Here is a 40,553-nt window from a genome sequence, read left to right as displayed (position 1 = left end):
ATGCGGATCGCCCGGCCCATTGGCAGGTCCATCGCCTGCCAGGCGAAGAATGCGGCCAGCCCGATCAGCAGGAGGCCGCTGGCGACATCCTTTCGATTCTTCACGAAACGCGTCATGCGCGGACTTTCCCCGAGATCGTCACGAATGAAGCCCACCCGGCGACGCGCGCGTCGCCGGGTGGGTGGCCCGTCAGGGCGCCGCGTCAGTCGGCGAAGACGCCGGCCTGCTCGATGACCGGCTTCCACTTGGCCACTTCCGCCGCGAGGAAAGCCTTGTGCACCTCCGGGGTCGCGCGATCGAGCGCCACCGGCTCGGTGCCCAGATCCGCGAAGCGGGCGATCACCTTGGGGTCCTGCAGTGCCTGAACCAGCGCGGCGTTGAGCTTGTCGACCACCGCCTTCGGCGTGCCCTTGGGAGCATAGGCGCCATGCCACACCGCCACCTCGAAGCCCGGCAGCCCGCCCTCCTGCAGGGTCGGCAGGTCGGGCATCGACTTGAGGCGGTTCTTGGTGGTCACACCATAGGCCTTCACCTTGCCCGCCTTGATCTGGCCGGTGGTGTTGGTGGTCTGGTCGCACATGAGGTCGATCTGGCCGCCGATCAGGTCGTTCATCGCAGGGCCCGTGCCCTGATAGGGAACGGTGGTCATCTGCGTGCCGAGCGCGGACATGAACAGCATGCCGCACAGATGCGAGGCGGAGCCGACGCCGGCATTGCCGTAGATCACGCCGTCCTTCTTGTCCTTCACGTGCGCGATGAGCGCACCGATGTCCTGGGGCGCAAGGTCCGGCTTGCCGATCAGGGTCATGGGAGCGTCGGTGACGAGCCCAACCTCCTCGAAATCGGTCAGCACGTTGTAGGGTAGCTTGCGGTAGAGCGTGGCCGCCGTCGCCTGGCCGATATGGTGCAGCAGGATCGTGTAGCCGTCCGGCGCCGCCTTGGCGACCTGTCCCGCCCCGCGCGTGCCGCCGGCACCGCCGACATTCTCCACGATGACCTGCTGGCCGAGCGAGCGCGACATCGATTCGGCGACGAGGCGCGCCACCGTGTCGGTCGGCCCGCCAGCGGCGAACGGCACCACCATGGTGATGGTGCGTGAGGGATAATCCTGCGCGTTGCCCTTGCTGAGCGGCAGGGCGGTGAGCGCCAGCGCGGCGAGCGCCATGGCGGCGGCGGTCAATTTCTTCATGCGTCCCTCCCGAGACTGTGTGTGGCTTGTTCTGAACGCTTGAGCGACTTCGAGCCGGAGCGAACCCCGGCCGGCGCCCTGTTGTCCATCTAGGCGAGCATTGGCGTGCCTGTGCGTCAAGTGACGCTTTGGACTGAGGCGGGGAGGACGGCAAACAAATCGCCTCCCGCGCCGTCCGATCTAGGAACGGGCGGCATGAGGCTCCATATTCGGTCCATGATTCAGGAAGCGCTCCCGATCGTCGTCGAAATCGCCTTCCAGGACCCGTGGGAGGCCGCGCGCCGCCTCGCGGGCGGGGCGGATGCGCGCCAGTCCGGGCTGGTCTTCCTCGACAGCGCGATGACGCATCCGCGGCTCGGGCGCTGGTCCTATCTGATGGCGCGTCCCTTCGGCCGCTTCCGGGTGGAGAGGGGCGTGGCGCGCTGGAACGGCATGCACGAGGCGCTGGCGCCGCTGGAGGCACTGCGTGCCCGGCTCAGGGCTTATGCGCAGCCGCGCCTGCCGGGCGACTTCGCCTTCCAGGCCGGCGCGGCGGGCTATGTCGCCTATGAGGCCGGCCGCCTGTTCGACCGCTTCCCGACGCGCGCGGCCGAGCCGGGCGAAGGGCCGGAAATCGACCTCGGCTTCTACGATCTCGCCATCGCCTTCGACGTGGTCGGCCGGCGCGCCTTCATCGTCTCCACCGGCTGGCCGGAGCAGGAGCCCGCCCGCCGCGTGCGCCGCGCCCGCGAGCAGCTGGCGCAGGCGAGCGAGCGGCTCGCCGGGCCCCTGCCCCCGCTGGGCCCGCCGGCGATCGCCCGCGACTGGCGGTCCAATTTCGATGCCGACGGATACAGGACAGCCGTTGCGCGGGTCATCGAGTACATTCGCGCCGGCGATATCTTCCAGGCCAATTTCACCCAGCGCTTCGAAGCCACACTCGACGCCGCCGACTCGCTGGCTCTCTACGACCAGCTGCGCCGCGCCAATCCGGCGACCTTCGCCGCGCTGATCGTCAATGATGACCGCATCATCGCCTCCTCCTCGCCGGAACGCTTCGTGAAGCTGACCGGCCCGCAGGTGGAGACCCGCCCGATCAAGGGCACGGTACCGCGCTCGGTGGAACCGACGCTCGATGCCTTCCGCGGCCGCGAGCTCGCCGCCAGCGAGAAGGACCGCGCCGAGAACGTGATGATCGTCGACCTCCTGCGCAACGACCTCTCGCGGGTCTGCCGGCCTGGCACGGTGAAGGTGCCCCACCTGTGCGGGCTGGAGACCTATGCCAATGTGCACCACCTCGTCTCGGTGGTGATCGGCACGCTGCAGGACGGGCGCGACGGGCTGGACCTGATGGCCGCCTCGTTTCCCGGCGGCTCCATCACCGGCGCGCCGAAGATCCGCGCCATGGAGATCATCCGCGAGCTGGAGGGCCGCCCGCGCGGCCTCTATTGCGGTTCCATCGGCTATATCGGCTTCGATGGCGCGATGGACTTCAACATCGCCATTCGCAGCGTGACGGTGGAGAACGGCCCGGATGGGCCGGTCGCCAGCTTCGGCGTCGGCGGCGGCATCACCGCGCTGTCCGACCCCGCCGCCGAGCATGCCGAGAGCCTGACCAAGGCCGAGCGGCTGTTTCGCGCCTTCAAGCCGGAGGATGGGGCGTGATCCTGCTCATCGACAATTACGACAGCTTCGTCTTCAACGTCGCACGCTACCTCACCGAGCTGGGCGAAGAGGTGCAGGTCGTGCGCAACGATGCGCTCGACCTCGCCGCCATCGAGCGCCTGGCCCCCGATGCGCTGGTGATCTCACCCGGCCCCTGCTCGCCCTTTGAGGCCGGCATCTCGCTGGCGGCGGTGCGCGCCTTCTCCGGCCGGCTACCGATCCTGGGCATCTGCCTCGGCCATCAATGCATCGGCCAGGCCTTTGGCGGGCGCGTGGTGCGCGCGAAGGAGCCGATGCACGGCCGCGTCTCCCGTGTCACCCATCGCGGCAGCGACCTGTTCGAGGGGCTTCCCTCCCCCTTCCCGGCCGGGCGCTATCATTCGCTCGCCGTCGAGTTGGACCCCGGCTCCCCGCTCGTCGCCACCGCCTGGAGCGAGGATGGCGAGATCATGGGCCTCGCCCACCGCACGCATCCCACGCTCGGCGTGCAGTTCCATCCCGAATCGGTGCTCACCGGGCCCGGCTATGAGCTGATGGCGAATTTCCTACGCATCGCCGGGCTGGGCAAGGCGATGCCGGCGCTCGCCCCCGCCCCCGCACCGGATGACGCGCCCCAGCTCTACCCGCCGCTGCTGGCGCCCGCCGCCTTGACCACCCCGGACTGGGCCAAGGTCTGGCCCGCCCGCTGGGGCGCGGAGACGTGAGCGCCACCCTCTCGGTCGAGGATCGCGGCTTCACGCTCGGGGACGGCGTGTTCGACACCGCGCTGGCGCTGGGAGGGGTGGTCTTCGCGCGCGACCGTCATGTCGAACGGCTGCTCGCCGCCGCGCGGCACCTCGGCATCGCTATCGAGCGCGCCCGGATCGAGGCGGCGCTCGATGCGGCGCGGACCACCGATCCCGCCATCCTGCGCACAACGGTCACACGCGGCATGGCGGCGCGCGGCCTGTGGCCAGCGAGCGCGGGGGAGCCGACACTCATTGTCACCGCCGCGCCGTGGAGCCCCACCCTGGTCGGCCTGCCGGCCCGCCTCGTCACCGCCACCGGCCGGCGCAACGAATTCTCGCCCACCGCCGGCCTCAAGACGCTCGGCTATCTCGACCACATCCTCGCCGCGCGCGAGGCCGCCGCCGCCAGCGTCGACGACGCGCTGATCCTCAACACAGGCGGGCGTGTGTGCTGCACCACCATCGCCACCATCTTCGTGCGGATCGGGGGCCGGCTCATCACGCCCTCGCTGGCCGAGGGCTGCCTGCCCGGCATCCTGCGCGCGCTGGTGATCGAGGCGGCGCCCGCGCTCGGCCTGAGCGTGGAGGAGCGCCCGCTGGCGCCGGAAGTGCTGTTCGGCGCAGACGCGGTCTTCCTCACCAACAGCGTACGCTTCATCCGCCCGGTGCTGGCGCTGGACGGGCGCCCGCTCGCGACCGACAGCGCGACGGTCGCGGGACTGATGTCCCACCTGCGGGCGCAGGTGCGCGCCGAATGCGGCACGAACCTCCCCGCGCCCTGAACCTCAGTGCAGGGAGGGCAGATTGTCCGCCGTCCATTCCTCGCGCGGAATCGCCGCGCCGACCCGGAAGGCGAAGCCCACCACCTTGCGCAGCCCGGGATCCAGCTCGCATCGATAGGACACCTCGTACCATTTGCGCTGGCTGCGGAAGGCCCCGCCATGGGCGGTGAGCGTCCTGCCCTCCATGCGCGTGTCGGACAGCGCATAGTCGACCAGCCGGTCAGGCTGGAAATCTGCCTTCCAGGCGTGGATCTGTTCCATCGCCTCGAGGTCGCACAGCTGGGCGATGCGATCCTCATCCACCAGCCGCCCGAGTTCGCGGCGCAGCCCCCGGTTATGCGGCTGGCCGAGCGCCAGATCGGAGAGCATGCGCGAAGGCTGGATCATGTCCGGCGGCGTCGCCCTGGCAGACGGCCGGGCCGCCGCGGTGGGCGTTGATGTCGGGGGCGCCGACGGCAGCGCCTCGGACGCGGTATCTGGCGCCGGCGGAGCCGTTTCCGACGGCGCCGGGGTGGAGGGCGCCGGGGTGGAGGGCGCCGGGGTGGAGGGCGCCGGGGTGGAGGGCGCCGGCGCGACGCCGCGCAGCGCGTCGAAGGCGCGAGCGTCGATCACCTCCGTCTGCACGGCATTTTCCTCAATCGGCGGCAGGCGCGCCGACATGGCGAAGACCAGCACGGCGGCGAGCAGGGCGAGGTGCACCCCCACCGAGCCGGCGAGGCGTGCGGCATCGGCGGTCAGGCTCGGCCGCACCCGCCCTGCAGGGCGCGCATCCAGAGCCGGCAGATCGACCTCCGGGGCGGACACAGCCAGAATCATGCGGCGCGGATCGTCATCGGCGGGCCTCGAGCGGTGGCGACAGCCATCCCCGACCGGGCGGGCAGCATTATGGCGGCGACGCCTCGACGAGGCGCACGAGCAGGTCCACCAGTTCCGAGCTGCGCACCGCGCGGCCGCCCTGGCGCCAATCGGTGGTGACGGTCATCACCAGGCGCCGCGCGGGCACGATGGCGATCATCTGCCCGCCGAAGCCGGCGGCATAGGCGGCACCCGGGCCGAATATGTCGGGGTTTGGCACCCACCAGAGATAGCCGTAGCTCTGATGGCCGCGATCGGTCGGCGACCACGCGGTGGTGGAGGCCGCGACCCAATCGGCAGGCACAATCTGCCGGCCGCCCCACATGCCACTGTCCAGGTAAAGCTGGCCGAAGCGGGCCGCGTCCCGTGCGGTGAGGCGGAACGGATAGGCCGGGTGTTCGGAAGCCTTTTCGCGCACATAGCGGCCATCGGCGGCGATGAAGTCCTGCATGCCGATGGGCCGCGCGATACGCCGCTCGAAGGCGGCGAACACGTCCTCGCCGGTGGCGCGGCGATAGATGGTGCCCAGCGCGTTGAAGTCCCAGTTGTTGTAGAGCCAGAAGCTGCCGGGCGGGTGGCTGCCGCGCGCCGGGCGGTCGCGCTTCATCGGCGCCGTTTCATGTGCGGCGGGGTGATAGATGCCGGACCGCGACATGATGAGGTCGCGCAGCCTCGCGCGGCGCTCCTCCGGGGTGAGCGCGGGCGGGAGGTCGTCAATGCCGAGATCGGCCAGCGTGCTGTCGAGCGACAGCCGCCCCTCCGCCACCGCGATGCCGATCAGCGCCCCGAGCAGGCTCTTGCGCACCGAGGCGACATCAACCTTGCGGGTTACATCGCCCCAGCCCGCCACCAGCCGGCCATGCTGCGCCACGACCACGGCTGTCGTGCCTAGCCGGGCCGCCTCGTCCTGCACCGCCGTCAGACGGGCGGACGACCAGCCGGCGGCGATGGGATCGGCGCTCGCCCACACCGCGCCGGGCACCGCATCAGGGGAGGCAAGCGAGGGACATCCGCTGCCCATAAGAGATACCGCCGCACCGAGGACGGTGCGGCGGCTGATCGCGCTTGCCGAGGGGGCTGCAGGTCGGAATGCCAAGGTCGGGACACCAGCCTGCGCACGATCGCCCCCCGGCTCACTCCGCCGCCGGCTGCGACTGCGCGTTGAGGCTCTGGCGCTTGGTCTGCAGCTTGTTGAGCGCGATGATATAGGCCTGCGCCGAGGCGACCAGCGTATCCGGATCGGAACCGCGCCCCGTCACCGCCTTGTCGCCCTCTTCCAGCCGCACCGACACCTCGGCCTGCGCGTCGGTGCCCTCGGTCACGGCATGCACCTGGTAGAGCGCCAGCTTGGCGGCATGCGGCACGATCGCCTTGATGCAGTTGAACACCGCGTCCACCGGGCCGTTGCCCTCGCATTCCTCGGTAGTGACGACGCCATCGACCGCCATTTTCATGGTGGCGCGCTGCGGGCCGTGGCTGCCGGCGATGACGGAGAGCGACACCAGCTTCATGCGGTCATGCGCGGCGGCGATCTCCTGATCCACCAGCGCCTCGATATCCTCGTCGTAAACCACCTTCTTTCGGTCGGCGAGGTCCTTGAAGCGGGTGAAGGCGTCGTTCAGCGCGTTCTCGCCCAGTTCGTAGCCCAGCGCCTTGAGCTTGTCGCGGAAGGCGGCGCGACCGGAATGCTTGCCCATGACCAGCGAGGTCTTGGACACGCCGACACTGTCGGGCGTCATGATCTCATAGGTCGTGTTGTTCTTGAGCATGCCATCCTGATGGATGCCGCTCTCATGGGCGAAGGCATTCCGGCCGACGATGGCCTTGTTGTACTGCACCGGGAAGCTTGTTACCGCCGAGACGAGCTTGGAGGCGCGCGTCACCAGCGTGGCGTCGATGCCGGTCTGGTAGGGCAGCACATCCGAGCGGGTGCGGATGGCCATCACCACTTCTTCCAGCGCCGCGTTGCCCGCGCGCTCGCCGAGGCCGTTGACCGTGCACTCGATCTGCCGCGCGCCGCCGGCCAGCGCCGCCAGCGAATTGGCGACGGCGAGGCCGAGATCGTCATGGCAATGGGCGGAGAACACGATCTTCTCCGGGTTCGGCACGCGGTCGAGCACGCGCTCGCGCACGTTACGGAACATCGCCTCATATTCGGACGGGGTGGCGTAACCCACCGTATCGGGCAGGTTGATGGTGGTGGCGCCCGACTTGATCGCGGTTTCCACGCAGCGCACGAGATAGTCGAGCGGCGTGCGCGTGGCATCCATCGCCGACCATTCGATATCGTCGATCAGGTTGCGCGCCTGACTGACGGTGGCGGTGATGATGTCGATCACCTGATCCTGCGTCTTGCGCATCTGGAATTCGAGGTGGATCGGCGAGGTCGACACGAACGTGTGGATGCGCGGGCGCCGCGCGTGCTTCACCGCCTCGCCGGCGCGGGCGATGTCGGCGGGAATGGCGCGGGCGAGGCCGGCGATCACCGCGCGCTTGGTACGGCGGGCGATCTCGGCGACCGAATCGAAATCACCATTGGAGGCGATCGGGAAACCCGCCTCGATGACATCGACGCCCATCGTGTCGAGCAGGTCGGCAACCTCCAGCTTCTCCTCGAAGGTCATCGAAGCGCCGGGGCACTGCTCGCCGTCGCGCAGCGTGGTGTCGAAGATGATGACGCGGTCAGTCTCGGTGGAAGCGGAGGCGGCGCTTGTGGCGTTGGTGGCGGACATCGGGGCGTTCCTTCTTGTCTGCGGGCGCCGGGAGCCGTGCGGGTTCACATCCCTCGCGGCTTCGTCCGGCGCAAATCTGGCTTTCTCAGGCGGTGGCGTGGAGGCATCGTCCCCTGAGCGCCCAGGCATCAGCCCGGCCGGCCCTCAGGGGCGGCTAAGAAGAAGCAGGCCGGACGCAAGGAGAGACTTCCCCGTGAACCGCAAGGCGGCCGGGGTCGCGGAATAGCAGCGGGCGGACGAAGGCGTCACGGCTCGGCTCTCGCGAGGTTGCTCTCTGGACTCGCTGTTTAGCCGAGAGCCGGCACAACGGCAAGAGCGGCGTTGACGGACAGCTGGGCCGGCGGGGTCCAGGCGCGGGGGTCAATGCCCCCCGCCGCCGCCCATCGCCTTCGGCCGGCTCATCAGCGGCGTGCAGAAGAACAGCACCACGAACAGCACGGTGAGCACCAGGAAGACGTCGGAGAACGCCATCACCTCGGCCTGCAGGCGCACCTGCCCGGCCAGCTTCTTCAGCGCGGCCGCCTCGGCATCCGAGCCGAGCGAGCCCATGGCCTGGGTCATGGTGTCCAGCCGCTCGACCGCCGTCGCGCTGGCCCATTGGACGCTTTCATGCAGCCGCGCGAGGTGCAGGTCCCAGCGGTCGTTCAGCACGGTGTTGATGAGCGCCAGCCCGACCGCGCCGCCGAGATTGCGCATCAGGTTGAACAGGCCGGAGGCGTTCTTCATCTGCGAGGGCGGCAGCGTGCCGAGCGAGATATTGTTGATCGGGATCATCGCCATCATGATGCCGACGCCGCGCAGGATCTGCGGCACCAGCAGCTCCCAGAAGTCGAAATCCTTGGTGATCCCCGTCATCTGCCAGGTGCCGATGGCGAAGACCGCGAAGCCGATCGCGATCATCATGCGCGGATCGACCTTCGCCACCATGCGCCCCGCCACCGGCGCCATGAAGAACATGGCGAGGCCCGAGACGAACATGGTCTCGCCGATCTGCAGCGCCGAATAGCCGCGCACCCGGGCGAGATAGAGCGGGTAGAGATAGGTCAGGCCATAGAGGCCGATGCCGACCACGAAACTGAAGGCAGAGCCGACCGAAAAATTGCGGTTGGCGAAGGCCTTGAGGTCCACGACCGGATCGCGCGCCAGCAGCACGCGGGCGAAGAAGGCGATGGACGAGAGCCCGCCGACGATGGCGAAGAGGAAGATCGCGTTATCCTCGAACCAGTCATTGGTCGGCCCTTCCTCCAGCACGAATTCGAGGCTGCCGAGGAAGCCGGCCATGAAGAGCAGGCCCCACCAGTCGAAACGCTGCAGCAGGGCGAGATCCGGCTCGTCGAAATCCACCAGCGTCACCGTGGCGATGACGACGAGGATGCCCGGCACGATGTTCACGAGGAACAGCCAGTGCCAGGAAAACAGGTCGGTGAGGTAGCCCCCGATGGTCGGGCCGATGGTCGGCGCCAGCGTCGCCACGAGGCCGATCAGCGGGGTGACGATCGGCAGCTTCGAGCGCGGGAAGATGGTGTAGGCCGCCGCGAACACGGTCGGGATCATGCCGCCGCCGAGAAAGCCCTGCAGCGCGCGATAGGCGATCATCTCGTTGATGCTGGTCGCCGTCGCGCACATGAAGCTCATGAGCGTGAAGCCCACCGCCGAGGCGGCGAACAGCCAGCGCGTCGACAGCGCTCGCGACAGGAAGCCCGACAGCGGGATCATCACCACCTCGGCGATGAGGTAGCTGGTCTGCACCCAGGAAATCTCGTCCGACGAGGCGGCGAGCCCGGCCTGGATCTCGGACAGCGAGGCGGAGACGATCTGGATGTCCAGGATCGCCATGAACATGCCGAACACCATGCACAGGAAGGCGAACATGCGCCGCCCGTCGGTGGAGGCCGCGCGCGGCGCCGCTCCCGCTGTGATCGTTGCATCGGTCATGGTCGCAGCCTCGCTCAGGCGCCGCCGCGTATGTCGACGGTGGCGACGACGGACATGCCCGGGCGCAGTTCGCCCTTGTCGCGGTCGCTCGGATCGAGTTCGATACGCACCGGCACGCGCTGGACGATCTTGGTGAAATTGCCGGTGGCGTTTTCCGGCGGCAGCAGGCTGAACACCGAGCCGGACGCCGGCGCCACGCTGACCACGCGGCCGTGGAATTCCTCGTCCGGATAGGCGTCGACCGCGATGTCGACCCTCTGGCCGGGCCTCAGCTTGCCGAGCTGGGTTTCCTTGAAGTTCGCGTCGACATAGACCTTGTCGATCGGCACCAGCGCGACAAGCCGGGTGCCGGCCTGCACCAGCTGGCCGACCTGCACCGCGCGGTTGCCGATGATGCCGTCGAAGGGCGCGTGCACCACCGTGAAGTCGAGGTCCCGCTGAGCCTGATCGCGGGCATTCTCCAGCTCGCCGAGCACCTGCGACGCCTCGATGCGCTGGGCCCTCAGCACGTCGATACTGGCCTCGGCGGAGGTCACGGCAGCCTTGGCGGCATCGACCGCCGCCTGCGCCTTGTCACGGTCGGCGCGGGTATTGTCGAGCGTGGCGCGGCTGGAATATTGCGATTTGACCAGCTCGGACTGGCGGTCGAATTCCAGCTGCGTGCGGTTAAGCTCGGCCTCGACAGACACCAGCTGGGCCTTGGCCTGATCGACATTCGCCTGCCCGGCGGCGATCTGCTCGCCGAAGCGGCTGACCGTGGCCTGCTGGGTGGCGATCTTGGCCTGCGCCGCCTTGAGCGCGAGGATATAGTCGCCATCATCGATGCGCGCGATGACATCGCCCGCCTTCACCGGATGGTTGGTCTCGACCTCGAGGCTCTGGATATGGCCGCCCACCTTGGCCGCCAGAATCGACGTGTCGGCACCGACATAGGCGTCGTCGGTCGACACCATGAAGCGGCCGACCCGCCACCAGTGCGCGCCGTAATAGCCGATGCCACCGAGCGCGGCGACGAGCAGCACGCCCAGCACCAGCCGCTTGTGCCCGCGCCGGCGCGGCCGCGCCGGGGGAGCAGACAGCGCGCCATGGTCGACCGGCACAGCGTCGGGCTTTTTCAGCGTCACGAGCGTCGCGGATTCCGAACCGCGAACGGTCCCACCCTCCCCGATCTCCATCGTCTTCGCTTCCGCCTGAGCCATGGCTCACCTCACCGAGGGTCAACTAAACCGTTTAGTTCATCTACGACTTTACATATCAAACTAAACCGTCTAGTCAACTCCCCAGACGCAAGCCCTTCACGAGCCCGATCCATTCGCAAGCCCGTGTCGAGGATGGAGAAGCCATGAGCACGAGTGACGCCGGGATGGCGACCGGGCGCGGCGCATCGCGCGCCGACGCTGAATCGTCCAAGCGCCGCGACATCATCGACGGCGCGCGCCGCGTCTTCTTCGACAAGGGCTTCGACGGCGCCAGCATGGACGAGGTCGCGAAGACGGCGGGTGTCTCCAAGGCGACGATCTACGCCTATTTCAGCGGCAAGGCCGAACTGTTCGAAGCGCTGGTGCACAATGATCGCATGCGCTCGGCCGAAAGCCTGTTCATCGTCGATGCCTCGATCACCGACGTGGACGGCCTGCTGCGCCGCATCGGCACCTCGTTCATGACCATGATGGTGCAGCCCGACCATATCCGCCTGCTGCGCATGGTGATGGGCGCCGCCGAGAAATTCCCGCGCATCGGCCGCACCTTCTATGATGCCGGGCCCTGCCATGGCGGGCAGCGCCTCGCCCAGCTTCTGCACGAGCAGGCCGAACTCGGCCGGCTGCAGCTCGACGATGAACTCGCCGCCGCTCACGTTTTCTTCAATATCTGCCAAGGCAACATCGTGAAGGCGCTGCTGTTCAGCGACGCCCCCACACCGACGCTGGCGCAGATCGAGGAAAACGTCAACCGCGCGGTCCGCGTCTTCCTCGCCGCCTACGGCACCGGCCGGCCGAACTGAGCCGGCCCACCGGAGATCGAACGGAACAATCCCGGCCAGCCCCGATGCTCAGGCGTCCGGCGCGGCCAGCCGGCGCTCCTCGTCCACGATGAAATCGCGGATGACCGGCACGTCGTCGCGGTCCTTGGACAGCAGCAGCTGGTAGACCATGTTCGAGCCGTGCAGGAAGCCCAGCTCGACGGCGACGAGATAGAATTCCCACATGCGGGCGAAGCGCTCGCCCATCATGGCCACCACCTCGGGGCGCTTGGCCTCGAAATTGATCCGCCAGTGGCGGATGGTCCAGTAATAGTGCAGCCGCAGGATCTCGCAGTCGGCGGTCCACAGCCCGACCCGCTCCAGCGAGGTGAACACTTCCGACATGGCCGGCACATAGCCGCCGGGGAAGATGTATTTGCGTATGAACGGCGCCGTGGTGCCGGGCGGTGACATGCGCCCGATGGCGTGGATCATGGCGAAGCCGCCGGGCGCCAGCAGCCGCTTTACGGTGCCGAAATACTCGTCGAAATGATTGACGCCGACATGTTCCATCATGCCGACCGAGACGATGCGGTCATAGGTGCCGGTCAGTTCGCGATAATCGCGCTCGAAGAAGGTGATGCGGTCGAGCACGCCCGCCGCCTCGGCCCGCTTCTTCGATTCCGCCAGTTGCTCCGTGGCGACATTGATGGCGGTCACATGCACGCCGAGCTTGGCGAGATAGATGGCCAGCGCGCCCCAGCCCGAGCCGATCTCGGCCACGCGCATGCCGGGCTCCAGCTTCAGCTTCGCCGCGATATGGCGCAGCTTGGCCTCCTGCGCCTCTTCCAGCGACGCTTCCGGCGTCGGGAAATAGGCGCACGAGTAGATCATCTGGCTGTCGAGCCACAGTCGGTAGAATTCGGGCGGGTGGTCGTAATGGCTCTGCGCGTTCTTGGCCGATTTGCCCAGCGGGTTGGACTGGTGCCAGCGCTTGAAGGCCCGCCAGCCGCGCCTGAGCGCTTGCTGCACCGGGTGCGAGGCGAGGCCGCGGCGGTTGATCGAGAACAGATAGAGGAAATCATAGACGCTGGAGCCGTCCTCGAAGGTCAGCCGTCCATCCATGTAGGCTTCGGCCGAAACCAGCTCCGGATTGAAGAACAGCTCGCGGTCCAGCTTGTCGTCATTGAGGCGCATGACGACCTCGGGGCCGTCCTCACCCGTGCCGAACGCGTGGCGCACGCCGTCCGGACCGATGACGACGAGGCGCCCCTTGTGGACGAACCGCTTCAGGAGATGGGGTAGGAAACGCATGGGACGCAGGGTTCTCCCGACAGCCAGGGTGCGGGCATCGGGCATAAGCCCGGCCCCCCTGTCAAGGGCGCCGGGCCCGTCGCAGGCTCAGACGGCCGGCACGTCGAACTGGTCGAAGGCCCTCAGCGCATCGGCGGCATACATCAGCGCCGGCCCTCCGCCCATATAGATGCTCATGGCCGCAACCTCGGCCACCTCCTCGCGGCTGGCGCCCATGCCGTGCAATGCCTTGATATGAAAGCCGATGCAGCCGTCGCAACGCTGGGTGATGCCGATGGCAAGCGCGATCAGCTCCTTGGTCTTGGCATCGATCCGACCGTTGGCGCCCGCCGCGCGCGAGAGCGCGTAGAAGCTATGCATGGTTTCGGGAACGAGCTTCCTCAGTTCGCCCGTGTACTGGGCAATGTCGCGGGTCAGCGCGGGGTAGTCCTTGCTCATGATCGGCATCCATCCGTCGATCGTCGATTTATGTTTTTATGATATTATATGCTTCTGAATTGACATCGGGACAGTCACCTATGCGGTCGATCGAGGATGCGGGTGCGCTGGACGGCATGGCCGCCAAGGCGGACCATGTCGCCGCCTTTCTGAAAGGGCTGGCAAACGCGCACCGCTTGCTGATCCTCTGTGAACTGGCCAGGGGAGAGCGCAGCGTTTCGCAGCTGATTGCGGCGACGGGGATTCCGCAAACCTCAATGTCCCAGCATCTCGCCAAGCTGAAGGAAGAAAAGATCGTCTCCTTCCGCCGCGAGCACCGCACGCTGCATTATTTCATCGACAGTGAAGCGGCCAAGGACATCATCGCCGTGCTCGATCATCACTTCTGCGGGAAGGCATAGCCGGCTGGGCACTGGCGATCGTCACGGAAATCCGCGCCAATCAGCCCGCCGTTTCCTTGACGGCGGCGGGCCGCGCCTCGCTCTCGGCTCGCAGCCGCTTGCGCACGGCGCTGCTGGCGACGATCTCGCCCTTGTCGAAGAACGCCTCGTGGTTCGTCTCGATATCGGCGAGGATGTAGCGGTAGTTCACCATCAGCCCGGCCGCCTGCTGCAGGCCGCGCGCGGAGAGATCGCCGAACGGGTTGATGCGTTCCAGCCGGGCGCCATTGCCAAGGTGGAAGCGCGCGACGGGATCGAGCGGCCGGCCCTTGGGCGAACGGGCGATCAGGAAAAAATGCGCCGCCAGCGCCTCGATGAGCGGGCGCAGCGCCGCGCGGGCGGCGTCATCGGGGCCCTCCGGCGCGTCCATGGCGGCGAGCGCGGCGCGGTCCTCCGCGGTGAGGAGGCGCGAGGCGTCATTCTGGCGCTCCCCATCCAGCCACGCGCGGAAGGCCGGCACCGGCGACAGGGTGACGAAGGTCGAGAGGTTGGCGAACTCGCGGGAAATTTCCTCCACCACCTGCTTGATGAGGAAATTGCCGAAGGTGACGCCCCCGAGCCCGCGCTGGCAGTTCGAGATCGAATAGAACACCGCGGTCCGGGCGTTCGCCGGATCGAGCGGGGTGCGCCCGGTTGCCAGGATCGGCGCGATGGCAGCCGGCGGCTCGCGGGTGAGCGCCACCTCGACGAAGATCAGCGGCTCATCCACCAGGGCGGGGTGGAAGAAGGCGTAGCAGCGCCGGTCCGGTGAATCGACGCGGGCCCGCAGGTCGTTCCAGTCGCGAATCTCGTGCACGGCCTCGTAGCGGATGATCTTTTCCAGAACGTTGGCGGGCGTCGACCAGTCGATCCGGCGCAGCACGAGAAACCCCCGATTGAACCACGAAGCGAAGAGATGCACGAAATCGCGGTCGACTTCGACAAGATCCGCGCGGCGGGCCAGACAATCCAGAAGATCCGCCCGCATGGCCACCAGCCGGGCGGTCGCGCCGGGCGCGAGGTTGAACCGGCGGATCAGTTCCTGCCGGCGCGGCTCGCTGGCGGCGTGGAGTTCGGCCACCGTGCGGGTGGAAGGACTGGCGGCATGGGCGGCGATGGCCGCGTCGAGCCGGGCCGCGTCGGGCCCGAAGGACCGCGCCAGCGCCTCGAAGAAGGCCACCCGCTCACCGGTCTTCAGCGCCGCATAGGCGGTGAGGATCTCGCGTGCCAGCGCGACGCCCGAGGCCTCGCCCCGGCCCGACAGCAGCCGCTCGCACAGATCGATGATGCCGTCCGCCCGCACCGCGCCGGCCGGCCGACGCTCGCGCCCGAGGTCGAGCAGCGCCCGGCCACGCTCGGCAATGGAGCCGAGCAGGTCGCCGAAGAAACTGGTTCCGCTCTCCACCCTCGCCCTCCCCGGTTGCGGCGCGACGCAGCCGGGCCATGAGAGCGCGAGAGCCGCGCCGGCGCAAGACGCCGCGTGACAGGCGCGCCGGCGCTCATGCAGCCGTGATCAGGCGCCGAGGAAGAAGTCGTAGAGCAGCTTCATGTTGAGCGCGATGATCAGCGTGGCGGCAAGCGAGGCGAGAACAATCTGCCAGCGCGGCGCGGCGAGCGTGCCCATCTTGGCGCGGTTCGCCGTGAACAGGATCAGCGGCACCACGGCGAAGGGCAGTTGCAGGCTGAGAACCACCTGGCTGAGGATCAGCAGCGATCCCGCCCCGCTCTCGCCATAGGCGATCGTCACCCCCGCCGCCGGCACGATGGCGATGGAGCGGGTGATGAGCCGGCGCAGCCATGGCGCCAGCCGGATCTGCAGGAAGCCCTCCATCACGGCCTGTCCGGCTATGGTGGCCGTCACGGTGGAGTTGAGGCCGCAGCACAGCAGCGCGATGGCGAACAGCGTCGGCGCCCAGGCGCTGCCGAGCAGCGGGTTGAGCAGTTCGTGCGCCTTGCCCAGATCCGCCACCTCACCCGCACCGCCATGATGGAAGGCGGACGCCGCGAGAATGAGGATCGAGGCGTTGATCGTCAGCGCGAACATCAGCGCCAGCGTGGAATCCCAGGTGGCGAGCTTGATCGCCTCGCGCTTGCCCTCGAGCGTGTTGTCGTGACGCCGCGTCTGCACGATGGCCGAGTGCAGGTAGAGATTATGCGGCATCACCGTCGCGCCGAGGATGCCGAGCGCGAGATAGAGCATGTCGGGATTGGTGACGATCTCCGTGGTCGGCGCGAAGCCGCGGATAACGTCGCCCCAGTTCGGATCGGCCATCGCGATCTGGACGCCGAAACACAGGGCGATCACCGCCAGCAGCGCCACCACCAGTGCCTCCACGAAGCGGAAGCCGAGCGTCTGCAGCCACAGGATCAGGAACACATCGAGCGCGGTGATGATGACGCCGATCTCGAGCGGAATGCCGAATAACAGGTTGAGGCCGATGGCCGTGCCGATGACCTCGGCAAGGTCGGTGGCGCAGATCGCCGCCTCCGCCAGAATCCACAGCACGAAGCTCACCGGCCGCGGGAAGGCATCGCGGCAGGCCTGCGCGAGGTCGCGACCCGAGGCGACGCCGAGCCGGGAGCACAGCGCCTGCAGCAGGATGGCGATCATGTTGGAGAGCAGCGCGACGGTGAGCAGCGCGTAGCCGAACTTGGAGCCGCCAGCCAGCGAGGTCGCCCAGTTGCCGGGGTCCATGTAGCCGGTGGCGACGAGATAGCCCGGCCCCATGAAGGCGAAGAAGCGCCAGATGCCCGACTTCTTCGGAACATTGATGCTGCCATGCACCTCCGCGAGCGCCGGATCGCCTCGCTCTCGCCGCCAACCCGCGCCCTCGCCCGAGCCCTCGCCTGCCTGCAACCGATCCAGCATCGTTCATTCTCGCTATTGCGAATTAGTCGCAAAAAACATGCGCGCTCTGCCGGGTGGTGTCAATGCGATTGCGAACCATTCGCAAAAAGCGGACACGTTTTCGCGTGCGATGCGGCAAGGACTTGTGCAGATCCGCTTCCCGGGCGAAGCCATGGGGCATGTTTCGCGCCTTCCGCATCGGTGTCCTCGCCTTGCTGCTCGGATTCGGCCTGCCGCTCGGCGCCCATGCGCTCGTGCAGTGGCACGCGGTCGACTGGACGCGGAACTGGGGCAACGCCGACTGGTCCAGCACCGGCTCGCTGCCGCCGGCCACGCAGGCGTCTCCGGCGCTGGTGCGCATCTATGCCGCCCGGGTGGGGCGCTGGCGCTCCATCTTCGCGGTCCATAGCTGGATCGTGTTCAAGCCGGCGGGCGCGGATGGCTATGACCGCTACGACGTGGTCGGGTGGAGCGGCGCGCCGGTGCGCCACAATATCCGCCCGCCCGATGCGCGCTGGTATGGCAACCCGCCGCAGCTGGTCTTCGCGCTGGAAGGCGAGGCGGTGGAGCGGCTGATCCCGAAGCTGCGGGCCGCCATCGCCTCCTATCCCTTTGCCGAGGCCGGCGACTATCGTGCATGGCCGGGCCCGAACTCCAACACCTTCATCGCCCATATCGTCGCGCAGGTGCCGGAAATGGCCGCCGCCCTGCCCTCCACCGCCATCGGCAAGGATTTCCCGGTCGATGGTCGCTGGGTGGGCCCGGCGCCGTCGCGCACCGGGATCCGCCTCACGCTGGGCGGCTATGCCGGGCTCACGCTCGCCTGGGTCGAGGGCATCGAGTTCAACCTGCTCGGCGCCGTTGCCGGGCTCGATCTGCGCCGGCCCGGCATCAAGCTGCCCGGCTTCGGACGGATCGGCATCTGAGCTCGCATCTGAGCTCGCACGGATACCGTGCGTTCATCTTCCTCGTGCATGCTGCGCGCGAGAACGCTGTCGCGGGGATCGGCCATGATCGGACATATCGTCAACCGGATGAAACAGGCGGGGCGCCGGATGGGCTGCCGTTCGGGGTTTAAGGCGGGCCTCGTCGCCGCGCTTCTGGCGCCGCTCGTGGCGGGGCCGGCGCTCGCGGCCCCCTGCGGCAACGATGCCGCGGGTTTCGACGCCTGGATGCGCGATTTCCGCCAGCAGGCCGTGTCGCAGGGCATTTCCCCCGCCGCGCTGCGCCCGCTGGACGGCGTCACCTATGACACCAAGGTGATCAGCCTCGACCGCAATCAGAAGCACTTCAAGATGAGCTTCGAGGAATTCTCGCGCAACCGCATCAGCAAGGGGCGCATCGCCAAGGGCAAGCAGATGCTGCAGCGCTACGCCTCGGCACTGGCCCAGATCGAGCGGCGCTACGGCGTTCCCGGCCCCATTCTCGTCGCCATCTGGGGCATGGAGACCGATTACGGCGCCAATATCGGCAACATGCCGATCCTGCGCTCGCTCTCCACCCTGTCCTATGACTGCCGGCGCAGCGATTTCTTCACGCCCCAGCTGCTCGACGCGCTGCGCATCTACCAGCGCGGCGACCTCACGCTCGATGAGATGCGCGGCGCCTGGGCCGGCGAAATCGGCCAGACCCAGTTCCTCGCCAGTTCCTACGTCAAGTTCGCGGTCGATTTCGACGGCGACGGCCGCGCCGATCTGGTGCGCAGCCCGACGGACGTGCTGGCCTCCACCGCCAACTATCTGCGCGGCTATGGCTGGCGGGCCGGCGCCGGCTGGGGTCCGGGCGAGCCGAACTATCAGGCACTGCTCGGCTGGAACAAGGCGGAGGTCTACGCCCGCACGCTCGGCGTGTTCGCCGGCATGCTGACGCAGTAGCGGCAGCCGGCGGGCGCCCCGTTGCGCACGTTTGCGAACAGCCCTTATGCGCGATTTCCCGTTGCCGCCCGCCCGCCCCACGGGCAGCGTGCCGGCAACGAAAACCGCCAGGGGAGCCCGCCATGCCGATGGATGCCGAGAGCTATGACTACATCGTGGTCGGCGCCGGCTCGGCGGGTTGCGTGCTGGCGAACCGGCTTTCCGCCGACCCCAAGCACCGCGTGCTGGTGCTGGAGGCGGGCGGGCGCGACAACTGGATCTGGTTCCACATCCCGGTCGGCTACCTCTTCGCCATCGGCAATCCCCGCGCCGACTGGTGCTTCAAGACGGAGGCCGAGCCCGGGCTGAACGGGCGCGCGCTCAACTATCCGCGCGGCAAGACCATCGGCGGCTCCTCGGCCATCAACGCCATGATCTACATGCGCGGGCAGGCCGCCGATTACGACCATTGGCGCCAGCTCGGGCTCGAAGGCTGGGGCTGGGACGACGTGCTGCCCATCTTCAAGTCGCACGAGGATCATTATCTCGGCGGCGGCGCGTTCCATGGCGCGGGTGGCGAGTGGCGGGTGGAATTTCCCCGCCTCACCTGGAAGCTGCTGGACGAGGTGCGCGTAGCCGCCAGCCAGGCGGGCATCGCCCCGGTTGCCGATTTCAATGGCGGCGACAATGAAGGCTCCTCCTATTTCCAGGTGAACCAGAAGCGCGGATTCCGCTGGAGCGCGGCGCGGGGGTTTCTCAAGCCCGTGCTCTCCCGTCCCAATCTGCGGCTGGAGACCGGCTGCCACACCGAGAGGATCCTCATCGAGAACGGCCGTGCGGTCGGCGTCGTCTATCGCCAGAACGGCATGTCCCGCACCGTGCGGACGCGCGGCGAGGTGATCCTTGCCGCTGGCGCCATCGGCTCGCCGCAGTTGATGAAGCTCTCCGGCATCGGCCCCGGCGCGGAACTCGCACCACTCGGCATCCCTGTCGCGAAGGACCTGCCGGGCGTCGGCGCCAACCTGCAGGACCATCTGCAGATCCGCATGATCTACAAGGTCGCCGGCGTGCCGACGCTGAACGAGCAGTATCACTCGCTGTTCGGCCGCGCCAAGATGGGGCTGGACTTCGCGCTGTTCCAGCGCGGGCCGCTCACCATGGCGCCCTCGCAGCTCGGCATCTTCACCCGCTCGCGGGCGGAGAAGGAGCGCGCCGACCTCGAATTCCACGTGCAGCCGCTCTCGCTCGGCAAATTCGGCGAGCCGCTGCACCGCTTCCCGGCCTTCACCATGAGCGTGTGCAACCTTCGGCCGGAGAGCCGGGGCACGCTGACGCTGGCCAGCCCGGACAGCACCGCCGCCCCGCGCATCCGGCCGAACTATCTGAGTGCGGAGGAGGATCGCCGGGTGGCGGCGGACAGCATCCGCGTCGCCCGCCGCATCGTCGCCCAGCCCGCGCTGGCGCCCTATCGACCGGACGAGATGCTTCCGGGCCCCGATGTCGCTGACACCGAAGAGGCGCTGGCGCGCGCGGCCGGCGATATCGGCACCACCATCTTCCATCCGGTCGGCACGGCGAAAATGGGGCTGGCGAGCGATCCCATGGCAGTGGTGGACGGACGCCTGCGGGTGTTCGGCATTACCGGCCTGCGCGTGGCGGATGCCTCGATCATGCCGACCATCGTGTCGGGCAACACCAATTCACCGACCCTCATGATCGCCGAGAAAGCCGCCGGCATGATCCTGCAGGATGCACGTGGCTGAAGAAGCTGGCTGAAGAAGCTGGCTGAAGGCGCCGCAACCAGCGAGACATCTCTCGCCCTGCCCTCGCCCTGCGGCGTCTTCGCTCTCCCGTTGGGGAGAGGTGGCCCGCGCAGCGGGTCGGTGAGGGGCTGCGCGGCGGCCGAGCGCAGAGCCCCCTCACCCCAACCCTCTCCCCCGCGGGGAGAGGGGAAGGAGCCGCCTCCGGCGCCACCCATGCGTCAGGGTTGGCCTTGCCGAAGGGGCCCTCACGGCGCCAGCACCACCTCGCGGCAGGCGGGCGGCAGGTCCTTCAGCATCATGGGCGGCGGCGGCTTCACCGGCTCCTTGGGTGGCCTGGGATGCAGGTTCGCGTCGGAGAACCACCAGTCCAGTTCCTTGCCGCAGCCATCGCCCGGCACCACCGCATCCTGAGCGCGACAGTCCGGACTGCCCGCGGGGCACGCGATGCGCACATGCATGTGGTAGTCGTGCCCCCAATAGGGCCGCACCTTCTGCAACCAGGAGCGATCGCCGGTGGCATCGCGGCACAGCGCCTTCTTGATCGCCGCGTTGACCAGCACGCGCTCGACGTCGGGGTCCTGCGCCGCGGCCTTGATCACCGCGACATGCGCCGGCGTCCACACCTTGGCGTCGACATCGAGCCGGTCGGGCCGGACGATCATGGTGGCGGAGATCGTCTCCCGCTCCTCCGCCGTGAAGCTGCGCTTGGGCATGGGGGTGAGCCAGATATCGGCATCGAGCCCGATCTGGTGCGAGGCATGGCCGGTGAGCATCGGTCCGCCGCGCGGCTGCGACATGTCGCCAACGAGGATCCCCGGCCAGTTCGAGACCGCGGGAACGCGCGTGGCGAAGCGTTCCAGGAAGGCGACCAGATCCGGGTGGCCCCAGTTGCGGTTGCGGGAGAGGCGCATGGCCTGCCAGGTCTTGCCATTCACCGGCAGCGCCTGCGCGCCGGCGAGGCAACCCTTGGAATAGAAGCCGATCGAGCGCGTCGCGAGGTCCGCCGGGCCTCGCACCGCGCCGAACAGCTGCTTGGCCGTCACACTATCGGCATTGCGCGGCGTCGGCGCGGCGAGGGGCGCGACATTGGCCGGCGTCACGTCCTGCGCCCGTGCGGCAGGCCCCGTCAGGGCGAGAGCGATGGCTGCCAGCGCGAGGCCGCGCGTGGCCAGAACCGCAAGGCGACGGCCGCCCATCATCCACGCCTCCTCAGCTCATCGCCTGCGAGAGGACGACGAAGTCCTTGCCGGAGGAGCGCGTGTCCGGCGCGGCCGAGAGTTCGGTGACGAACAGGGTGGAGCCCGGCACCAACAGGCTGGCGAGTTGCTGGTTGGCCTGCGGCGCCACGGTGATGCGGTCGATGGCGCTGGTCGCCTTGCCCTGCCCGGCGCCGTTGCCCTCGAAACCGACGGCGGTCCAGGTGACGTCGCCGCCCACCTTTTTCAGCACATACACGACATTGCCGAGCGGCGTGCCGGGATCCTTGATGGTGACCGGCGCGGTCAGCACCTCCGCCCCATCCTTGATCGCCACCAGCGTCTTGTCGGCGCCGCTGACGATCAGCGCCACGGCATCGGCCGCCGGGTTTGGCGCAGCCTCGGTATCGGGCGTTCCGTCGGCGTTCTTGGGGTCATCGGTCTGAATCGCGCTGGTCGCATCCGCCGGCAGCACCAGGCCGGGATGCAGCACATCCACAGGCTGGGAATGCGAATCGGCGATGATGACCGGCGTGCCGTAATGGGTGACGCCGAACAGCAGCTTGGAAAATTCCAGCGGCAGGTGCACGCAGCCATGCGAGGACGGATAGCCCGGCAGCCCGCCGGCATGCAGGCACACGCCCGACCAGGTCAGGCGCTCGGTATAGGGCATCGACGCATCGTCATAGAGCGAGGAGTGATGGTCGACATCCTTCTGCAGGATGATGAAGATCCCGACCGGCGTCTCATGCCCCTCCCGGCCGGTGGAGCAGGTGGAGACACCGATGCGCACTCCATTGCGATAGACATAGCAGCGCTGGTCCGGCAGCGAGACGATGATGGCGACGAAACCGTCGGGCGCGCGGTCGGGGTACCACACATACTGCCCGGGCTTGAGCGCGGCGATCGCTTCCAGTTCCGCGTCCTGCGCCTTGGCGGAACCCATGCCGAGGCCCATCAACCCGGCACCGGCCACCGCGACACCCACCAGCGCCGCGCGGCGCGTCAGCCCTGTCCCACTCCCCTTGCCGCCCATCTCGCTCCCCACGCGCTGATTCTCCGCTCCGCTGCGGGGGATAGCATAACATCCGCCCACGCTGCGGGCACCGCCGTGCGCGCCTCTTGATCACGACGGTATCAAGATGAAGTCGGCGATGGTTCACTCACTTTCCAAGCACATCCAAATAAAATGAACGCGCAGAAATCGATTTAATCGTGGAACGCAAGGGCAGGTCGGCTGTTTTCCTCACATCGCAGCTGAGCAAACAAAGGGAGGCTTTCGATGCAAAGCACGCAGCACAATCTCGAGAACCGCGAAACCATGACGCTGATCGGCAGCGACAAGGTCGAGGGTACCGCCGTCTATCGCCCCAATGGCGATCGCATCGGCTCCATCGCCCGGGTGATGATCGACAAGCTGAGCGGCCAGACCGCCTATGCGGTCATGAGCTTCGGAGGGTTCCTCGGCTTCGGCGAGGATTATTACCCGCTGCCGTGGTCGCTGCTGAAATATGACGAGTCGCTGGACGGCTATGTCGTCGACATGACCGACGAGCAGCTTCAGGGCGCGCCCCACCACACCAGCGCCAATGGGGGCTCGTGGGAAGATCGCAACTGGGATCGCAAGGTGAACGAGTATTACCACGTTCCGCCCTATGTGATCTGAACGGGCATCCCCCTCAACGAAAAGGCCGGGCCAGCGCCCGGCCTTTTTGCTGCTCGCCTGGCCGGGACGCTCCCGCCCCGTGGCCTCACACGCGCTGCCGTTCGAGCGGCTGCCCGCTCACGCGCCTTCCTTGGCTTCCCGGGTGGTATCCACCGTTTCGGCGCCCGGCGCGTTCTTCTTGATCGATTCGATGGCGCTCACGGCAGAAGCGCGCGCCTTGTAGCCCTCGGAGGAGAACATCGTCTCGCCGTTGGACGCCTTGAAGCGGAAGCGGAATTCCCCGGCCTTGTCCTTGTAGATTTCGAACTTGTGCATGATCGAGTCTCCCTTTCGTGCCTGGGGGAGGAGGATCTGAGCACGAAAGGCGGCGCTTGGACAGCCGCGCTCAGTCGTCCACCTTGAGCGCGGCGATGAAGGCTTCCTGCGGAATCTCGACGCGGCCGAACTGGCGCATCTTCTTCTTGCCTTCCTTCTGCTTCTCCAGAAGCTTGCGCTTGCGCGAGATGTCGCCGCCATAGCACTTGGCGGTCACGTCCTTGCGCAGCGCCTTGATGGTCTCGCGGGCAATGATCTTGGCGCCGATCGCCGCCTGGATCGGGATCTGGAACAGGTGCTGCGGGATGAGATCCTTCAGCTTCTCGCACATCGCCCGGCCGCGATATTCCGCGCGGGTGCGGTGCACCAGCATGGAGAGCGCGTCGACCGGCTCGGCATTGACCAGGATCGACATCTTCACGAGGTCGCCCACGCGATAGTCGGTGATCTGGTAGTCGAACGAGGCGTAGCCCTTCGAGATCGACTTCAGCCGATCATAGAAGTCGAACACCACCTCGTTGAGCGGCAGGTCATAGGTGACCATGGCGCGCGAGCCGACATAGGTGAGCTCGACCTGCGTGCCGCGCCGGTCCTGGCAGAGCTTGAGCACCGCGCCGAGATACTCGTCGGGGGTGAGGATGACGGCGCGGATCCACGGCTCGCGGATTTCCTTGATCTTCACCACATCCGGCATGTCGGCCGGGTTGTGCAGATCGATCATCGTGCCGTCATTCATCTCGATTTCGTAGATGACCGAGGGCGCGGTGGCGATGAGGTCGAGGTTGAACTCGCGCTCCAGCCGCTCCTGGATGATCTCCAGATGCAGGAGGCCGAGGAAGCCGCAGCGGAAGCCGAAGCCCAGCGCGGCCGAGGTTTCCATCTCGAAGGAGAACGACGCGTCGTTGAGGCGCAGCTTGCCCATGGCGGCGCGCAGGTCCTCGAAATCGGCGGCATCGACCGGGAACAGGCCGCAGAACACCACCGGCTGCGCCGGCTTGAAGCCCGGCAGCGCCTCGGCGGTCGGGCGCTTCTCGTCGGTGATGGTGTCGCCGACACGGGTATCGGCCACTTCCTTGATCGAGCCGGTGAGGAAGCCGATCTCGCCCGGACCGAGCTGCGACATGACGGTGAGCTTGGGCGTGAACACGCCGACGCGGTCGACGTCATAGACGGCCTCGGTCCGCATCATCTTGATGCGCTGGCCCTTCTTCATCACGCCGTCGACGATGCGCACCAGCACGACGACGCCGAGATAGACGTCATACCAAGAATCGACCAGCAGCGCCTTGAGCGGGGCATCGCGGTCGCCCTTGGGCGGCGGCAGGCGCGTGACGATGGCTTCCAGCACATCGGGAATGCCAAGGCCGGTCTTGGCCGAGATGAGCACGGCATTTGAGGCATCGAGGCCGATCACGTCCTCGATCTGCGCCTTCACCTTGTCCGGCTCGGCTGCCGGCAGGTCCACCTTGTTGAGGACCGGGACGATCTCGTGATTGTTGTCGATCGCCTGATAGACGTTCGCCAGCGTCTGCGCCTCGACGCCTTGGCTGGCGTCCACCACCAGCAGCGAGCCCTCGACGGCGGCCAGCGAGCGGTTCACCTCATAGGCGAAGTCCACATGGCCGGGCGTGTCGATGAGGTTGAGGACGTAATCCTTGCCGTCCTTGGCCGTGTAGGACAGCCGCACCGTCTGCGCCTTGATGGTGATGCCGCGCTCGCGCTCGATATCCATGCTGTCGAGCACCTGCTCGGACATCTCGCGCTCCGACAGCCCGCCGGTGATCTGGATCAGGCGGTCGGCGAGAGTCGACTTTCCATGGTCGATATGGGCGACGATGGAGAAGTTACGGATGTTGTCGATGGGTTCGGTGCTCATGGGCGCGGGATAGCATTGGCGCCGTGACGCCACAAGGCACAGCCGCACGGCAGGCGCGGCCATGGCGGCGGGTGTGCCGGCGCGTGTGCCGGCCCTGGCAGGCCGGGCGCCTTGCGTGCGGGCCTATGATCCACCACATTCCGGCCGCCCGATCCCCCAGGAGCCGTCATGCCGCAATTGAAGGTCGCCGTCATACCCGTCACGCCGTTCCAGCAGAACTGCTCGATCGTCTGGGACGAAACCACCAAGCGGGGGGCGGTGATCGACCCGGGCGGCGACCTGCCGCGCATCCTCGCCGCGCTGGAGGAGCTGGAGGTGACGGCGGAGAAGATCGTGCTCACCCACGGCCATATCGACCACGCCGCCGGCGCCGCCGAACTCGCCGAGACGCTGAAGATCCCGGTCGAGGGCCCGCATGAGGCCGACAGGTTCCTGCTCGACGACCTGCCGACCGCTGGCGAGCGCACCGGCATTCCCGGCCGCGTGGTCACGCCCGATCGCTGGCTGAGCGAGGGCGACATGGTGGACATTGGCGGCGTCGGCTTCGAGATCCTGCATGTGCCCGGCCACACGCCCGGCCATATCGTGCTGGTCAATCGCGACAACAAGCTCGCCATCGTCGGCGACACGCTGTTTCAGCGCTCGGTCGGGCGGACCGATTTTCCCTATGGCGATTCCGCGCTGCTGATCGAGGGAATCAAGGGCAAGATTCTCCCGCTCGGCGACGCCTTCACCATTCTGCCCGGCCACGGCTCGGCCTCCAACATCGCGCTGGAGAAGCGGACCAACCCGTTCCTGCGCTGACCGCGGCCCGGCGCGGCCGCGCGCGCGGCGGCACGAAACTGTTACTCGCGCGGCCGCGCGGCGCGTCTGATGATGCACGGGTCACCAGACCGGGGTTTCGTCATGACGCGCGTCGCGACCGTGTGCCTTCTCCTGCTCTGCGTCCTCGCCGCGCCCTTCGCGGCGGCGCCCGCGCAGGCGCAGGCCGATCGCTGCCCCAAGCTGGTGGCGCGCAGTCCCTTCCTCGCCCCCCGCGCCCCGCTGACCTTGCCGGCCGCCTATCCCGGAGCGAGGGAGGTCAGCCTCACCTATGTCGGCCACTCGACCTTCCTCATCGAGACCGCCGGCGGCGTGAGCGTGGTGACGGACTATAACGACTATGTGCGCCCCGCCACGGTCCCGCGCGTGGCCACCATGAACCGCGCCCACTCGACGCATTACTCGCTCAACCCGGATCCCGGCATCGAGCATGTGCTCAAGGGCTGGCGCGAGGATCGCGAGGCCGCGCGCTACGATCTGGAGGTCGGAGACCTCTGGATCGGCAACCTGCCGACCAATATCCGCGACTGGGAAGGCGGCACGATCCGCAACGGCAATTCCATCTTCATCTTCCGCGCGGCGGATCTGTGCATCGCCCATCTCGGCCATCTGCATCACACACTCACGCAGGAGGACCTCGGCGCGCTGGGGCGCATCGACGTGGTGCTGGCCCCGGTCGATGGCAGCTACACGCTGGATGTCGACGGCATGGTCGAGGTGCTGAAGGCGCTGGAGGCGCCGGTGGTGATACCCATGCACTATTTCAACAGAGGCACGCTGGAACGCTTCCTGCAGCGCTTCGCCAGCAGCAAATATGTCATAGAGCGCTCGGCCAGCCCCACCCTCGTGCTCTCGCGCGAGACGCTGCCACTGACACCGACGGTGATGGTGCTGCCGGGCAACTGAGCGCCGGCGCGGGCTCGGTCAATGGCCGCCGGGCCGAGGCTCCGCGAGGCGTCGCAGCCAGTGCGTCGCCGTTTCCCCGTCCATCGGGCGGCCATGGTGGAAGCCCTGCCCGAGATCGCAGCCGATCGACACCAGCAGCGCCCGCTGCCCCTCGTTCTCGATGCCTTCCGCCAGCACCTTCATGCCAAGCTCTCGCCCCAGCGCCACCACCGCATGGACGATGGCGCGATCGTCGGCGGAACGTTCCATGTCCGCGATGAAGCTGCGATCGATCTTGATCTTACCGACCGGCAGCCGGCGCAGGTGGGTGAGCGAGGCATGGCCGGTGCCGAAATCGTCCAGCGCAATGCCGAAGCCACTCTCGCGCAGGCTGGAAAGCGTCGCCAGCACCATCTCGCCACGGCGGCCGAGAGTCACGGTCTCGGGCACTTCGAACTCGATCTGCGCGGGGGTGAGCCCGGCCGCGCGCACCATCTCGATGAGTTGCTCGGCGAGGCGCGGGTCGCGGAACTGGTTGGCCGAGAGGTTGACCGCCACCCGGCCGGGATCCAGCCCCTGATCCAGCCAGGCGCGGATCTGCGCGCAGGTCTTGCCCAGCATCACCCCGCCGATCGGCGCCATCAGCCCCACGCTCTCCGCCGCCGGGACGAACATGTCCGGCAGCTGCATCCCGTGCACCGGGTGCTGCCAGCGCAGCAACGCCTCGAACCCCACCAGCCGTGCGGTCGAGAGCTCGACGATCGGCTGGAAATGCACCTCGAACGCATCATTGGCCAGCGCCAGCCCGAGATCCTGGATGCACTGGTGGCGCTGGTCGGCGGTGCGGCGCAACGCCATGTCGAAACGGCGGATGCGCCGGCCGGTCTCGCTCTTGGCGGCATAGAGCGCGAGGTCGGCATTGCGCTGCAGCGCATCCGGGCTGCTGCCGTCCTGCGGCCAGCAGGCGATGCCGAAACTGGCCGCCAGCGTGAAGGCGCCATCGGACAGCGGATCGACGATGATCTTGCTCAGCCGCAGGTCGATCTCCGCCGCGCGGCACAGCAGCAGCTCGGGATCGGACATGCCCGGAAGCAGGATGGCGAACTCGTCGCCGCCGACGCGCGCGCACAAATCACGGCCACGGGCGTTGGCGCGCAGCCGCGCCCCGATTTCCCGCAGCACCACATCGCCCGCCCCGTGGCCGTGCGTGTCGTTGATTTCCTTGAAATTGTCGAGGTCGAGCGTGATGAGCGCGCCGGTCGAGCCCGGCTCCTGCATCGCGGCCTCCAGCAACTCCATGAAGCGGCTGCGATTGATCAGCCCGGTCATGGCATCGTGCGTGGCGAGATAGTCCGAACGTGCATGCGCCTCGATGCGGTCGGTAATGTCGCGCTCGTTCACCAGCACGCTGATGCTGCCGCTGACCGGATCGGTGGTGGTGCGGATGTCGATGCCGTGCCAGCGCTCGCCGGCCGCCGTGCGCATGCGGAAGTCGCCGGAGGCGGTCTTGCCGAGGAAGGCATCGGTGCGGGCCGGCTCGTGGTCGAAGGCCCGCCGCCACAGCGCCCGTCCCTCGGCGGAATCGGAAAACCCCGCGAGAAAGCGATGCTCGGCACCGGGAAAGCAGCGCGCCGCCGCCGGGTTGCGAAACAGCAGCCGCCCTTCGTCATCATAAAGAGACACCATGACGGCGGTGTGCCGCAGCGCCTCCACCCCGCGCCGCTCGGCGGCCTCGATTTCCGGAATGGTCGCCTCGACCAGCATGCCGACATTGCCGTTCGGCAGCCGCACCGGGCTCATCAGGCAGTCCACCATGAAGGGCTGCCCCTTGGGATAGAAGGACCAGCGCTCGGTGAACACCTCGCCCGCGCGCAGACGGTCGATGGTGAGGCCGAGGCGCGCGCGAATGGCCGCCGAGTGCGGCGTGAAATCGCGCGCGAAGAACTCCGCCTCCTCGCCCGGCGCTACCTGCCACAGCGCGCGGGCGGCCGCATTGGCGTAGTGCTTTCGCATGCGGACCGTATCGAGGATCCACACCGGGCGTTGCAGCAGTTCGAAGCCTTCCGTCCGGCACTCCGGAATCGGCGTGACCTTGAACGCAACGGATCCGATATCACTGGGCATGCACGAAGGCCTTCGCTCGATCCCGCCGGGATAATACACACTCGCACGGCTCCCTTGAGGATACGTGACCGAGCGTCGGCAGGCTCTCAAACTTTAGCCGCCCTCCCCCTCGTGCGGCGCATAGGCGGCGGGGTCGACCAGCGACGGGCGGCCCGGAAGAGCGAGCGCCGAAACGCGCGGGGCGCCCTCCGCGATGACCCGGCCGCGCCGGACCACAAAGAGCCGCGCCGCCTTGAGCCGGATCGCCTCGATCGGATCGGCCGCCTGCAGCACGACAAAATCGGCATGGCAGCCGGGCGCGAGCCCATAGCCCTCCAGCCCCATGATGCGGGCGGGATTGGTGGTCACCGCCTCGAAGCACCAGCCCATAGCCTCGCGCGCGGTCATCTGGCCGACATGCAGGCCCATATGGGCCACTTCCAGCATGTCGCCCGAGCCGAGCGAGTACCAGGGGTCCATGACGCAGTCCTGCCCGAAGGCGACATTGATTCCCGCCGCCCGAAGTTCCGGCACCCGCGTCATGCCGCGGCGCTTGGGATAGGTGTCGTGCCGGCCCTGCAGGGTGATGTTGATCAGCGGATTGGCGATGGCATGGACACCGGCCTCGGCGATCAGCGGGATCAGCTTGGAGACGTAGTAATTGTCCATCGAGTGCATGGAGGTGAGGTGCGAGCCCGTCACGCGGCCCTGCAGACCGAGCCGTGCGGTCTCGAAGGCCAGCGCCTCGATATGGCGCGAGAGCGGATCGTCGCTCTCGTCGCAATGAATGTCGACGCGCAGCCCGCGATCGGCGGCGATCTCGCACAGCTCCCGCAGCGAGGCGGCGCCATCGGCCATGGTGCGCTCGAAATGGGGAATGCCGCCCACGACATCCACGCCCATGTCCAGCGCGCGGTAGAGATTCTGCCGGGCGTTGGGCGAGCGGTACAAGCCATCCTGCGGGAAGGCCACGAGCTGGAGGTCGATATAGTCCTTCACCCGGTCGCGCACATGCAGAAGGGCCTCGACGGCGAGCAGCCGGTCGTCGCACACGTCGACATGGGAGCGGATGGCGAGCAGGCCCTGGCTCACCGCGAGGTCGCAATAGGCGAGCGCGCGCTCGATCACCGCCTCATGGGTCAGCAACGGCTTCAGCTCGCCCCACAGCGCGATGCCTTCAAGCAGCGTGCCGGAGCGGTTCAGCCGGGGCAGGCCGAGCGAGAGCGTTGCGTCCATGTGGAAATGCGCGTCCACGAAGGGCGGCGCTACCAGCCGGCCGCCGGCATCGATGACCTGCCCCGCCGGCTCGTCCAGCTGCGCCGCGATGCCCGGCTCGACCGCGAGGATGCGCCCATCGGTGCAGGCAATGTCGACCCCCGTGCGACCATCCGGCAGGCGGGCATTCGTCAGCAGCAGATCGACACTCATCGCTGTCCCTTGAAGTACGGCTTCATCAGAGCGCGTGGATAGTCCGCGCGGCGGGCGACCAAGACAAGCGCGGCGATGGAGAAAACATAAGGCAGCATCAGGAAGATCTGGCTCGGCACCGCCCCGCCGGTAATCGTCTGGAGCCGCAACTGGTAGGCATCGAGCGCGCCGAACAGCAAGGCCCCGAGCAGCGCCTTCCCCGGCCGCCACGAGGCGAAGACGGTGAGCGCGATGCACACCCAGCCGCGCCCGTTGATCATGCCGAAATAGAACGCGTTGAACGCCGAGAGGGTGAGGAACGCCCCGCCCAGCGCCATCAGCGCCGACCCCGCCATCACCGCGCCGATGCGCAGGCCGACAACCGAGAGCCCCTGCGCCTCGACCGCTTCCGGATTGTCGCCCACCGCCCGCAGCGCGAGGCCAAGCGGCGTACGCGCGAGGATGAGCGCGAGGATGCCGACGCAGGCGAAGGCCAGCACCGTGAAGGCGGTCTGCTGGGCGAGGATCGGCCCGATGAAGGGCAGATCGCCCAGCACCGGCAGGTCGAGCGGGGGGAAGGCTTCGATGCGCGGCGGCGTCGCCACATTGGGAAAGGCCACGCGATAGCCGAAATAGGCCACCGACGTGGCGAGCAGCGTCACGCCGATGCCGGTGACATGCTGCGACAGGCCGAGCGGCACGGTGAGGATGCCATGCAGCAGCCCGAACAGCGCGCCCGTGCCAGCCGCCACCAGCACGCCGCCCCAGAGCGGCAGGCCGAGATAGACCGCCAGCCAGCCCGACATGGCGCCGGCGACGAAAATACCCTCGATGCCAAGATTGAGCACCCCCGCCCGCTCGCATAGCAGCGCTCCGAGCACGCCGAAGATCAGCGGCGTGGCGATCCGGATCGTCGCCGCCCAGAAATTGGCCTGGGTGAGGATATCCAGCGCGGACCACAGCATCACACGGCCTCCCGGCGCACGAGCACGATGCGGAAACGGGTGAGGAGCCCGCCCACCAGCACGCTGAGCAGCGCCAGCGCCACCACGAGATCGGCGAGATAGTTCGAGACGCCGATGGCCCGGCTCATCGAATCCGCCCCGACAAACACGCCGGCGACGAAGATGGCGGACGGGATGACGCCCAGCGGCGAGAGATTGGCCAGCGTCGCCACCACGATGCCGGCATAGCCGAAGCCGGGCGAGAGGTCGGCGGTGAGATAGCCCTTGAGCCCTGCCACCTCGCTCGCCCCGGCCAGCCCCGCGAGCCCGCCCGAGAGGAGGCCGACCAGCGCCATCGCCTTGCCAACCGGCAGGCCGGCATAGCGCGCCGCCCGGGCATTTTCACCCACCGCGCGGATGCGGAATCCCCACACGGTGCGGGTGATGAACACATGCAGCAGAAGGGCCGAGATCACCGCAATCACCAACCCCCAATGAAGGCGCAGCCCGGTGATCAGCTTGGGCAGCGTCGCCTCGTCCAGTACCGGCGCCGATTGCGGCCAGCCCATCGCCATCTCGTCCTTCATGGGCCCTTCGAGCATCATCTGCACGAAGAGAAGGACGATGAAGTTCATCAGCAGCGTCACCACAACCTCGTCGGCGCCGAAGCGGGTCTTGAACAGCACCGGCACCAGGAGCAGAGCCGCACCGGCCAGCGCCGCGCCGATCAGCACCAGCGGCACCAGCACATAGGCGGGCGCCTCGATCAGCCCGGCGCCGAGCGCGACGGTGGCGAGCGCTCCGGCATAGAGCTGGCCCTCCGCGCCGATGTTCCACAGCTTCGCGCGGAAGGCGACGGCGGCGGCCAGGCCGGTGAAGATCAGCGGCGTGGCGCGGGTCAGCGTCTCGGCCAGCGCGAAGCCATCGCCCAGCGCGCCCTTGGCCATCAGCACGAAGGCGCCCAGCACCGGCGCGCCGGAGAGCGCCAGCGGAATGGCGGTGAGCAGCAGGGCGGCCAGCCCCGCCCCGACCGAGACCGCGACGGTGAGCCAGACCGGGGTGCGCTCGCGCGGAATGAAGCGGATCATGCCGCTTCCTCCGCCGCGTGGCCGGCCATCATCAGCCCGACCGTGCGGATATCCAGCCCGGCCGTGTCCATCGCGGCGGAGAGATGGCCGGCATGTACGACCGCGATGCGGTCGGACAGCGCGAACAATTCGTCGAGATCCTCCGAGATCAGCAGCACGGCAGCGCCCCGGTCCCGCGCGGCGATGAGCCGGCGGTGCACATCGGTGGTGGCGCCGATGTCGAGCCCGCGCGTCGGCTGGTGGGCGAGCACGAGCCGGGGCGCGCGCTCCAGCACGCGGGCCAGCACCACCTTCTGCATGTTGCCGCCCGACAGCGCGCGAACCGCCGCGTCCGGGCCGGGACAGCGCACATCGTAATCCGCGATCGCCCGTGCCGCCCGTCGGCGGATGTCGTCGCGGCGGATCAGCCCGGCCCTCTGGTTCTCCGGCGCGGCGATGGTCTCCAGCACGTAATTCTCCGCCACGGTGAGGGCGCCGATCGTGCCGTCGCGATGGCGGTCCTCCGGAATGCGGCCGATGCCGGCCGCGATACGCCCGGCGGGGTCGGCGCGCGAGGCCCGCAACCCGGCGATGAGCGCCTCTCCCGCGCGCGGGCTGGCGAGGCCGGCGACCAGCTGCGCCAGCGCGCCCTGCCCGTTGCCGGACACGCCGGCAATGCCGACGATCTCCCCCGCCCGCACCTCAAGATCGGCGCCCTGCAGCCGGTCGCGCTGGTCGGGCGCGCCGACGCTGACGCCGCGCAGAACTAGCACCGGAGCGCCCGGATTGGCCGGCGGACGCTCGCGCGCCGGGATCGGGCGGCCGACCATCAATTCGGCAAGGCTCGCCCGGCTCGCGCCAAGGGTCGGCTGGTCGGCCACCTTGGCGCCGCCGCGCAGCACCACCACGCGCTCGCACAGCGCCAGCACCTCGTGCAGCTTGTGGCTGATGAAGATGACGGCCAGCCCCTTGGCCGCCAGCGTGCGCACGGTCGCGGCGAGGCCGTCGGCCTCCTGCGGGGTGAGCACGGCGGTCGGCTCGTCGAGGATCAGCACGCGCACATCGCGATAGAGCGCCTTGAGGATCTCGATGCGCTGCTGCTCGCCCACCGAAAGCCGTGCCACCGGCACGTCGAGATCGGTGGCGAGCCCGCTCTCCGTGATCAGCCGTTCCAGCTTGGCCCGCGCCGCGCCGCGCCGCAGCCCGAGGGTCCACAGCGATTGCGTGCCGAGCACGATGTTCTCGAAGCCGGTCAGGTTCTCGGCGAGGGCGAAATGCTGGTGCACCATGCCGATGCCCGCCGCCAGCGCGGCCTCGGCAGAGCCGCCCGGCAGGGCGCTGAGTTGCCCGTCCGGGCCGGCAATGTGCACCACGCCTTCGTCGGCGACATAGTGGCCGAACAGGATGCTCATCAGCGTGGTCTTGCCCGCGCCGTTCTCGCCGAGCAGCGCGACGATCTCGCCGGCCCGCACGTCAAGGTCGATATGGTCGTTCGCCGTCAGCGGCCCGAACCGCTTGGTGATGCCGGACAGCGAAAGGACGAGCGGGCGGGGATCGGGATGCATCGGTGTGGCTGCCGCCTGAAGGGACTCTCTCCACCTCTCCCCGACGGGGAGAGGTGCCCGCGCAGCGGGTCGGCGAGGGGTTGCGCCTTGCGGAGCGGCGAAGATCCCTCACCGACCGACCTCCCCACGTCAGGGAGGAGCAGCGCACGTCACAGCGTCGACTTGGGCTCGCCGTCGTTCACGTTCACCCGGAACAGGCCGTCCTTGATCTCCTTCTCCTTGACGAGAACGAGGTCGACGACATCGGGCGGCACCAGCTTGGGATCGAGCGGTGCGAGGCTCGCGCCACCCTCGGCCATGTAGCTGTAGGGGCCGTAATCGGCGGCGACGAAGGTACCCGCCGTCACTGCGGCGATCGCCTTGTCGATGGTCGGCTCCATCTGCCACAGGGCCGAGGCCACCACCGTGCCGGGATACTGGGCGGAGGTGTCGATGACGTTGCCGATCGCCTTCACGCCGCGCTCTTTGGCGGCATCCGACACGCCGAAGCGCTCGGCGTAGAGAATGTCCGCGCCCTTGTCGATCTGGGCGAAGGCGGCTTCCTTCGCCTTGGGCGGGTCGTACCAGGAGTTGATGAAGGTGACGATGAACTTCACCTTCGGATTCACCGCCTGCGCGCCTTCCATGAAGGCCTGCATCAGCCGGTTCACCTCGGGAATGGCGTAGCCGCCGACCAGCCCGATGACGTTCGACTTGGTGAGCTTTCCCGCCACCATGCCGGTGAGATAGGACGGCTCGTGGATGAAATTGTCGAACACCGAGAAGTTCGGCTTGGTGGGGCCGAAGGAGGAGCCCATGAGATAGGCGGTATTTGGATAATCCGCCGCCACCTTGCGCGCCGGGCGCTCCACCGCGAACACCTCGCCCACCACGAGGTCCGCGCCCTCCTGCGAATATTGCCGCATCACCCGCTCGTAATCGGTGTTGGCGACATTCTCGGAGAATTTATAGGTGATGTCGCCGCGCGCCTCGGCCGCTTTCAGCGCCTTGTGGATGCGCGACACCCATTGCTGCTCCACCGGCACGGTGTAGATCGCCGCGACCTTGATGGGCCGGGTCTTGGCGGCGGCCAACGCCGCGCCACCGAAGGCCGAAAGCGCGACCGCGCCGGCGCCAAGCGCCAGCAACTGCCGTCGATCAATCACCCCTGACGAAAAAAGCGGCAGTGTTTCGGACGACTTCACGACCATCTCTCTATCTCCGCGACGATAAGGAAGGCGGCTCACGCCTGCGCGGCCGCTTTATGCGCCGACACATGCGAGCGTTGTGCCATTTTCGAACTGTTCAGTCCGAAAAGTCACGCGGGCTTTTCGCCTTGCCCCCAGACATGCTGCCCCAGACATGCGCGAGATAGGCCCGGATGAACGGCGGCATGCCCGCGCAGATGTCGTCGGGACCGCGGGCGATGATCACCGCGTCGATCTCGGAGCGTTCCTGCGCGTGGATATGGGCGCGGATGCGGCGGGCCACATCCTCGGCACTGTCGGGGGAGATGATCTGGCGCAGCAGCGCCACGCGGCGCTCATCGCGCAGCAACGTCCAGCCGGGCGCGGGTGTCGCGTCGCGCGGTGACAGGCCGGTTTCCTCGTGAAGTTCACGCCACACGCTGGCCTCGAGGTCCACCCGCCCGTCGGGGGTGACATCGTCGGGGTCCGGCGTGCCGGCGGCGAAATAGATGCGCCCGGCATTGGCGGTCCAGGGCGCCATGCGGGCCAGCACGAAGCCGCCATCCGCCCCACGCAGCGCGCCCATGGCGAAGCCGTTGCGCGCCAATGGATGTGGCGGCTCTGTGCCGAGCAGCCAGAGCAGGGCGGCATAGTCGGTCTCGACATAGCGGCCCGTCAGCGCGCCCGCCTCCAGCCCATGCGAGGCCAGCACCAGCACGCGCCCGTTCCAGATGCTCGGCTGCCGCAGCACGCGCTCGGTGAAATGCGCCTCGATGGCGGCCCGGCTTTCCTCCGCGAAGCCGCAGGGTCCGCGATCGATCCGCATATCCAGCCGGTCGATCTCGGTGATGTCCGGGCGATAGGCGACGGCCGCGGTCATGCCGCGTCACACATGCAGCGTGCCCTCGGAGACGATCACCGCGCCGCCACCGATGGTGACGGAGGCGAGCACGCCACCCGTCACTTCCAGCCCGAGCCGCACCAGGCTCGGCCGGCCCATCTCGACGCCCTGCAGGATGTCGAACGCATTGAACCCATCGCCCGGCTTCTCGCCCGCCAGCAGCACGGCAGCGAGCGAGGCGGCGGCCGAGCCGGTCGCCGGATCCTCGTCGATGCCCATGTTGGCGCCGAACATGCGGGCGCGGAAATCGCCCTCGCCATCCTCGTCGCGGCAGAACACGTAGACCGATTCCGCTTCGCTGCCGAACGTGCCGATGAGCCGCGCCGCGCTGGGGCTGATGCGCGCCAGCGCCGAGCGCGAGGCCAGCGGCACGCAGACGAACGGCACGCCCGCCGAGGCCACCACCGGGCGGTAATCGTCGAAGCCGATGTCGGACGTGTCGAGGCCGAGCGCCTGGGCGCAGGCTTCCACGCTCATCGGCTGGGCGTCGAGGATTTCGGGAACGCGCGGCACGGTGAAGATGGCATGGCCGAGCCGGGGACCTTTCACCGTCACATGGCAGGGCACGGCGCCGACATTCTCCTCCAGCACGAAGGCTGTCGACGTCTCGACCCCGTCGCGAATGGCGAGCAGCACCGCCGTGCCGACCGTGGGATGGCCGGCGAAGGGAAGTTCGTGATTGACGGTGAAGATGCGCAGCCGGGCGCGGCTCTCCTCCTCCTGCGGCTTCACCAGGAAGACCGTCTCGGACAGGTTGAACTCGCGGGCGATGGCCTGCATCTGGTTGCCGTCGAGTCCCTCGGCATCGAGCACGACGGCCAGCGGATTGCCCGAGAGGGCGCGGTCGGTGAAAACGTCGAGCGTGACGAAGCGACGGGCCATGGGTCAGAGCTTCTCTGGTGTGAAAATGCGGGACGGCGATACGAATTCATCCTGCGCCGCGACGGTGAGAATCTCCGTCGCGCCGGCGGCAACGGTCCGGGCAAGCAAACCATAGGCCGAAGACGCCGCCATCGAGAGGGCCTGTGCGGTGGAATGCGTCGTCTTCCAGTGCACGAAGAACAGCGCCGCGATGGCATCGCCCGCCCCGCTGGCCGAAATGGCGAGCCGGGGCGTGCGCACGCGGAATCGCCCGTCCGGGCCCGAGGCGATGAGGTCGATGGAATCGGCCGGCGTCTCCTCGGTGTGCAGGCTCGTCACCAGTATGACGCGCGGCCCGGTGGCGTGCACCGCGTCGCAAGCGGCCAGAGCTTGCGCCAGCGTGCCGGTGCCATGGCCGGCGAGGATTTCGAGCTCGAACTGGTTCGGGGTGATGAGGTCCGCCGCCGGCACGGCGCGCGCGCGCATGAATTCGGGAATGCCGGCCCGCACGAACAGCCCGGAGCCCACGTCGCCCATCACCGGATCGCAGCAATAATGCGCGCTTGAATTCGCCGCCTTGACCCGGCCGACCGCGTCGAGGATCGCATCGCCGATCTCGGCCGTGCCCATGTAGCCCGAGAGCACGCCATCGCAGCGCGGCAGCACGTTGCGATCCTCCAGCCCCCCCACCAGCTCGCGGATCAGCCCGCCGCCGAATACCTCGCCGCGCCAGGCGCCATAGCCGGTATGGTTGGAGAACTGCACGGTATGGATGCCCCACACCTCATGGCCGAGCCGCTGCATGGGAAACATCGCCGAGGCGTTGCCCACATGGCCGTAGGCAACCCATGACTGGATCGACAGAATGTTCATTGCACCGCGCCCACGCCCGACTTGAGAGAATCCGCGCTTACCTCTCCTGCGGCAAGGCTTCAAACGAAATTCCGCGCGGCCATCCATCACGAAAGCCGATGAGACGCCGGTGAAGCCCGCGCGTCACCCGTCGATCCAGCCCGGCGGCGCGGCCGGGCGGGCGCCTTCGGCCGGCAGATCTGCCAGCACATAGCCGTCGCGCCCGCCCGCCTTGGCATCGTAGAGGGCGCGGTCGGCCCGGCGCATCGCGCTGTCCAGCGCCTCGCGCTCGCCGATCATCGCCACGCCGAAACTCGCCGTGACGCGCACCCCGGCCGGCACGAGCTGGTAGGTCCGGCCGGCCAACGCGGCGCGAATGGCCTCCAGCCGCGCGGGCGCCTCCCGGATGTCCAGATCCGGCAGCAGCAGGCAGAACTCCTCGCCGCCAAGCCGCCCGCACAGGCCCCCCGGCTGGGAGAGGTTGCGCAGCACGGCGCCGAAAATGCCGATCACCTCATCGCCCGCGGCATGGCCGAAGCGGTCGTTGATCGACTTGAAGCGGTCGAGGTCGGCCATGACCAGGCAGGCTGGCCGATCGGATCGCGGGCGCCTCGTGAAGGATGTGGCGCGATCGAGAAAGGCCGCGCGGGTGAGCGCGCCCGAGAGGTGATCATGCTCCAGCCGCCGTGCCGTTTCCGCCACCAGTTCGGCGACGATCACACCCAGCAGCGCGAGTCCCAGCAGCAGAGACAGCACCGCGCCGACGGTCTGCGAATAATAGGCATAGACGCTCATCACATAGCCGCGCACACTCGGCGCCATGCCATCGCCGAACAGCGGCGCGCCGGCCTTGGCGAGAAACTGCAGCGAGACGAGGACGAGGATACCGGCGAGCAGGCGGTCCCATGGGCCGCGCCGGCCCGAGCCCAGCACACGGGCAGCGCCCAGAGCCGCCATCGCCGCGAACGGCCCCTGATAGGCAAGCCCGTGCGTGAGCGTTCCCCGCGGCAGATCATAGGTCACGGCCACATTGAACAGCGTGCAGCAGGCCCACAGGATGATGGCGGGTGCCACGGACAGGCCGGGTCGGTAATGACGGGTCAGCCCCGCCGCGATCAGCGTCAGGGCAAGCAGCAGAAGCGAGAAGGACAGGCCGGACAGCAGGCGCGCCGAGGCTATGAGCGGCGCCAGCGCCTCCACCGTCACCGTCGCGGCGGCCGACACGAAGCCGGCAGCGCACCAGCGCCCCAATTCGAGACGCGAGCGCCAGGACAGACCGAGAAACGCAGCGGCAAAGGAAAGGCCGATGAAGCCATTGATGACAAGAAGAAAAGTGGCGCCCCGCATTGCCCCTGCCGGAAACGAATCGACCGACCCGCCGACCCGGAGCAGCATAGACGTGCCGGGAGACCGGCGCCACGAACCGGGCCGCGCCGGTTCCCCCGCGAATGCCGTACCCCGCCACCCGCAAGAGGGCCGAATATCGGTCTTGCTCTACTTTCGCGCGCATGCGACAGGCGAGGCATGACCGAGATGCTCTCCGCCGCCGCCCTCGCCCAGGCCATCCGCGCCGGACGCCTGACCCCGCTCGATGTCGCCGAGCGCTGCCTTGAAGCCATTCGCACGCGGGAGGGCGACGTGCAGGCCTTCACCGCGCTGGACGCCGACGCGCTGCTCACGCAGGCCCGCGCCCCCGGGCTGGCGGCGCGTCCGCTCGCCGGCCTGCCGGTGGGTGTTAAGGATATCATCGACACGGTCGACTTTCCCACGGGGCGCGGCTCGCCGATTTATACCGGCTACCGTCCGGTGGCGGACGCGGCGATCGTGCGCATGGCGGTGCGGGCCGGCGGGCTGATCGCGGGCAAGATGTCGACGACCGAGTTCGCCTTCATGCAGCCGTCCCCGACTCGCAACCCGCGCCGTCTGTCGCACACGCCGGGCGGTTCCTCGGCCGGCTCGGCGGCGGCGGTGGCGGCGGGCATGCTGCCCATCACGCTCGGCACGCAGACCGGCGGCTCGATCATCCGCCCCGCCTCGTTCTGCGGCGTCACCGGCTACAAGCCCTCCTTCAAGCTGCTGCCGGTGCTGGGCCTCAAGCCCTTCGCCTGGTCGCTCGACACGCTTGGCCTGTTCGGCGCCCATGTGGCGGATGTGGCTTTCGCGGCCGCGGCCATCAGCGGGCGCGACCTCATCCCGGCGGATGACGGGCATGTGCCGCATTTCGCACTGGTGAGCACGGCGCGCGCCCACCTCGCCGCGCCGGACGCCCATGCCGCGCTGGAGGCGGCCGCGCGCGCCGCGCAGAAGGCCGGCGCCCGCGTCAGCGTGCTCGACCTGCCGGCCGAGGTGGAGGCCGCCGATGCCGCCTGCGGCCCGGTGCAGGCCTTCGAGGCCGCGCTCGCCTTCGCCGACGAATGGGACCGCCACCACGGCGAGCTGTCGGACACGCTCGCCAGCTACCTCGCGA

The 40,553-nt window shown here is 68.3% G+C and carries 35 protein-coding genes and 1 pseudogene (1 of these 36 running past the window's edge); 12 read left to right on the top strand and 24 right to left on the bottom strand.

Annotated elements, in window-relative coordinates; all coding sequences use genetic code 11:
* Positions 1-202: 202 nt before the first annotated feature.
* Positions 203-1,189 carry a tripartite tricarboxylate transporter substrate binding protein BugD gene (locus FHS55_RS13590; protein ID WP_183190266.1) on the bottom strand — a complete coding sequence of 329 codons (987 nt, stop codon included), beginning with the start codon at positions 1,187-1,189 and terminating at the stop codon, positions 203-205.
* A 216-nt stretch (positions 1,190-1,405) separates the two neighbouring features.
* Here FHS55_RS13590 and pabB point away from each other — a divergent pair, with 216 nt between their 5' ends.
* From pabB to FHS55_RS13575, 3 genes and pseudogenes are all read left to right on the top strand, one after another.
* The gene (gene pabB, locus FHS55_RS13585; protein ID WP_183190323.1) at positions 1,406-2,833 is read left to right on the top strand and encodes an aminodeoxychorismate synthase component I; all 1,428 of its coding nucleotides are present in this window, start codon (positions 1,406-1,408) and stop codon (positions 2,831-2,833) included.
* Positions 2,830-3,390, top strand: a pseudogene (locus FHS55_RS13580) (anthranilate synthase component II); the annotation flags it as partial. The gene pabB and the pseudogene FHS55_RS13580, both read left to right, overlap by 4 nt.
* Before the next feature lie 143 nt (positions 3,391-3,533).
* A complete protein-coding gene (locus tag FHS55_RS13575) occupies positions 3,534-4,343 on the top strand; it encodes an aminotransferase class IV (protein WP_183190264.1) in 810 nt (269 codons plus the stop codon).
* Between the two features lie 3 nt (positions 4,344-4,346).
* On the opposite strand, the gene FHS55_RS13570 is transcribed toward FHS55_RS13575, so the two are convergent.
* The 5 genes from FHS55_RS13570 to FHS55_RS13550 all read right to left on the bottom strand — a co-directional run bounded on the left by FHS55_RS13570 (position 4,347) and on the right by FHS55_RS13550 (position 11,064).
* Positions 4,347-5,159, bottom strand: a complete 813-nt coding sequence (locus FHS55_RS13570; protein WP_183190263.1) for a DUF930 domain-containing protein — start codon at positions 5,157-5,159, stop codon at positions 4,347-4,349.
* Positions 5,160-5,226: 67 nt separating this feature from the next.
* Positions 5,227-6,219 carry a serine hydrolase domain-containing protein gene (locus tag FHS55_RS13565; protein WP_183190262.1) on the bottom strand — a complete coding sequence of 331 codons (993 nt, stop codon included), beginning with the start codon at positions 6,217-6,219 and terminating at the stop codon, positions 5,227-5,229.
* A 112-nt stretch (positions 6,220-6,331) separates the two neighbouring features.
* On the bottom strand, positions 6,332-7,930 hold the full coding sequence (locus FHS55_RS13560) for a 2-isopropylmalate synthase (RefSeq protein WP_183190261.1): 1,599 nt from the start codon (positions 7,928-7,930) through the stop codon (positions 6,332-6,334).
* A gap of 360 nt (positions 7,931-8,290) precedes the next feature.
* Positions 8,291-9,865, bottom strand: a complete 1,575-nt coding sequence (locus FHS55_RS13555; protein ID WP_183190260.1) for a DHA2 family efflux MFS transporter permease subunit — start codon at positions 9,863-9,865, stop codon at positions 8,291-8,293.
* Positions 9,866-9,879: 14 nt separating this feature from the next.
* A complete protein-coding gene (locus FHS55_RS13550) occupies positions 9,880-11,064 on the bottom strand; it encodes an HlyD family secretion protein (protein ID WP_246340118.1) in 1,185 nt (394 codons plus the stop codon).
* 143 nt (positions 11,065-11,207) lie between these two features.
* Between FHS55_RS13550 and FHS55_RS13545 the strand changes: the two genes are divergently transcribed.
* Complete coding sequence (locus tag FHS55_RS13545) at positions 11,208-11,867, top strand: TetR/AcrR family transcriptional regulator (RefSeq protein WP_183190259.1); 660 nt, start codon at positions 11,208-11,210, stop codon at positions 11,865-11,867.
* 48 nt (positions 11,868-11,915) lie between these two features.
* Here FHS55_RS13545 and FHS55_RS13540 read toward each other — a convergent pair whose 3' ends face one another.
* Positions 11,916-13,139 (bottom strand): SAM-dependent methyltransferase, encoded by a 1,224-nt coding sequence (locus tag FHS55_RS13540; protein ID WP_183190258.1) that lies wholly within the window; start codon positions 13,137-13,139, stop codon positions 11,916-11,918.
* Between the two features lie 87 nt (positions 13,140-13,226).
* Complete coding sequence (locus FHS55_RS13535) at positions 13,227-13,577, bottom strand: carboxymuconolactone decarboxylase family protein (RefSeq protein WP_183190257.1); 351 nt, start codon at positions 13,575-13,577, stop codon at positions 13,227-13,229.
* An 80-nt stretch (positions 13,578-13,657) separates the two neighbouring features.
* Here FHS55_RS13535 and FHS55_RS13530 point away from each other — a divergent pair, with 80 nt between their 5' ends.
* Positions 13,658-13,978 (top strand): ArsR/SmtB family transcription factor, encoded by a 321-nt coding sequence (locus tag FHS55_RS13530; protein ID WP_183190256.1) that lies wholly within the window; start codon positions 13,658-13,660, stop codon positions 13,976-13,978.
* Between the two features lie 40 nt (positions 13,979-14,018).
* On the opposite strand, the gene FHS55_RS13525 is transcribed toward FHS55_RS13530, so the two are convergent.
* Entirely contained in the window at positions 14,019-15,401 is a 1,383-nt protein-coding gene (locus tag FHS55_RS13525) for a malonyl-CoA decarboxylase domain-containing protein (RefSeq protein WP_183190255.1), read from the bottom strand.
* 108 nt (positions 15,402-15,509) lie between these two features.
* On the bottom strand, positions 15,510-16,865 hold the full coding sequence (locus FHS55_RS13520; protein ID WP_183190254.1) for an Nramp family divalent metal transporter: 1,356 nt from the start codon (positions 16,863-16,865) through the stop codon (positions 15,510-15,512).
* A 158-nt stretch (positions 16,866-17,023) separates the two neighbouring features.
* Between FHS55_RS13520 and FHS55_RS13515 the strand changes: the two genes are divergently transcribed.
* The 3 genes from FHS55_RS13515 (at position 17,024) to FHS55_RS13505 (ending at position 20,460) form a co-directional block, all read left to right on the top strand.
* Complete coding sequence (locus FHS55_RS13515; protein WP_183190253.1) at positions 17,024-17,770, top strand: DUF3750 domain-containing protein; 747 nt, start codon at positions 17,024-17,026, stop codon at positions 17,768-17,770.
* A gap of 129 nt (positions 17,771-17,899) precedes the next feature.
* Positions 17,900-18,718, top strand: a complete 819-nt coding sequence (locus tag FHS55_RS13510; protein WP_425485815.1) for a lytic murein transglycosylase — start codon at positions 17,900-17,902, stop codon at positions 18,716-18,718.
* A 122-nt stretch (positions 18,719-18,840) separates the two neighbouring features.
* Positions 18,841-20,460 (top strand): GMC family oxidoreductase, encoded by a 1,620-nt coding sequence (locus FHS55_RS13505; RefSeq protein ID WP_183190252.1) that lies wholly within the window; start codon positions 18,841-18,843, stop codon positions 20,458-20,460.
* Between the two features lie 245 nt (positions 20,461-20,705).
* Here the strand turns inward: FHS55_RS13505 and mepA are convergent, their stop codons facing one another.
* Together mepA and FHS55_RS13495 are read right to left on the bottom strand one after the other, a co-directional pair.
* Positions 20,706-21,659 carry a penicillin-insensitive murein endopeptidase gene (gene mepA, locus FHS55_RS13500; protein ID WP_246340116.1) on the bottom strand — a complete coding sequence of 318 codons (954 nt, stop codon included), beginning with the start codon at positions 21,657-21,659 and terminating at the stop codon, positions 20,706-20,708.
* Between the two features lie 10 nt (positions 21,660-21,669).
* A complete protein-coding gene (locus tag FHS55_RS13495; protein WP_343056147.1) occupies positions 21,670-22,704 on the bottom strand; it encodes a L,D-transpeptidase in 1,035 nt (344 codons plus the stop codon).
* A 234-nt stretch (positions 22,705-22,938) separates the two neighbouring features.
* On the opposite strand from FHS55_RS13495, the gene FHS55_RS13490 reads away from it, so the two are divergent.
* On the top strand, positions 22,939-23,322 hold the full coding sequence (locus FHS55_RS13490) for a PRC-barrel domain-containing protein (RefSeq protein WP_183190251.1): 384 nt from the start codon (positions 22,939-22,941) through the stop codon (positions 23,320-23,322).
* Between the two features lie 117 nt (positions 23,323-23,439).
* Here FHS55_RS13490 and FHS55_RS13485 read toward each other — a convergent pair whose 3' ends face one another.
* Together FHS55_RS13485 and lepA are read right to left on the bottom strand one after the other, a co-directional pair.
* Complete coding sequence (locus FHS55_RS13485; protein WP_183190250.1) at positions 23,440-23,637, bottom strand: YegP family protein; 198 nt, start codon at positions 23,635-23,637, stop codon at positions 23,440-23,442.
* A 70-nt stretch (positions 23,638-23,707) separates the two neighbouring features.
* A complete protein-coding gene (gene lepA / locus FHS55_RS13480; protein WP_183190249.1) occupies positions 23,708-25,513 on the bottom strand; it encodes a translation elongation factor 4 in 1,806 nt (601 codons plus the stop codon).
* Positions 25,514-25,681: 168 nt separating this feature from the next.
* Between lepA and FHS55_RS13475 the strand changes: the two genes are divergently transcribed.
* Together FHS55_RS13475 and FHS55_RS13470 are read left to right on the top strand one after the other, a co-directional pair.
* Positions 25,682-26,317 (top strand): MBL fold metallo-hydrolase, encoded by a 636-nt coding sequence (locus FHS55_RS13475; RefSeq protein WP_183190248.1) that lies wholly within the window; start codon positions 25,682-25,684, stop codon positions 26,315-26,317.
* Between the two features lie 102 nt (positions 26,318-26,419).
* A complete protein-coding gene (locus tag FHS55_RS13470) occupies positions 26,420-27,241 on the top strand; it encodes an MBL fold metallo-hydrolase (protein ID WP_183190247.1) in 822 nt (273 codons plus the stop codon).
* An 18-nt stretch (positions 27,242-27,259) separates the two neighbouring features.
* Here FHS55_RS13470 and FHS55_RS13465 read toward each other — a convergent pair whose 3' ends face one another.
* From FHS55_RS13465 to FHS55_RS13420, 10 genes are all read right to left on the bottom strand, one after another.
* Positions 27,260-29,344, bottom strand: coding sequence for a putative bifunctional diguanylate cyclase/phosphodiesterase (locus FHS55_RS13465; protein WP_183190246.1), 2,085 nt, complete (start codon positions 29,342-29,344; stop codon positions 27,260-27,262).
* A gap of 93 nt (positions 29,345-29,437) precedes the next feature.
* Complete coding sequence (locus FHS55_RS13460; protein WP_183190245.1) at positions 29,438-30,751, bottom strand: amidohydrolase family protein; 1,314 nt, start codon at positions 30,749-30,751, stop codon at positions 29,438-29,440.
* Complete coding sequence (locus FHS55_RS13455; RefSeq protein ID WP_210286988.1) at positions 30,748-31,692, bottom strand: ABC transporter permease; 945 nt, start codon at positions 31,690-31,692, stop codon at positions 30,748-30,750. Before FHS55_RS13455 ends, FHS55_RS13460 begins: the two co-directional genes overlap by 4 nt.
* A gap of 2 nt (positions 31,693-31,694) precedes the next feature.
* On the bottom strand, positions 31,695-32,762 hold the full coding sequence (locus tag FHS55_RS13450; RefSeq protein ID WP_183190243.1) for an ABC transporter permease: 1,068 nt from the start codon (positions 32,760-32,762) through the stop codon (positions 31,695-31,697).
* Positions 32,759-34,306 carry an ABC transporter ATP-binding protein gene (locus tag FHS55_RS13445; protein ID WP_183190242.1) on the bottom strand — a complete coding sequence of 516 codons (1,548 nt, stop codon included), beginning with the start codon at positions 34,304-34,306 and terminating at the stop codon, positions 32,759-32,761. The genes FHS55_RS13450 and FHS55_RS13445 overlap by 4 nt, the downstream gene beginning before the upstream one ends.
* Before the next feature lie 149 nt (positions 34,307-34,455).
* Complete coding sequence (locus FHS55_RS13440) at positions 34,456-35,496, bottom strand: BMP family protein (protein ID WP_183190241.1); 1,041 nt, start codon at positions 35,494-35,496, stop codon at positions 34,456-34,458.
* A gap of 94 nt (positions 35,497-35,590) precedes the next feature.
* The gene (locus FHS55_RS13435) at positions 35,591-36,352 is read right to left on the bottom strand and encodes an NUDIX hydrolase (RefSeq protein WP_183190240.1); all 762 of its coding nucleotides are present in this window, start codon (positions 36,350-36,352) and stop codon (positions 35,591-35,593) included.
* A gap of 6 nt (positions 36,353-36,358) precedes the next feature.
* Positions 36,359-37,255, bottom strand: a complete 897-nt coding sequence (locus tag FHS55_RS13430; RefSeq protein ID WP_183190239.1) for a PhzF family phenazine biosynthesis protein — start codon at positions 37,253-37,255, stop codon at positions 36,359-36,361.
* Positions 37,256-37,258: 3 nt separating this feature from the next.
* Complete coding sequence (pdxY, locus tag FHS55_RS13425) at positions 37,259-38,107, bottom strand: pyridoxal kinase PdxY (RefSeq protein ID WP_183190238.1); 849 nt, start codon at positions 38,105-38,107, stop codon at positions 37,259-37,261.
* 123 nt (positions 38,108-38,230) lie between these two features.
* A complete protein-coding gene (locus FHS55_RS13420; RefSeq protein ID WP_183190237.1) occupies positions 38,231-39,433 on the bottom strand; it encodes a GGDEF domain-containing protein in 1,203 nt (400 codons plus the stop codon).
* Positions 39,434-39,619: 186 nt separating this feature from the next.
* On the opposite strand from FHS55_RS13420, the gene FHS55_RS13415 reads away from it, so the two are divergent.
* Positions 39,620-40,553 carry the 5' portion of an amidase family protein gene (locus FHS55_RS13415; protein ID WP_425485814.1) on the top strand. 329 nt of this gene lie beyond the right edge of the window, so only the first 934 of its 1,263 coding nucleotides appear in the window; the start codon lies at positions 39,620-39,622; its stop codon lies off the right edge, out of view.

Source organism: Ancylobacter tetraedralis (assembly GCF_014195655.1).
In the GTDB taxonomy this organism is placed as follows: Bacteria; Pseudomonadota; Alphaproteobacteria; order Rhizobiales; family Xanthobacteraceae; genus Ancylobacter; species Ancylobacter tetraedralis.
Note: the sequence above shows the minus strand (reverse complement) of the source record. Positions and strands in the feature narration are given on the sequence as shown.

Excerpts from the sequence above, each read along its gene's own strand:
- FHS55_RS13590 (WP_183190266.1), bottom strand. The coding sequence starts at position 1,189 with ATGAAGAAATTGACCGCCGCCGCCATGGCGCTCGCCGCGCTGGCGCTC.
- pabB (WP_183190323.1), top strand. The coding sequence starts at position 1,406 with ATGATTCAGGAAGCGCTCCCGATCGTCGTCGAAATCGCCTTCCAGGAC.
- FHS55_RS13570 (WP_183190263.1), bottom strand. The coding sequence starts at position 5,159 with ATGATTCTGGCTGTGTCCGCCCCGGAGGTCGATCTGCCGGCTCTGGAT.
- FHS55_RS13565 (WP_183190262.1), bottom strand. The coding sequence starts at position 6,219 with ATGGGCAGCGGATGTCCCTCGCTTGCCTCCCCTGATGCGGTGCCCGGC.
- FHS55_RS13560 (WP_183190261.1), bottom strand. The coding sequence starts at position 7,930 with ATGTCCGCCACCAACGCCACAAGCGCCGCCTCCGCTTCCACCGAGACT.
- FHS55_RS13555 (WP_183190260.1), bottom strand. The coding sequence starts at position 9,865 with ATGACCGATGCAACGATCACAGCGGGAGCGGCGCCGCGCGCGGCCTCC.
- FHS55_RS13550 (WP_246340118.1), bottom strand. The coding sequence starts at position 11,064 with ATGGCTCAGGCGGAAGCGAAGACGATGGAGATCGGGGAGGGTGGGACC.
- FHS55_RS13545 (WP_183190259.1), top strand. The coding sequence starts at position 11,208 with ATGAGCACGAGTGACGCCGGGATGGCGACCGGGCGCGGCGCATCGCGC.
- FHS55_RS13540 (WP_183190258.1), bottom strand. The coding sequence starts at position 13,139 with ATGCGTTTCCTACCCCATCTCCTGAAGCGGTTCGTCCACAAGGGGCGC.
- FHS55_RS13535 (WP_183190257.1), bottom strand. The coding sequence starts at position 13,577 with ATGAGCAAGGACTACCCCGCGCTGACCCGCGACATTGCCCAGTACACG.
- FHS55_RS13530 (WP_183190256.1), top strand. The coding sequence starts at position 13,658 with ATGCGGTCGATCGAGGATGCGGGTGCGCTGGACGGCATGGCCGCCAAG.
- FHS55_RS13520 (WP_183190254.1), bottom strand. The coding sequence starts at position 16,865 with ATGCTGGATCGGTTGCAGGCAGGCGAGGGCTCGGGCGAGGGCGCGGGT.
- FHS55_RS13515 (WP_183190253.1), top strand. The coding sequence starts at position 17,024 with ATGTTTCGCGCCTTCCGCATCGGTGTCCTCGCCTTGCTGCTCGGATTC.
- FHS55_RS13510 (WP_425485815.1), top strand. The coding sequence starts at position 17,900 with ATGGGCTGCCGTTCGGGGTTTAAGGCGGGCCTCGTCGCCGCGCTTCTG.
- FHS55_RS13505 (WP_183190252.1), top strand. The coding sequence starts at position 18,841 with ATGCCGATGGATGCCGAGAGCTATGACTACATCGTGGTCGGCGCCGGC.
- mepA (WP_246340116.1), bottom strand. The coding sequence starts at position 21,659 with ATGATGGGCGGCCGTCGCCTTGCGGTTCTGGCCACGCGCGGCCTCGCG.
- FHS55_RS13490 (WP_183190251.1), top strand. The coding sequence starts at position 22,939 with ATGCAAAGCACGCAGCACAATCTCGAGAACCGCGAAACCATGACGCTG.
- FHS55_RS13485 (WP_183190250.1), bottom strand. The coding sequence starts at position 23,637 with ATGCACAAGTTCGAAATCTACAAGGACAAGGCCGGGGAATTCCGCTTC.
- lepA (WP_183190249.1), bottom strand. The coding sequence starts at position 25,513 with ATGAGCACCGAACCCATCGACAACATCCGTAACTTCTCCATCGTCGCC.
- FHS55_RS13475 (WP_183190248.1), top strand. The coding sequence starts at position 25,682 with ATGCCGCAATTGAAGGTCGCCGTCATACCCGTCACGCCGTTCCAGCAG.
- FHS55_RS13470 (WP_183190247.1), top strand. The coding sequence starts at position 26,420 with ATGACGCGCGTCGCGACCGTGTGCCTTCTCCTGCTCTGCGTCCTCGCC.
- FHS55_RS13465 (WP_183190246.1), bottom strand. The coding sequence starts at position 29,344 with ATGCCCAGTGATATCGGATCCGTTGCGTTCAAGGTCACGCCGATTCCG.
- FHS55_RS13460 (WP_183190245.1), bottom strand. The coding sequence starts at position 30,751 with ATGAGTGTCGATCTGCTGCTGACGAATGCCCGCCTGCCGGATGGTCGC.
- FHS55_RS13450 (WP_183190243.1), bottom strand. The coding sequence starts at position 32,762 with ATGATCCGCTTCATTCCGCGCGAGCGCACCCCGGTCTGGCTCACCGTC.
- FHS55_RS13445 (WP_183190242.1), bottom strand. The coding sequence starts at position 34,306 with ATGCATCCCGATCCCCGCCCGCTCGTCCTTTCGCTGTCCGGCATCACC.
- FHS55_RS13440 (WP_183190241.1), bottom strand. The coding sequence starts at position 35,496 with ATGGTCGTGAAGTCGTCCGAAACACTGCCGCTTTTTTCGTCAGGGGTG.
- FHS55_RS13435 (WP_183190240.1), bottom strand. The coding sequence starts at position 36,352 with ATGACCGCGGCCGTCGCCTATCGCCCGGACATCACCGAGATCGACCGG.
- FHS55_RS13430 (WP_183190239.1), bottom strand. The coding sequence starts at position 37,255 with ATGGCCCGTCGCTTCGTCACGCTCGACGTTTTCACCGACCGCGCCCTC.
- pdxY (WP_183190238.1), bottom strand. The coding sequence starts at position 38,107 with ATGAACATTCTGTCGATCCAGTCATGGGTTGCCTACGGCCATGTGGGC.
- FHS55_RS13420 (WP_183190237.1), bottom strand. The coding sequence starts at position 39,433 with ATGCGGGGCGCCACTTTTCTTCTTGTCATCAATGGCTTCATCGGCCTT.